The following is a 56,397-nucleotide window of genomic DNA, read 5'->3' as shown; positions in this document are numbered from 1 at the left end:
TTTCCCGGCCTCGCGGTACTTGCGGAAGCGGTCGAAGTGGACGACCTCCACGTCCAGCCCCTCGAGCGCCCCGTTGATGGGCGTGTCCGGCTTGATCAGGGCGTAGACCTTCAGCCCCGAGGCGATCATGGCCTTGATGTTGTTGACCATCTGGCGGCTGCCCCCGGACACCTTGTCCGAGTCCGTGGCATAGAGCACGCTCCCCACCTCGGCCCGCTTGCGGAACCGCTTGACGAACAGGCCGGCCGTCAGGGTGTTGGAGTACATGCGCAAACGGGACTGCATCCATTTGCCGTCCTTTCCGCCGCCCACGCCGACGCGGTTGATGCGGAACGGATCGGTTCCCGGCCTGTTGGCCTGCCGCTCCAGGGTGAACGCCCCGGCGAACCCGGCCTTTTTCAGCTCCGCCTCGGACACCGCGTCGAACTGACCCCACGGCCAGCAGAAGAGCTGCTCGTCCAGCCCGTTCAGCTCGCGGATGCGCTCCATGGAGCGGCGGAAGTCCCGGCGGCAGAATTCCCGCCGGTCCGCCTCGGAGCGCTTGACCATGCGCGGGAATTCTCCCGGCCCGTGCATGGGCCAGTACCCGTCGTAGACATAGGCGCTGCCCACTCGGTAGTGCGGCCAGTCCGGGATGCCGGGGGGATAGATGGCCCATGACGCCCAGTGGGCGTCGCGGATGGCCCGCGGACTCTTCAGGCTGATGAACGCACCCTGATGGGCCCGACCGTGGGAAAAGACCTCCATGCCCCTGGAGAGCATGGCCCGGATCTCGTCCTCGTTGAGGAACTGGGACAGGTCGCCCGTAAAGGCCGCCCGCAGGGAGTCCTGCATGCGCAGCAGGGGCGGGGCCGTGTCCGCCGTCCGCACCGCGCCGGGGACCGTATAGTCGGCCAGGGTGAAGAAAGTGCCGGTCATGCCCCGCTTCTCCAGCTCGGGCACGGCGTGCAGCCAGTTGGAGATGTGGCCGTCGTCAAAGGTCAGGACAACGGATTTTTTCGGCGGCTTCATGTCGCCGCGAACCACTTTCAACAGTTCGCCACCGGTGATGGTCCGGTATCCGGCGTCGACCATGGCGTCCAGATGCTCGCAGAACATGGCGGGCGTGTGGCCGTCAACGTCCGAGACGTTGTGATAACAAAGGACAGGAATGGATATGCTCATATTGCGGTTTCTCGATTGCTGTGAAGCTCCCTGGAATTACCAGATGGGGATAGGCAGGGCAAGAAAGGAAGGCGGCTCCCCAGCAGCGGTTTTTTCGAACCCCGCACGCAACATGAAACCGTGCCACTTGTAAACAAGTCAACTTATGGATAATAGAAGTGATCATGTCGGCCAAAACGCTTCTTTTCATTGCGGAACCCCAATCCGTAACCTCGATCTTCCCCACGCTTCAGGCGGCCGGGCTCCAGGCCGGGCTGGCAGACAACCTGAACGGGGCCCTGGGGTTCATCAAGAAGTCCAATCCCTGCCTGGTGTTCTGCCGACCCAAGCTGCAGGGATTCGACGCCAAGGCGTTCCTCAGGCAGGCCGCCGAAACCGAGGGCTTCCCGCCCGTGATCATCTTCACGGCTGCGGGCAGCGCCGAGCAGGCCACCGAATTTCTGCAGATGGGGGCACGCGACTACTGGATCGAGCCGCTGGTCTGGGACAAGATCAAGGTCATCCTGCCCGAGGACGAACCCGAGGACGAACCCGAGGACGAACCGGCTCCCGTCGCACTGAAACCCGCCGCGCCCCAACAGCCCGGCCGATTCCAGATCATCGGCCGCCACGAGGCCGTGCTGCGCGTGCTCGCCCTGGCCAAGCAGGTGGCCGGAAGCAAGGCCACGGTGCTCATCTCCGGCGAGTCCGGAACCGGCAAGGAGATGTTCGCCCGCTACCTGCACCACAACTCCGACCGCGCGGACAAGCCCTTCATTGCCATCAACTGCGCGGCCCTGCCCGAACACCTGCTGGAATCCGAACTCTTCGGCCACGAAAAGGGCGCGTTCACAGGGGCCATCAACCGCAAGCTCGGCAAGTTCGAATTGGCCGACGGCGGCACCATCCTGCTGGACGAAATCACGGAGATGGACCTCGGCCTCCAGGCCAAGCTGCTGCGCGTGCTCCAGGAGTCCGAATTCGACCGGGTGGGCGGCGTGGAGACCGTGAACATCGACGTGCGCGTGCTGGCCACCACCAACCGCAACATCGAGGCGACGGTCAGGGAAGGCAAGTTCCGCCAGGACCTGTTCTACCGCCTCAACGTCATCCCGCTGGCCCTGCCCGCCCTCAAGGACCGGGGCGACGACGTGATCACGCTGGCCGAATATTTCGTCAACAAGTTCACGGCCGCCTACGGGCTGGGCCAGCTCGCCTTCACCGACGACGCCAAGAAATGGCTCGCCGGATACGACTGGCCCGGCAACGTGCGCGAGCTGCAGAACCTCATGGAACGGGCCGTGCTCCTGGCGGGCCAGGGCCCCATCCAGACCCGGCATTTCCTCATGGGCGACGAGCAGTGGACGCCCGACGACCTCTCCGCCATCGACGCGGACCAGCAGGCAGCCGGACAGGCCGCGCCGCCGTCCACCCCGGACGAAGCCCTGTCGGTCATGCCCATCCACGAGATGGAAAAACGGCTCATCCTCAAGAGCCTGGAAGAAACCACCGGCAACCGCACCCGCGCCGCCGAACTGCTCGGCATCTCCGTCCGAACCCTGCGCAACAAACTCAACGAATACAAAAAACAGGGCCTGGACGTTTAATTTTGCCTCCGGCGGCCGGGGGAAGGGGAGAGGGGAACCCTTTGGAAAGGGTTCCCCTCTCCCCTTCCCCCGGACCCCCATCCCCTCTCCCTTCCTAAACTTTTTATATGCGCATCCGCGCGGATGCTGTTCGCGCCAGCCCGCCCTCTTTTCCTCGCATCGTCCCAACACGCCACCATCATTATTTAGGAAAGCCGAATGACGGCCCTTGTGGCGTGGGCACCGTCCCGGAAGATTCGCGCCATGTTGTCGGCGGCGCGCCGCCGACAACATGGCGCGAAGATTTCGGGACATTCCGTCACCCACCCCCACCCCTCACCAACTCTCCCGCCCCAGCGCACCCCTCGCCGAAGGCGACGATGGGGGTCCAGGGGGCCTTGCTCCCTGGCGGGTGCGGGGCGGAGCCCGCCCCCCGGAGGGCCGCCGGAGGCATCCCCGCCGCCCACCTGCCCAATTTGTCCGTCCACCGGTCGGCGTCTTGCCACGTTCATCCAATTTAGGTAGGGATAATCAAGAATTGGAAAACCCTAAAAGGTGATCGGCCTCCGCGTATGCCCAAGCTCAAAGCACTGCTCATCCACCCCGACCCCGAGATCAGGACCGCCCTGCGCGACGTCCTGGAGGAGGTCCATTTCATCCAGGTGCTGGGTGAGGCAGTGACCGCTTTCGAGGCCATGGAGTTGCTTGAGGCCATCCCTTACGGCGTGTTCTTCGTGGCCGTGGACCTGCCCGGCGACGCCAGCGGCATCGAGATGGCGCAGATGCTGGCGGGCCGCAAGAACAAGCCCGCCCTGGTCTTCATCTCCGACTCAGAGAACCAGGCCTATGCCGCCTTTGAACTGGGGGCCACGGACTACCTGCTCTGGCCGCCCGCCACCGGACGGCTGGCCCGGACCATGGACCGGCTCCAGACGTTCAAGACGCGCTTCCGCGAGGTGGCCATGCCCGTGTCCATGCCCGACGGGCACGACGAGCCGCCCGCCGAGGACACCGAGCAGACCGTGAAGCTGCCCCTGCCCGAAGAAGAGCAGGACTCCTTCCTGGCCGCCCTCAAATCCGCCTGGGACCAGTCCGCCAGCCGCAGGCCCGAAATCGACAAGCTGGCCGTCACCCAGGACGGGCGCACCATCCTCATCCCCTACGACCAGATCATCTTCGTGGAGGCCTTCGAGGACTATTCCTACGTGCACACGGCCAACCAGAAATTTCTCTCCTCGCACAGGCTCAAGAACCTGGAGGACCGGCTGGGGCCGCACCGCTTCTTCCGCGTGCACCGCAAATACCTCGTGAACCTGGACATGGTGACGGAAATCGCCTCCATGCCCGGCTCCAACTTCATGTTGCGCACCGCGGGCCGGACCCGCATAGAGCTGCCCATCAGCCGTCGGCGCATCGCGGAGCTGAAGAAGATCATCGGCTTGTAACCGTTTACCCCGTTGCATGGACCGCTGACCGAATAAGGCGGGTGCTGGCGCGGGGAGTTGTTATCAATGAGACTCGCACAACCGGTTAGACCGGCCTTGCATGCGAGGAGGAAATATGGATCAGTCAGGCGCTTTGGACAATCTGCTGCAAGAGGAACGGGTTTTCCGCCCGCTCCCGCAATTGGTTATCGAGGCCAACGTCAATCCCCAGGAACTGGAAGGGGCGCGCAAGTTTGCGGCCATGGACCCCGCCGGATACTGGGAGGAGGCCGCCGACGAGCTGGACTGGTTCAAGAAGTGGGACCAGGTCCTGGACGACAAGGACGCGCCCTTTTACCACTGGTTCCCGGGCGCGCGCTGCAACGTGGTCTACAACGCCCTGGACCGGCACATCGAGACCGCCAACAAGAACAAGCTGGCGCTCATCTGGGAAGGCGAGCCCGGCGACCAGCGCAAATACACCTATTTCGAACTCTACCGCGAGGTGAACCGGTTCGCCAACGCCCTGCGCTCTCTCGGCGTGCGCAAGGGGGACCGGGTGGTCATCTACATGCCCCAACTGCCCGAGACCGTCATCGCCATGCTCGCCTCGGCCAAGATCGGGGCCATCCATTCCGTGGTCTTCGCCGGGTTCTCGGCCAAGGCGCTCAGGCAGCGCATCAACGACGCCCAGGCCAAGCTGCTGATCACCGCCGACGGCTTCTACCGCAACGGTCAGATCATCAACCTCAAGGAGACCGCCGACGCCGCCCTGGTCGGGGCCTGCGCCGACTGCGTTGAGTCCATGGTCGTGGTCCGGCGCTGCAACATCGGCGTGGACATGATGGACGGCCGGGACTTCATGTACGAGGACCTCGTCCGCCAGGAGCGCAACGAGGCCCCCACCGAGGTCATGGAAGCCAACGACCCGCTGTTCCTCATGTACACCTCCGGCACCACGGGCAAGCCCAAGGGCATCGTCCACTCCCACGCGGGCTACATGGTGGGCGTCAACCGCACCCTGACCACGGTCTTCGACATCAAGCCCACGGACATCTTCTGGTGCACCGCAGATCCCGGCTGGGTGACGGGCCACTCGGCCGGCGTGTACGGGCCGCTCATGGCCGGCACCACCTCGGTCATGTACGAGGGACACCCCAACTACCCCCAGGCCGACCGCCTCTGGGCCATCGTGGCCAAGTACGGGGTGACGATTTTCTACACCGCGCCGACCATGATCCGCATGCTCATGCGCTTCGGCTCCCAGTACCCCAAGCAGCACGACCTCTCGTCCCTGCGCCTGCTCGGGTCCGTGGGCGAACCCATCTCCCCCGAGGCCTGGACCTGGCTGTACAAGAACATCGGCCGCTCCGAATGCCCGGTGCTCGACACCTGGTGGCAGACCGAGACCGGCATGTTCATGATCGCGCCCCTGCCCATCTCCCTGCTCAAACCCGGGTCCGTGACCAAGCCGCTGCCCGGCGTGGTGGCCGACGTGGTGGACAAGGACGGCAAGCCCGTGCCGCCCGGCAAGGGCGGGCTGCTGGTCATCACCAAGCCCTGGCCGTCAATGATGACCGGGCTGTGGAACGACGATGACCGGTACAAGGAATACTGGGACCGCTTCCCCGGCATCTACTTCGCCGGAGACGTGGCCCGCAAGGACGAGGACGGCTACATCTGGATTCAGGGCCGCGCCGACGACGTCATCAACATCGCCGGGCACCGCATCGGTTCCGCCGAGCTGGAAGCCGCCTTCGGCATGCACGAAGCGGTCAACGAGTGCGCGGTCATCGGCGTGCCCGACAAGATCAAGGGCGAGGCCGCCAAGGCCTTCGTGCTGCTCAATGACGGCTTCTCCCCCGAGGACGACCTGATCAAGGCCCTCAAAAAGACCATCCGAAACGAACTCGGCCCGGTGGCGGTCATCAAGTCCATCGAGTTCCGCAACAAGCTGCCCAAGACCCGCTCCGGCAAGATCATGCGCCGCGTGCTCAAGGCCGAGGAGTTGGGCCACGAGATCGGCGACCTGACAGGGTTGCAGGACGAGGATTAGGTCGCCTCCGGCAACGGGCCCCTGGAGGGCGCCGGCTGCGCCAACGCCGGGGAGTTGGGGTATTCGCACAGCTTGCGCGCATTCGCGTTGCACTTCATTCGTCATTCCTTCATCGTGTTCCGCCGCCCGGCGGCCCTATTTTTGGCTGGCGCCCCAAAAATAGGGGAAAAAGGGCGCTTTTCGAACTTGGCCGCCCCCAAGTTCGGCGGCAAGAATCCGATCCGCTCAGGGCGGCTCCTGTCCCTTGGGGGGACGAGATGCGCTGCCATTATCCAAAATCATACTCCCTGGTGAGCCGTGCCGGTATTCGTACAGGAGCCGCCGCCCCTCGCGGTCGGCTTCTAACCGCCGACCAAGGGCTGATGTTTTCCAGAATGAGCGGTCTGTAGTGGGCGGAAAATGCTGCTTCGAACAGGTGGAGTTTCAACTCCATCCGGTGCTCGGTTGCCAAAGCCGCTGTTGGTTCGCTTTGCTCACCAAGACGCTCCAACTTTGAAGTCGGTCGTACTTATATTTTTGGGTGACTGGAGGGCCTTTAAATCCCGACTTACCAAGTTGGGCCTGCACGTTCATACGAAGCCCGACAATCGATAGCGGGGCTTAGAGCCTGTCGAAGGCGACGCAGCGTTGCCCGATTGCGCCTGCGCATGCAGGCTTTTTATCGGGGCGGTGGAGTCGCCTACAGGCTCTTAGGCCCGCTATCGGGAGCACAGCGCAAAAAAGCGGCTTTTGCTTACTTTTGGCCGCTTTGGTCCAAAAGTAAGTCGCCGAAAAGGCGAAAGGCAGCGTGGGGAGAACGAGCTCTGCATAACGCGGAGCGCGGAAGAGCCTAAAAAGTTGCGACCGCCGAGTGGCGGAACACGATGAAGGAATGACGAATGATGCTGAACGCGAATGCGCGCACACCCTACAGCCCCAACTCCTGATCGATCAGCACGACCTTGATGCGCCCCTTGGGCCAGGACTTGTCGGTGATCGTCCAGACGTTGCAGATGCGGTCCGGGCTTTTGCAGTCCATGCACCGTCCGGTCTTGGCGCACGGGGTCTTTGCGTTGTGGCGCAGGGCGTTTTTGGGGGCCGCGACCTCGCGGATGCGGCGGACGGCGGCGTTGGCGTCGGGCACGATCTTGTTCACGCCCACGGCGATGACCACGTGCCTGGGACCGAACACGATGCCGCCCACGCGGTTGCCGACCATGTCGAGGTTGACCAGCTTGCCGTTTTGCGTGACCGCGTTGGACCCGGTCAGGAAGAGGTCGGAGAGCAGCGCCCGGCGACGGCGCTCGATGATCTCCGAACGGTCCACGTCCTGCTCGAAGGTGTCGATGAAATTGATGGCCGGGTCATTGCGGAAGGCGTCGAGCACCCCTGTCTCCATGAGGGTCATGGAGTCGCCGAAGGACACTATCTCCGGCTCGACGGTCGGGACGATCCGGTTGAGGATGATGTCTGCGGCATGGGCCGACGTGGTTGCCTGATGGACCTCGAACCCGTTGACGGTGAGGGCGGAAACGGTCTCCTGAAGGGCATCTGCGTACATGGGCTTCTCCGGTTGAGGTTCGGGGAACTGCACCGCAATCAACGGGTTATTGCAAGCATTTTCCCGCATCGTCTTGCGGAGGACGCGGCGAATGAGTAGGGTTGCGCCATGCCCCGTATCGCCATCATGTCCGACATCCACGGCAACTTCGAAGCCCTGAAGGAAGTCTTCAGGGACCTCGACAAGCGCGACGTGACCGAGACCTACTGCCTGGGCGACATGGTCGGGTACGGGCCCCAGCCCCGGGAGTGCGTGGACCTGCTGCGCGAACGCGGCGTGGAATGCACCATGGGCAACCACGAGCAGGGGCTGATCAACATCCATTACCTGCGCCGCTTCAACCAGCCCGCAGCCGACGCCTTGCGCTGGACCCGGGAGGCGATCGACCGTGAAACCTATGACTGGCTGACCTCCCGGCACAAATCCATTGTCGCGCACGGCTGCCGCATGGTGCACGGGATGCCCCCGGACTCGGTGAACGAATACCTGTGGCGGCACCGCCACCGCATGGCCGAAGTGTTTGCCGACTTTGCGGAGCCGATCTGTTTCGTGGGGCACACCCATGATCTGAAACGGTACGTGCACCGGGGGGGGGTATGTGAGGAGCGCCCCCTGGAGGTCGGCGCCACCGAACTAGAGCCGGACTGCCGCCATCTGATCAACGTCGGAGCCGTTGGCCAACCGAGAGACGGAGACAACCGTGCGAAATATCTTATCTTCGACACGGACAAAAAGGTCATCGACCTGCACGCCGTCCCCTACGACATCCGGAAAACAGCCGACCTCATCGCCCACTCCGGCCTGCACCGGGGCTTTGCAGACCGCCTCTGGTGACGCTTACCGGACCAGCACTTCCACCCGCCGGTTTCTCGGCTCGGCCTTGCCGTCCGGGGTCGGGACCAACGGATTGTTCTCGCCGTGAGAGGTGGTCTGTATGGCGTCCGGTTCCATGCCGTTGTCCACCAGCATCCGCTTTATCTTTTCCGCCCGCCTGACCGACAACCTATAGTTGTACTCCTCGTCGCCCACGGCGTCCGAGTGACCGACCACCGAGACGTCGGTGGAGTGGCGGATCGCGTAGGACCTCATGATGTCCGGAAACAGTTTGACGGATTCGCTCGTGAGCATGTCCGAATCCATCAGGAAGTACAGGATATACCGGGCCGTGGGGATCGGCTGCGCGGCCAGGGCCTCGCCAAAGGTGGCCTTCACCTCTTCGTCGGTCATGACGAACACGGCATCCTTGCCCCGAACAGCCTGATTGGCCTGATCCAGGTTGACCGTCTCGCCCGACCTGGCGGTGACCGATATCCTGCCCACCGAGCCGTCAAGGTTGGGCATGAGCACGATGGTCTGGCCGCATCCGGCCAGGAACAGGAGACACAGAATGAAGGAGAATGTCTTTTTCATGGCTGGCTCCTAATCGACCTTGACCAGAAAACGGGTACCCCGGATTCCAATGGTTGAAAGCGGCGTTTCCACGTGCATGTTCTCCGGGGACAGCTTGGCCATCTGCCCGGTGATGAACTGCGCCGTGCCCCTGCCCATCCTGACCAGAAATTTCATGGACTCCTTTGACGGATCAAAGGCGAATTCGTCGATGACCATCTCGGACCCGGACCCCAGGGAGAGAATCGTATCGTCCCGGAAAATGACTCCCATGGATGATCTTGCGGCGGTGACGAGGGTATCGCCCTGGAAGAGATGGTCGCCCACCTTCGCCGAGAACCGGTCGGTCCCCCGGCAGACATAGGCCTGCCCGGTTGCCGTCTTCACCGAGCCCACGGCATCGGCCATGTCTTCGGCCCTCGCGGCAGACGGCATCAACAGGACCAGAGCCAGAAACAGTACGAGAAAAACCGACGAGGCACGGGCATCGGAGTATGCGCAGATCATTTCATTCCCCCTATTTTGATTCACGTTTTTCACATTTCACCCTGCCCATGTACCCGTCTATTATTTTTGTCCGTTTTCTGTTGACACCTATACCCGGTATGGGTATATGGGAGGCGTAGGATGCCCATGCCGGGTACAGGTTATAATTGAAAAAAGCCCCCGCGGGCATATGTTTGAGGCATCGTCACAGGTGTTGGAAACGCAATATCAAGCTGGAGGATAGTATGAACCGCAAGCTGACCGTGGCCGTGGCAACGGCACTGATCACGATTTTCGCCGTATCCATGGCCTTCGCCATGGGCGGCGGCAACGCCCGCAAGGGTAAATTTCTCTACCGCAAGAACTGCCGGTCCTGCCACAACGGCACCGACGCTCCCGACCTGAGCCCGGCCGACCGCACCCAGGCCCAATGGACGGCCACCTTTGCCGACACCGGAAAGATCAAGTGTTCCGGCGACTGGACCGTCAACGAGAAGGACCTGAACGACATCTTCACCTATCTGCACGACTTCGCCAAGGACTCCCCGTCCCCGGCCAAGTGCTCCTAATGGCGTAACGCAAGCCGTGCCGGCACGGTGCCGGTGCGGCTTGTTTGCCTCGGGCCAAGCCCCGGGGCGTAACGCGCCGCCGACCGTGCCGTTTCCAGACCTGTGCAGTCGGATACGACGGCAGCGCACCATAGCGGAAATCCGGAGGTAATCCGTGTCGAATCCCAAACAGACCATGTCCCGCCGCGACTTTTTCAAGGCTTCCGGCCTTGTGGCGGCCGGCGCCCTGGGCGGTCCCGCCCTGCTGGGCGGCCTGAAAAAGGCGAACGCGGCCGTGCCCGCTCCTGCCTGGGACTCCAAATTTTCAGCTTGCGACATCTGCTTCAACAAGTGCGGCCTCATCGCACGGGTGGAAGACGGAGTCGTCAAGAAACTCGACCCCAACCCGAAATTCCTGAAGTCGCGCGGCATGCTCTGTGCGCGCGGCAACGCGGGCATCGCCCAGGTCTACGACCCCGACCGCCTCAAGCACCCCCTGCTCCGCAAGGGCGCGCGCGGCGAGGGCAAGTGGCAGCGCATCCCCTGGGACGAGGCCCTGGACATGGCCGCCCAAAAGATGGAGGAGGTCCGCAGCAAGTATACCCCCTGCGGCCATCTCTTCTCCGCCGGCACCGACCTGCACTCCCAGTTCGTGGGCCGGTTCGCCGAAGTCTACGGCTCCTTCAACGTCACCTCGCACGAATCCCTGTGCCTGGTCTCGGGCAACAGGGCCTTCCTGGACACCTACGGCGAGGTGCCTTTTGCCGACGTACTCAACTCCAAGTACATCATCATGGCCGGGGCCAACCGCTTCGAGGCGCTGGTCACCCCGGACTCCATGGACCTGATGACCGCCATCCGCGAGAACGGCTGCAAGCTGGTCACCCTCGACCCGCGCTACACCAAGACTGCGGCCCTGTCCCACGAATGGTATCCGGTGCGTCCCGGCACGGACATGGCCTTCATGCTCGCCCTGGCGCACGTCATCATCGCCGAGAAACTCTACGACCCGCAGTGGATCGAGGAGAAGACCTACGGCATCGAGATGCTCGCCGAGCACGTCAAGCAATACACCCCCGGCTTTGCCGCCGAACAGTGTTCCATCCCTGCCGAGGACATCGCCCGCATCGCCCGCGAACTGGCGGCTGCGGCCCCTGCGGCCATGATCTACCCCGGCCGCCGCACCTCGGACTACGAGAACTCCACCCAGATCCGACGCGCGTTCGCCATCGTCAACGGGCTGCTCGGCAACTGGGACAAGCCCGGCGGGCTGCTGGCGGCCCGCGCCGTGGGGCTCAAGGGCGTGCCCTATGACGCCCCCTGGTACGACGAGAACCAGGAGGACCGCATCGACGCCCACAAGGTGCCCATGATGTTCGAGCACGAGGGCTCCTTCCTGGTCACCCGCGACGCGGTGCTGGCCGACGACCCGTACCCCATCCGCGGCTGGTTCATCTACAAGACCAACCCCATGGGCACGGCCCCCAACCGCAAGAAGACCATCGAGATGATGAACAAGATGGACTTCGTCACCGTGGTGGACATCGCCATGTCCGACACCGCCTGGATGGCCGACCTGGTGCTGCCGTCGCAGTCCTACCTGGAACGCACGGACCCGTGCTCCGGGCTCCAGGGCTCCGTGGCCTGCGCCTGCGTGGTCAAGCGCGATCCGATCATCGAGCCCATGTACGAATCCCGCTCCCTGTTCGACGTCATGAAGGGGATCGCCGGGAGGATGGACCTGGGCGAATACTTCGACTTCACCATCGACGAATACCGCAGGAAGCAGACCCGCGATATCCCCGAGGCGCTGGAGGTCATGGACCGCGACGGCGTGTACTACAACCCGTCCAAGGTCTACGGCATCTACGAGGGCCGCATCTACAAGACCCTTTCCAAGAAGATCGAGCTGTACAACCAGCGATACGAGCAGATGGGCCTCGACCCCATGCCCGTCTACACCGAACCGACAAAGGTCCCGAAAAACCAGTTCCGCCTGGTGGTGGGCCGCGACGCCCTGACCACCCAGACCTCCACGGCCAACAACTCCCTGCTGCACCAGTTCAACCCGGCCAATACCCTGTGGCTGAACACCGAGTCCGCCAAGCGCCTCGGCATCAACGACGGGGACCTGGTCGAGGTGTCCAGCCCGGTGGGCAGGCAGGAGCTTGCGGCAGAGGTCACGGACAAAATCCGCACGGACACGGTGTACATGCTCTCGGGCTACAACACCCTGTCCACCATGCAGACCCTGTCCCACAACGTGGGCGCGTCCATCAACGAACTGCTGGACGACGACTACGACACGGTCACCGGCAACGCGTCCATGCACACGACCTTTGTCTCCGTAACAAGGAAGGTGGCGTAATGGCACAACAACTCGCAATGGTCATCGATGCCGCCAAGTGCATCGACTGCAAGGCCTGCGTGGCCGCCTGCAAGGTCGCCAACTCCGTGCCCGAGGGCCAGTTCCGCAACTGGATCAAACAGGCCGACGACGCCCCGGTTCCCGGAAAGGCGTCGGGCAAGGCCAAGTTCCAGCCCGGTGCGTGCATGCACTGCGACAACCCCACCTGCGTGGACGCCTGCCCAACCGGTGCGACCTACAAGGACCCGGCAACCGGGGAAGTGGTCATCGACCACGGGCTGTGCATCGGCTGCGGCAACTGCCTCCCGGCCTGTCCCTACGGCGCGCGCTTCCGCAACGCCGAAAAGCGCAAGGCCGACAAGTGCAACTACTGTCCCGAACGCCGTGCCGCCGGGATACCCCCGGCCTGCGTGGACACCTGTCCGACCAAGGCGCGCGTCTTCGGCGACATCAACGACCCCGAATCCGAAGCGGGCCGGCTGTACCAGAAGAACAAGGACCAACTGGCCCGCGTGACGGCCAGGACCGACACCAAGCCCAACATGTTCTACATCGGCGATCCCGGAACCCCGGACTGGGGCGGCGAGGCCGTGGTGCCCGCCTCCATGGTCGCCATGAAGCAGACCGCCCCGCTGCTGAAGGCCGTGGTCGGCCTGTCCGGGCTGGGCGTGCTGGCCATGCTCGGCCGTCAGCTGATCGCCGGAAGCGGCGACCACAAGGAGGACACCGATGCCTAAGCTCCACAAACGGCACGACAAATCCGATATCTTCATCCACTGGTTCAATGCGGCCTGCTGGATACTGCTCCTGCTGACCGGCGTGGGGCTGATCCAGCACCCGGCCATCGACCCGTTCGGCTCGGGCTATCCAGAGGGGCTGCGCTCCCTGGTGGGCGGCGGCGCGAACCTGCTGGCCATCCATGAAGGCCTCGGGCTCATCTGGATCGCGGGCTTCGTCTTCTACCTGCTGATCAATTTCCGGGGAGCCAGATTCTTCCTGGCGGAGATCTTCGCGGTCAGCCCGGCCCGGGACATGGGCTGGATGCTCAAGAAGATGGTCCTGATGACGCTGGGGCCCAAGGCCCTCAAGGCGGTCGGAATGGACCCGGAGCTGCCGGACCAGGGATACTACAACATGGGCCAGAAGGCGTTCGCCCAGGCGTCCGTGGTCGGCGGCATCGTCATCGCGGTCACCGGCGTGATCATGTACCTGTCCGACCGGAGCTTCGGGGCCGAGGCCACCGTGCTGGTCAGCTGGTCCATCGCCCTGCACTTCATCGCCGTGGGGCTGGTCTTCGCGGGCCTGCTGGTCCACGTGTACATGGCCGCCATCTCGCCCGAGGAACGGCCCGGCTTCAAGTCCATGTTCACCGGCGTGGTGCCCGACGACTACGCCAAGCACCACCACCGCCTGTGGTGGAACAAGGTCAAGACCGAGGGTGAGTAGCCCCCGGAGCAGATACGAAACGAGGAACCCCGGCCTCTGAGGGGAGGCCGGGATCAAACAACAGTCAAGGAAGGGAGTGTATCATGCACAGGAAAATGATTGCAGCAGCCATGATGCTGGTCTTCGCCCTGGTGGCGTTCGCCGGACCGGCGGTGGCCGAAGAGGCAAAGAAGCCCAAGTTCAAGCAGTACCACACCATCGTGGATTACAACTTCGTGGCCAAGTACGCCAAGATGCCCAAGCCCAAGGGCGTGATGATCATCGACTCCAGGCCCTACAAGCCCAAGTACGTCGACGGTTACATCCCGACCGCGGTGTCCATCCCGGCCAGCCAGTTCGAGAAGATGGCCGACCAGCTGCCCGCCGACAAGGACGATCTGCTGATCTTCTATTGCGGCGGCCTGGCCTGCCCCCTGTCCCACAAGTCCGCCTACATGGCCGAGGAGATGGGCTACACCAACGTCAAGGTCTATGCCGAGGGCTATCCGGACTTCAAGAAGCGGCACGCATACACCTCCATCGGCCTGGAGAACCTCCACGCCAAATTGACCGGCGGCGAAAACTACATGCTGATCGATGCCCGCCCGTACAAGAAGTACCTTGACGGGGCCATCCCGTCCGCCATCGGCATCCCGGATTCCGTGTTTCCGGAAAAGCGCGGCATGCTGCCCGTGGACAAGGTGAACACCACCCTGGTCTACTACTGCGGCGGCTACAAGTGCGCCCTGTCCCACAAGTCCGCTGTCAAGGCCCGGGCCCTGGGCTACAAGAAGGTCGTGGTCGCCGAAGCCGGTTACCCCGGCTGGAAGGAAATGTTCGGCGCGGCCGACGTCGCGGTCAAGGCGGGCGAGGCCGAAGGGGCCGTGGACGCCGAGTGGTTCATGAAGACCCTCAAGGAGAACCCGTCGTCCATCACCCTGATCGACGTGCGCGATCCCGAGGAATTCGCCATGGGCCACTTCCCCACCGCCATCAACATGCCGGTGGACATGGTCGACAAGAAGGGTGCCGACATCCCCACGGACAAGCCCATCGTCTTCTCCTGCGCCACCGGCGCCAGGGCGGGCGAGGCCTACTACCTGTTCCTGGACAAGTTCCCGGACGCCAAGAACGTCTTCTACCTTGAGGCCACCAACGACTTCAACGAAGACAACACCTACGAGGTCCATCCCAACAAGTAGTTCGGGCCGGACCAGAACACCGTTAACAGGGCGGGGAGCATTATGCGCAAGAAAATCATATTGATGGCATGTCTGCTCCTCGCCTTTGCCTTTTCCGCCGTCCCGTCCGCCGCCGACGAGAACGAGGTCTGGTGGGCGTCGGCCAAGGCCGAGGCCGAACGCGACGGATACGGGCTCATCGACGACGCGACCCTGGGCGACCGGGTCCGGAGCGGGGACGCCCCGCTGATCCTCGACGCGCGGGCGGACTACGAGTTCGCAGCCGGGCACATCCCCGGGGCCGTGAACATGGAATTCGACCTGGGCGACCGTTTGGGCCTGCCCGAGGCCAAGCAGCAGGAAATCCGGGAACTGCTGGGACCGGACACGGCGCGGCCCGTGGTCATCTACTGTCGGAGCTTCAGGTGACTGCGCAGCTCCATCGCCGCCCGGTGGGCGGCGCGGCTGGGATACACCAACGTGCTCAGATACCCGGCGGGCTTCCATGGCTGGAAGACGGCCCATCCCGAGCTGGTGGAAGGCAGGACCGAAGAGCGGCACGTGCTGGCCGTGGGCGACTCCTTCCCCACCTGCCGGGTGGCGGTCCTGAGCGGCGACGCGGACAGGGAGTATCTCAATCTTCCCGACAACGCCAAGTGGCTGGAACTGGGCGAGCTGTCCGCACGGTTCGTGCTCATCCAGCTGTACAACACACTGTGCAACGACTGCGTGGCCGAGACCAAGATGCTGTCACGGTTCTTCAAGCAGGTGGAGGCGGACCCGGTCCTCGCCGGTCGGCTCAAGATCATCGGCCTGGGCGTGTACGATTCCAACCAGGCCGTGGTCCGGTTCAGGAAGCACTACGAAGTGGCCTACCCGCTCTTCTCGGACAAGGACGGGCAGATATTCGAATGCCTGGGCCAGGCCGAGTTGCCGTTGGCCTACCTGGTCCGGGCCGAGGGAGACGGGAGTTGGACCATCGAACTGATCCGGCGGGGCTATTTCAAGCCGGACGAAAAATTCCTGAACGTGCTCAAGGCCGCAGTCATCCGGGCCGAGACCACGGACTAGGCGTGAGGCACGGACTCGAGCACGCCGACGGCCAGGTCGGCTCCGGCCATGAACACCGGGTGGGGATCGCTCCCGGCCAGGGCGTCGCGAAAACGGCGCACCCACGGGAGCATGACGGACGTTGCGAATTCGACCCCCTCATCGGCCCGGGCCGGTTCGTCGCCGGACCAGCCCAGCGCCAGCAGGTGGTAGAGGTATTCGAGCTCGATGGCCAGGTGGTCGGGCGGCTCGTTGGAATCGAGGTCCACGGCCAGCCCTGCGGCGGCCAACCTGTCCCGCATGTCCAGGGCGGGGCGTCCCATGGTCCGGGACCCGCCGCCGAGATGGCAGGACTCGTACAGCGGCGCCGGGACGCCGCCGGGACCGGCGATGAAGAGGCGGACGTATTCCGTTTCCAGGGTGTCGAAGTCGCCGTCGCACCCTGCCAGCCCTTCCCGGAGGCGGCTGAGCGGCTCGACCGGGAGGCCTGAATAGTGCTGGACACTGGTAAGGAGTTCGGGCACTCCTGAATCGGTCATAGCCGCCCAGAGCGATGCGCCGGGGCCGCGGAATACGGCCACGCACAGCTCGATGGCTTTGAGAAGAACGATTTTGGAATCGGCGATCGGCATAAATCAAAACCCCCGTGTCGGCTGCGGATGAATACCCTACGATAGTAGGGTAAAGACCCGCCCAGGGCAACGGGAACCTGTAAAGGGGTCAAGGAGAATGGATATGACCGACACTATGAGCGAAGAGGAAAAAATCAAGAAAAACGTCCTCTCCCGCATGAAACGCATCGAGGGACAGGTTCGCGGCATTCAGGGCATGATCGAGGCGGGCAAGGAGTGCCAGGACATCCTGGTCCAGGTCAGGGCCGTGCGCAGCGCCCTGCAATCCGCCAACAAGCTTATCCTGAAACGATACCTGCTTCGATGCTACGCCGAATCCGTGGAAGACGGGACCGACTCCAAGGAGGCCCTGGACAAGTTCATCAGGGTCGTGACAGGGTTCATCGAAGGATAATTTCAGCATGGAGAAGTCAATGAGGAAGATTCTGTTCGCCGTGGCGCTGGTGCTCTTGTTGTGCCGCCCGGCCATAGCCGGAACCAATTACAACGTCTGCTTCAACTCCCTGGACGCCGATCAGAACGGCGTCATGTCGAAGGGCGAGTTCCTGGTCGCCTTTTCCGGGGGCGACGTGACGGTTTTCGAAAAGGCCGACACCGACAAGGACGGCGCCGTGGACCACGAAGAGTGGGAAGCGTACAAGGAAAGCCAGGGATTCGAAGAAACACACTGACCCGCCGAGGGGCCGGTGGAAAAACCGTCGTTCCGGACCGGGACGGCGGTTTTTTCGTGGCCTACGGGTTGAAGAACTCGGCCAGCATGGTCTCCAGCTCTTCCAGGGACACGGGCTTGGCCAGGTAACCGCTCATGCCCTCGGCCAGGAAGGCCTCCCTGTCGCCGCTCATGGCGTGGGCGGTCAAGGCGATGATGGGCACGTCCCGCCTGGGCCCCAGGGTGTCGAGCTCGCGGATGGCCCGGGTCGCCTCGATGCCGTTCATGACCGGCATCTGGACGTCCATGAGCACCATGTCGATATTCTTCTCCTGCATGATGCGCACCGCTTCAAGCCCGTTGACGGCGCAGGTGTGGCGGTGGCCCAGCCGCTCCACGAACCGGGAGATGGTGAGCAGGTTCACGCGCTCGTCCTCCACGATGAGGATATGGCGCGGCGTGGAGGAGGAAGACAGCGACCGGGGCGGCTTCGGCAACAGGGGATCCGGACGGCCCACCACCATGAAAGAGAGCGTGACGTGGACCGTGGTCCCCCTGTCCTGCATGGATTCGATGGAAATGTTGCCGCCCATGAGGGACACCAGCCGCTTGACGATGTGCAGCCCCAGCCCCGTTCCCTGGAACCGCCGCGTATAGGCCCCGTCCACCTGGGTGAACGGGCCGAAGATGCGATCCACCATGTCGTCGGGCACGCCGATGCCGGTGTCCCTGACCGAAAAAAGCAACCTGCACATGCCCCTTTCGTCGCGGGCCAGGCTGAACACCTCCACGGACACCGATCCCATCTCCGTGAACTTGATGGCGTTGCCCACCAGGTTGAAAAGCACCTGCCTGAGCCGGGCCGGGTCGCCGACCACGCATTCCGGGAGGTCGTCGGCAATGGAGAACTCGAGCCCGATCCGTTTCTCGGCGGCCAGCATGACAAAGGTCTCGCGCACGGATTCCACCAACTCGGCCGGGTTGAAATCGACCATGGACAGCACGAGCTTGTTGGCCTCCACCTTGGACAGGTCGAGGATGTCGTTGATCAGGGTCGTCAGGTTCCGACAGGAAGCCAGGGCTGTCCTGACGTAGTCCCGGTGCTCCGGGTCGAGCCGCTCCATCTTCATGAGCTGGAGCATGCCCATGGCCCCGTTGAGAGGCGTACGCAACTCGTGACTCATGTTGGCCAGGAATTCGCTCTTGGCGTGGTTGGCCGCCTCCGCCTTGTCCTTGGCCTCGCGCAGCTGCTTCTCGATGGCCTTCCGATCCGTGATGTCCTGGATGGCCCCGATCCGCTTCAGGGGAGTGCCGTCCGGTGCGAACTCGTAGGAGAAAAGACAGGTGGCAAAACGGTATTCGTCACTGCCGAGCGGCTTGAAGCGAAATTCGAAAAAGTCGTTTGGATATTCCGGCGTTGCGCTTTCGATGCCATGCCGGTACCGCGTCCTGTCCTCGGGATGGATGTGCTCGATGAACGCGGCCTCCGAGGGAGACTCCCCGGCAGGCGGATAGCCGAGAATCTTGAACAGGGCATCGGACCAGTATCCCTTTCCGGTGGACAGGTCCCGCTCGAAGCTGCCCACCGTGGTCAACTCCTGGGCCTTGTTCAGCAGCCGCTCGCTCGCCTCCAGCCGGTTCTGCGCCAACAGCCGCTCCTCCATGGTCCGGTTGAGCCGCCTGTTCAGGGCCGAGACGGTCTGCCAGCGCCAGACGGCAAAGGAGACCATGGTCAGGACAAGCAGGAAGGCTGCGGCCAGGGACACCCGCCAGATGGTCCAGAAAGGAGCGGGCTTGAACCACCAGCGGGCAAAAATCTCATTGTATTCCGGAGAACCCACAAAGTCGCGCAGCGCCTCGTTGACCCTGTCGCGCAGGGGCGCTTCGTCCCTCCGGAACAGATAGCCGCGCTTGAGCTCGATGAGCGGTTCGCCCACCACCTTGATCTGATCCTCGACCCCGATTTCCCGGGCCTTGCGCTTCAGGACGTATTCGGGAAAGACAAAGGCGTCCACCTTGCCCGCGAGCAGGCTGAACAGGGCCTCGTCAATGGTGTTGTACGGCGTGAGGAGCATGCCCGCGGTCTTGCCGAGCACGGTCTGGGCAGCGCTGCGGTCCATGACCGCCGTGCGGCGGCCCGGCAGGTCGTCTATGCCGCCTATGTCATAGGTCTCGTTCCGGACGAAGCAGACCACGGGAATGGTCTCGAAGACATCGGAAAAGATGAACCGCTCCTGCCGCGCCTGGCTGATGCCGATGCCGGGGATGAAATCCCCCCGCCCGGTTTCCAGCGCGCTCATGGCCTCGCCCCAGTTTTCCACCTCCAGCAACTCATAGCGGAGGCCCGTCCGTTCGGCCACTTCCACCAGGACGTCGATGGCAAAACCGGAATGCCCGCCTTCGTCGTCGGAGATATACAGCGGGGGGAAATCCTTGAGAACCACGGCAATCAGGTGGCCGCCCTTTCCATGGGCGGCGTGTGCGGGCGCGGGCGCGAGCAGGACAAGGCACATGGCGCACAACGCCATCATCAATGCCGGAATACCGGCGATGAATACCCCATCTCTTCCCCTCATGACGCTCCCTTCCAGTCGGCAATAGGGACACAGTGCAGAAATCCTGAAAAAAAACAACCCGTTTATTATGCGCTAACCCTTAAAAAAGGCTCCGCTCCAGGTTGTGAAACATCCCGAAAACGGAACAGTGACAGGTTGTTGCGGATAAGTCCGGATGGGATATCGGTACAGGCAGCGGCCGGAACAATCAAGCTCCCGAAATACGTCAGGGCCGACATGGTCTCCCATGTCGGCCCTGTGTTGCTTTTCAGATTCCCCGGAAAACCGGTTAACCGACCAGGTCCTTGTTGCCTTCCACCAGATCGGTGACCACGGACGGATCGGCCAGGGTGGAGGTGTCGCCGAACTCGTCGGAACCCTCGACGATCTTGCGCAGCACGCGGCGCATGATCTTGCCGGACCGGGTCTTGGGCAGCCCGTCGGCGAACTGGATGAACTCGGGGGTGGCGATGGGACCGATCTCCTTGCGCACCCAGACCTTGAGCTCCTTGATCATGTCGTCGGTCGGCTCGATGCCGGACTTGAGGGTGACGTAGGCGTAGATGGTCTCGCCCTTGATCTCGTGGGGCATGCCCACAACCGCGGCCTCGGCCACGTCCTGGTGCGCCACCAGGGCGGACTCGATCTCTGCGGTGCCCATGCGGTGGCCGGACACGTTGATGACGTCGTCCAGCCGACCCATGATCCAGAAGTAGCCGTCCTCGTCGACGCGCGCGCCGTCACCGGCCTCGTAGGCTCCGGGGAACCCGGCGAAGTAGGTGGACTTGTAGCGCTCGGGGTTGCCCCAGACGTTGCGGAGCATGCCGGGCCACGGCTTGTCGATGATCAGGTGGCCGCCCTCGTTGGCGGCGGCGGGCGAACCGTCGCGGCGAACGATCTTGGCGGAGATGCCGGGCAGCGGCAGGGTGGCCGAGCCGGGCTTGAGCGGGGTGGCGTAAGGCAGGGCGGAAATCATGATCCCGCCGGTCTCGGTCTGCCACCAGGTGTCCACGATGGGCAGCCTGCCGCCGCCGATGTTGTTGTGATACCAGAGCCAGGCTTCCGGGTTGATGGGCTCGCCCACCGAACCGAGCAGGCGCAGGGAGGAAAGGTCGTATTTTTTGGTCCATTCCTCGCCTTCACGCATGAGGGCGCGGATGACGGTCGGCGCGGTGTAGAAGATGTTGACCTTGAACTTGTCCACGATCTGCCAGAAGCGGTCCGGCTTGGGATAGCTCGGCACGCCCTCGAACATGACCGAGGTGGCGCCCAGCGCCAGCGGGCCGTACACGATGTAGGAATGGCCGGTGATCCAGCCGATGTCGGCCGTGCACCAGTAGACGTCGTCGTCCTTCACGTCGAACACGTACTGGGTGGTGTGGGCCACATAGGTGTGGTAGCCGGCGGTGGAGTGCAGCACGCCCTTGGGCTTGCCGGTGGAACCGGAGGTGTAAAGAATGATCAGGGGATCTTCGGATTCCATCTCCTCGCAGGGGCAATTGGAGGTGATGTCCTCGGCGGCCATCTCGTCATGCCACCAGGAGTCGCGGCCTTCGACCATGTCGACGTCGTTGCCGCCGCGCTTGACCACGATGCACTGCTCCACGGAGGGGCAGTCCTTGAGGGCCTCGTCGGCGTTGGGCTTGAGCGGGATGGTCTTGCCTGCGCGCAGGACGGCGTCGGCGGTGACCAACACCTTGGCGTCGGCGTCCTCGATGCGCGACTGGAGGGCGATGGAGGAGAAACCGGCGAAGACGATGGAGTGAGGTGCGCCGATGCGGGCGCAGGCGAGCATGGCGATGGCCAGCTCGGGGATCATGGGCATGTAGATGGAAACCCGGTCGCCCTTCCTGACGCCCTTCTTCTTGAGAACGTTGGCGAAGCGGCAGACCTCGGTGTGCAGCATCTGATAGGTGTAGACCTTGGTGTCCTCTTCGGGCTCGCCCTGCCAGACGATGGCGGCCTTGTTGCGGCGGCCGTTCTTCAGGTGGCGGTCCAGGCAGTTGTAGGCCACGTTGGTCTTGCCGCCCTCGTACCACTTGAATTCGGGCTTGTCGTAGTCGGCTTCGAGAACCTTGTCGAAAGGCTTGAACCAATCCAACAGTTCATTGGCGCGGTCGCCCCAGTACCCTTCGGGGTCGTTGAGCGCCCTTTCGTTGGCAGCCTTGTAGGCATCCATGTCCTTGACCCAGGCCTGGGCCTGCATGGAGGTGTCCGGCTGGAAAATCTGCCCCTCTTTTTGCATGCTTTCGATTTTTTTCTCTTCGCTCATCTCGGGATTCTCCTGATCTTGCGTTGACGTCTCTGTGAAATATCCGTCCGCGAACGGACCGCAATCCTCTCTATCGTCTTGGCCTGCCGCGCCCCCACATGATTTGTGTCGCGGCTGACACGACAATCAGTATTGGAAGCGAACCGGGATGGCGTCCCTTTTTCCGTGAACGGTCAGATATCGCCCGGTGAACGGCGAATCAGTCTGCAGCCGCACGGTCTCCACCGGTAAACGGTTACGTTCGCTCCACTAATGGCAAAGGATACCTCAGGCCCCGCACACCGCCCTTGCAAAGAACCGGCAGGTGCGGTCCTGCCACCAGACGAAACCGAGTTCGGCGTCAGCGTACCAGGCCGCGGTGAACGCCTTGGCGTCGGCCGACCAGAGGCGGGACTTGCGCGGGTCAAAGGCGGGTTCCATGCAGAACTCGCCCGGCTCGGTGCGGCCCGTGAAGAGCGTGGTCAGCTCGTCGACGGTGGGCAGCCGCCAGTCCGACCGGCCCGCGTATCCGTTCCTGTTCAGCCGGGCCACATGGGCGTGGGCGCGCTCCCAGGTCAGGGGGTAGCGGGAGCCGAACTTTTCCCAGGCCAGGCCGGTGACCGTGTCGCGGACCACGCCGTCGCCCCTGTCCTCGAAGCGGGCGAACCCGTACTCGTTGGGCCGCCACAGCTCGTCCAGGTCGAAGTAGGCGCGGGCTGACTTGGAATTCACCTTGATGGGTTCGGAGCGGGGCCGCCAGTCCGGGGCGTGGCGCTCCGGCTCGAACAAAAGGTCCGCCGCCGAGCAGGTGGCGTCCTTCTTCGCCCGCCAGTCCGCCTCCAGCCGGTCAACGGCTTTGATCATGTCCATGGCATCCGAAAACCGGTCCGCCGGGGCCGGGGCCAGGGCGCGGTCAAAGAAATCGTCCCATCCGCAGTCGAGGTCGCCGTGGATGTCGCAGACGGACCGGCGCTTTGCCCCCTCGCCGGGGAGCATGCCGGTGAGCATGCGGAAGAGGGTCACGCCCACGGAGAAAATGTCCGAGCGGGCGTCTGCCGCGTCCGGGTCCGCCTCCTGCTCGGGCGCGGTGTAATAGGGCGACCCCACCACCATGCCCTTGTGCCGGACAGGCGTTTCCCCGCGCAGCTTGGACAGGCCGAAGTCGATGAGCTTGACCGTTCCGGTGCCGCCCTCGTCCTCGGCCAGCATGACGTTGAACGGCTTCACGTCGCGGTGCACGATGCCCTCGTAGTGGAGCCGGTCCAGGCCGGACAGCATCTCCCGGGCCACGTGCAGGGAGGCTTCCACCCCCAGCCGTCGGGAGGGCTTCTCCACCTCGTAGGTCTCGCCCATGAGCACGCCGAGGTTGCCGCAGTAATACTCCATGGTGAAATGCGGCGGCGAGTCCTCCCCGCCCTGGTCCACGTCCAGGATGGCGGCCACGTTGGCGTGGCTGATGGAGGCCATGGCCGCGGCCTCCTTGAAGAACATCTCCCTGAGGGCTTCCTCGCCCACCAGGTCCTCCATGATCTCCGCCGCCTTGAGCACCTTCAGGGCCACGATGCGGCCGGTCACGGGCATGGCCGCCTTGTAGACCGCGCCCATGCCGCCCCTGCCGAGCAGTCCGCGAATTTCGTACCTACCTATATGCATGGGCGGACGATAGCCCAAGGTCCGGGCCGCCGTCCACACCTCGCGGCGTTTGACTCGCGTCCCCACTTTGGTCATAGAAGGGAAGATACATGATAAAGGTGGACGACTTGCACGCTCTCACGCCCCTGCGCGACGCGGCCCTTTCCTGGAGCCGCACCCCATTCGGGAAACTGACCCTGCTCATTTTCGGCCTGCTGATCCTGGCCACGACCGGGTTCTGGTTCTTCGAGTCCGGTCCGGAGGGCAACGCCCGGGACGCCTTCGGCGCGTTCTGGTGGGCCGTGGTCACGCTGACCACCGTGGGCTACGGGGACATGGTCCCGGCCACGGCGGGCGGCAAGATCATGGGCGTGGTGGTCATGGTCTGCGGCATCGGCCTGGTCTCCACCCTGACAGGCAACCTGGCTTCCATGCTCGTGGAGCACAAGGCCAGAAAGCGCAAGGGGCTCTTGAAGGTGAACCTGACAAAACACGTCATCATCGTGGGCTGGAGCGATTTCGGCCTGGAACTGGTACAGGCCCTGCGCGACAACGGCGTGCTCGGCCCGGGCGACACCCACCTGGTCCTGGTCAACTCCCTGGGGACCGAAGAGCGGGAGAGCCTGGCCCAGCGCCTGGACATGGGCGAACGCCTGCATTTCGTCTGGGGCGAGGTCACCCAGGAGGCCACCCTGCTCAAGGCCCGGCCCGACCGCGCCTCGGTGGTCTACCTGCTGTCCCAGACCACGGACAAACCCGCCAAGGACGCGGACCAGGAATCCCTGTACGCGGCCCTGGCCCTGCGCGAGCTGGCCCCCCAGGTGCCGCTCTACGGCGAGGTGGCCCTGCCCGAGAACCGCAAGCACCTGCTGCGCGCCGGGGTCAACGAAATCCTGGTCCACGGCCAGCTGACCAGCCTGGTCCTCGGCCTCATGGGGGCCAACCCGTCCATGTGGACCATGCTCCAGGAGATGCTCGGCATGCGCGGCCACAACCACATGGAATTCAAGCCGCTGACCGGCGACGAGAAGGCCCTCGACTGGGGCGGGCTCATGGCCCGGTTCCGGGAGGACGGACGCCTGCCCCTGGCCCTGTGCCAGATGTCCAGACAGCTCTCCCTCGAGGACGTGCTCGACGACGGCTCGGCCCTGGACCGGTTCATCCTCGAGCTGTTCGAGTCCTCGGGCCAGGAGACGCGCATCGGCGACACCGGCCCGCGCGTGCTGGCCAACCCGCCGGATTCCGAGAAACTGGACCAGTTCGACGCCGTGCTGTTCCTCAAGCCGGGAGCCGCGCGATGAACATAGGCGACGTGAACTTCGAGGAAATCACCCTGTTCAAGGGCATGCCCGCCGCCTCCCTGGACAAGGTCCGGGCCATCTTCGGCGTCCGCTCCCTGGACGCGGGGGAAAACCTGATCACCGAGGGCGAGCCGGGCGACGAGATGTTCATCCTCGTCAGCGGCCGGGTGCGCATCTCGAAATCCATGCTCATGGAGGGCATGGACCTGCCCCTCATGGAGGTGGGCAACCTGCGCAAGGTCCTGGCCACGGTGGACGAATCGTCCTACCCCATCTTCGGCGAAATCGCGCTCATCGACCGGGACACGCGCTCGGCAACCATCCACGTGCTGGAGCCGTCCCACTTCCTGGTCACGGACCGCGCCCGGTTTTTCGACCTCCTCGACCGCGAACCGGCCATCGGCAACAAGCTCTTCGCCGCCCTGGCGCGGCGCATGGCCGCCACCATCCGCAATTCCAACTCCGAGCTGGTCAAGCTGTCCACCGCCCTGGCCCTGGCCCTGAGCCGGTGCGGCGCAAGGCCCTGAGCCCGGCGGCCTCCCGCCCCGACGCATCCGCCCTTGCAAAACCGATGCATCGCGTATAATTTAGACTAACTCTAGATTTGGCATCGAAGCGTACGCAAGAAAAGAGGGTTGTCCCATGAACAAAAAGATATTCCTGCTGATCGTGCTGGTCGCAGCGGTCCTGGCGCTGTCCGGCTGTTTCCGCAAATCCATCGACTCCGGGCAACCGGTAAAGCGGCCCGCGTCCCAGGACGAGCCCGGGCCCGCCAAGGAGCCCGGCATCATCTCCGAGACCTACACCGTGGGCGGGGAAGAGCCGCCGGTCATCGAGGAGACCCACGAGGTGGGTGCGGACCGGCCCGAGGTCATCGACGAATCATTCGACGTGAAGCCCGCAGAGAACGACGGCCCCATCGAGGTGGAGGCGGCGGTCGAGGAAACCGACCGGCCGGACGTCGGCGGGGATGACCTGGCCGAGGAAGCCCTGCCCGCGCCCGAAGCCGCACAGGAGCCCGCCGCACAGCCCGAGACGGCCGTGGTCGATCCCGAGGCCAAGGCCGCCTTCGAGCCCGTGGCCGACCCCGAGGACGAACAGGTCATGGCCATGGAGCCCGCCGAAACGGACCCGGAACCGCCGTCGACCGCAATGCCGGTCATCGTCGAAACCGGCCCGTACTATGTGCAGGTGGGCGCGTTCTCGGACCTGGAGAACGCCAACAAGGTCCTGGCCGGGCTGTTGGCCGACGGGTACAAGGGGTCCATGCTCGAAAAGACCGACAACGGCATGTACCGCGTGCACGCCGGGGCCTTTGAGAACACGGACGACGCGGCAGTGGCCCTCGAGGACCTCAAGACCGCCTTCCCCAACGGATTCGTGCTCAAGGTCGAGTAACCTTTCCTCTCCCCCAGGCACGGGAAAAGGGCCGATTGAGATCAATCGGCCCTTTTTTCATGCCCTGCATGCAGCCGGAGGCCACGGTCCAGGGGCGACCGTACCGTGCACCAATGGGCTCGCGTGCCGCGGCATTGCCGGGCACACCCATGCGGCCCGGATTCCGGGCGCGCGGTGCAAGCTGCTCAGACCGTCGTCGGCCTAGGGATTCAGTTCGGCGCGGAACTTCCGGGACAGACGGAAGACGACCACCTTGCGCGGGGGCAGGGTGATGGTCTGTGTCGTCTGGGGATTGCGGCCCTTGCGGGCGCGCTTGTCATACGCTTCAAACTTGCCGAAGCCGGAAATCAGAAGGGCGTGGTCCTTCTTGACGGCGCTCTTCATGATCTCAAGGATGGTTTCCACCAGGTCCTTGATTTCGGCTCGGTTTTTGTCGGTGCGTTCGTAGATGTAATCCACGATGCCGGCTTTGGTGAGGGTGCTCATTGATCGCCTCCAGAAAAGGTTACCAGAAATTTACTTGGCAAGGTCCGCGATTTTCACCGCGAGCCTCCCCATCTCGTCCGGGTCCTCGTACGGGGACTGGGGCCACAGCCGCAGGCCGTCGTCCGCAAACCGCGGAATGAGATGGTAGTGCGCGTGATGCACCAGCTGCCCGGCTGCCTCGAAGTTGTTCTGCATGAGGTTCAGCCCGTCGGCCCCTGTCGCCTCCATGACCGCCTTGCCGACCCTGGACAGGGCCTGGAGCAGCTCTCCACCCAGCTCGGCCGGGATGTCCATGAGCGTCGGGTAGTGGCCCTTGGGTAAAACCAGGGCGTGCCCCCCGCTCACGGGAGCGATGTCCAGAAAGGCCAGGCAGGACTCCGTTTCATAAACCTTTGCGCAGGGGATCTCCCCGGCGACTATCTTGCAAAAAATGCATTCGGAATCCGTTGGCGCCATCCGCGTTCTCCCCTCCGCCTCTTTGCGATGTCCATACCTTCCGGGTGCATGGAAAACGTTCGCTCGGACGAAGAATTTTCGACAGTTACCCGGTTTTATAACCGGGAAATCCAGTTAAATCAAGTCTGTTGGCGTTATTTTCTGGAAACCCAAGCGCACCAACGGTTGGCGGCGAGTCTAGAAATATTCTTGAAAATCGGGCAGTTGGCCTGAACTAAGTGTTTGAAATCAATGTTACAATTATAAAACACATTATTTCAGCATGTTATAAACACACTTTAAAAAAACGGCAACCATTGCAGGCCAGTGAGCCGTATCGGGCGGCAGACGGACGCATTTTTGTTGCCTTGCCCGCCGAATTGCACAACTTGACGCGGCCTCCGCCCGCACGATATCCCGATACCCAACCAAACGACGACTATGGGGCCCAGGCCCGCATGCATACAAGGAGCATTCAATGACCAAGACCGGCATACTCTTCCCCGGACAGGGGTCCCAGGAAAAAGGCATGGGCCGCGACGTGGCCGAACAGGACGCGTCCGCCCTGGACCTTTGGAAACTGGCGGAAAAGGAGTCCGGCCTGCCCCTGCGCGAGATTTTCTGGGACGGCGAGGCCGCCGACATGGCCGACACCCGAGCCCTCCAGCCCGCCCTGACCGTGGTCAACCTGACCCTGTGGCTGGCCGTGAAGGACAAGCTCGCCCCGGCGGCCACTGCCGGGCACTCGCTGGGCGAATTCGCCTCCCTGGCCGCGTCCGGCGTGCTCAGCCCCGGCGACACCATCAAGGCCGTGGCCCTGCGCGGCAAGCTGATGGCCGAATCCGGCGGCGCGGGCCACGGCATGGCCGCCGTGGTCAAGCTGGCTCAGGACAAGGTGGAGGATATCGTGGCCCGGGCCGTGAAGGATTCCGGCAGGGAGCTGCGCATCGCCAACTACAACACCCCGGCCCAGTTCGTCATTTCCGGCGAGCAGGGAGGGCTGGACAGTGCCGAGGCGCTGGTCAAGGAGGCCAAGGGGCGGGCCATCCGGCTGGCCGTGTCCGGGGCCTTCCACTCCCCGCTCATTCAGGAGGCCGCCGACGAATTCGCCGCCTTCCTGGAAACGCTTTCCTGGAACGCGCCCGCCTTCCCGGTGTTCCACAACGCCACGGCCCTGCCCGAGCCGGACCCCGATGCCGTCAAGAGCATCATGCAGCGGCAGATGACCTCGTCCGTGCTCTGGATCCAGACCATGCAGGCCATGTTCGCCACCGGCGTACGACGGTTCGTCGAGGTCGGCCCCAAGGGCGTGCTCTTCAAGATGCTCAAGGCCAACCTCGGCTCCGAAGAGGAGAAGTGGTCCGGCCTCAACGTGGGCACCCTGGCACAGGCCCGGGAAATCTAGGCCATGAAAAGTTTCGGCATCATCGGCTGGCCCCTGGGCCACACCATGAGCCCGACCCTGCACAACTGGGGGTTCGAGCAGCTCGGCATCGACGCCGGCTACGCGGCCTGGCCGGTGTCGCCTGACGACCTCGGCCCGTTCATGGGGCAGGTCCGCACCCGGCCCATCTCGGGCCTGTCCGTGACTATCCCGCACAAGCAGGCGGTCATGGCCTTTCTCGACCGGATGACCGACCGGGCCAGGTCCGTGGGCGCGGTGAACACGCTTTACTGGGACGGCGAAGACCTGTGCGGCGAGAACACCGACGTTCTCGGCGTCATCGCCCCGCTCAAGGGACTGGACTCGCTCCCCGCCTCGGCCATCGTGCTGGGTGCGGGCGGCGCGGCGCGTGCCGCCCTGGCCGGATTCAGGGAACTCGGCATCCCCCACCTCGGCGTGGCCAACCGGACCCGGTCCAAGGCGGAGCGGCTGGCCGCAGATTTCGGCGCGACCTGCGTCGACTGGGACCACCGCATGGACGCGGAGTGGGGGTTGATCTGCAACACCACGCCGCTGGGCATGTCCGGCGACATGGCGGACGCCACGCCCTGGGACCGCGACCGGTTCTCCCCGGGGGCCATCGCCTACGACATCGTGTACAACCCGCTTCAAACCCGATTCCTGCGCGAGGCCGCCCAGGCCGGGTGCGCGACCATCTCCGGGCTGGAGATGTTCCTGCACCAGGGGTTGGCCCAGTTCCGTCTGTGGACCGGTCGGGACATGAATGAAAACGGCGCCCGGGCACTGTTGCTCGACGCCCTGAACGCATAAGACCACGAGGTGACCCTATGAAATACGCGCACACCCTGCTCCTGGCCGCCGCCCTGCTCTGCGGCCTGTTCCTGGCGGCCCCCGCCACCGAAGCCTCCGCCGCCGGGCCCAACCCGGTGGTCATCATGGAGACCTCCATGGGCCGCATCATCGTCATGCTCTCGCCCAAGGACGCGCCCAAGACCGTGGAGAATTTCCTCAAGTACGTGGACGCCGGGTTCTACGACAAGACCGTGTTCCACAGGGTGATCAAGCAGAAGGTGCGCCCGGGCAGCATCACCAAGGCGAAATCGAAGAACGATTCCATGAACATCGTCCAGGGCGGCGGCTTCAACCTGCAGATGATGAAAAAGACGCCCCTGTACCCGCCCCTGGTCAACGAGGCCGCCATCGGACTGCTCAACACCAAGGGCACCATCGCCATGGCCCGGACCGACGCGCCCGACTCGGCCACAAGCGAGTTCTTCTTCAACATGGAAGACAATCCGGTCCTGGACAGGAAGCAGACCTTCTCCAAGGTGGGGGTCGGCAATTTCAATGCGAACACCCAGGCGGGCTACTGCGCCTTCGGCAAGGTCATCCGGGGCATGGACGTGATCGAGAAGATCCACGGCATCCGGACCATCAGCCGGGGCCGGATGGATGACGTGCCGGTGGACACCGTGATCCTCAAGAAGGCCTACAGGGCGAAATAGCGAAAAAGCCGGCCTACAGGACGCAGACGCGGTCCACGCATTCCACGAACAGGTCCCAGAGCCCGCCCAGTTCCGTGACCACCTCGGCGGACACCCTGTCCGCGATCTCCGGCGTGACCCCCAACCTCTCGATGGAGTTGGTGGAAAGGTCGTAGTTGAGCCCGTCCGCACCCAGCCCGACGCCGATGAGCTTGGCCAGCAGGTTGCCCACGTGCACCAGATCCAGGACCAGGCTCTCGCCTGCATAGTCGTCCGGCCGCAGATGGTAGCGGACCACGTCGGTGATCTCCGGGGGCAGCCCCCACCGTTTGAGCAGGAACTCGCCGATCTCCGCGTGGTTGATGCCGAGCACCGCGTCCTCGGCCTTGTCGAACGGAAGGTTCTCTTCCAGGACCTTTGACATCAGCCTGTGCATGTCCACCTTGACGTAGGTTCCGAGCACGAGCTTGCCCACCCCGGCCAGCAGCGCGGCGGTATAGGTATAGGCCGGAAAGGAAACGCCCAGGGCCTTGCCGAGCTTGCAGGCGGCAATGGCCACGGCCACGGACTGCTGCAGGTACATGCCGGGGCTCTGGTCGTAGCCGTCGATGGTCCTGACGTAGGTGGGCGCGAGGCCCGTGGAGATGACGAACTGGAGGATGTCGGGAGCCTCCAGCCAGCACAGGGCGTCGCGGGTGGTCTGGATGGGATGCCTGCGGGCGATGGCCGAGGCGTTGACCATCTTGAGCAGATTGGCGGTCAGCCCCGGATCGTGCTCGATGATGCGGGCCAGCTTGGCGAAATCCTCCACATTGTTCTCGAGCAGGGACGAAGCCTTGCCCACGCAGGACGGCAGCGCCACGACTTTCGAGACAATGTCCAGTATTTCCTCACGCCGATTCACAGTTCCGACTCCTTTCCCAGCGACTTGACCACCACACGGCCCGTGTCGAGGTACAGGTACATGGTGCGGGGGATGGTCCCGCCCACCGCCTGGGCCGCCAGGGACACCTTGTTCCTGTCGAGCAGCTTGGTCAGGGCTTCCATGTTCCGCTTGCCCGTACTGAAAAAATCGTTGGACCGCATGTTGGCCCCGCCTGCCACCTTGAACACCAGGCGGTTTTTCTGAGCCCCGTTCTCCAGGAGGATGCGGACCATCATGGCCACCCCCGTGTTGACGAACATGAAGGGCTTCTTCCGCGCCCTCTCCTTGGCCCCCACCGCCGAAGGCAGCAGGCAATGAATCAGCCCCCCGATGCGGGCTTTGGGGTCATAGGCGGTAACCCCGAGACAGGAGCCCAGGGAATACGTGACGAGAACGTCCCCGGGATCGGTGGAGAATTTCATGTCCGATATGGAAACCGTCAGCGTGCTCATTGCATTCTTCGCGCCGGGAAGATGAAAGTGGACCTATCCCTCATCCTAAAACAATAGAAGGTTATGCGCGCGGAGTAAAGGCACACCTTGTCATCCAACCGGATTTCACCCATATTCATGTCCATGACGCAGACCGAATCCTTCGCCGTGCTGGCGGACATCCACGGCAACGCCGCGGCCCTCAAGGCCGTGCTGGGCCACGCGCGACAACGCGGCGTGACCCGCTTCTTCAACCTGGGCGACACCTTCTACGGCCCCCTGGACCCGGTCGGAACCTGGGCCGTCCTCAGGCAGACCCCCATGGACTCCGTGCTCGGCAACCAGGACCGCATCCTGCTCGAGCCCACCCCCGCGCCGGACATGGCCCGGGCCATCGGGCGAACCCTGGACGGCATCGGCGCGGACGGCCTGGCCTGGCTCGAGGGGCTGCCCGCCACACTCAGGCCGGAACCGGACGTCCTGCTCTGCCACGGCACGCCGAAAAACGACACCGCCTACCTGCTGGAGGACGTGTCCACCGGCCTGCCCGGCCTGCGGCCCTGCGCCGACATCCTGGCCGACCTCGCGGACGTCGCGGACGGCTGCACCCTGGTCCTGACCGGGCACAGCCACCACGCGGGGCTGGCCAACTGCGGCCCGGTCACCGTGATCAACCCCGGCAGCGTCGGACTGCCCGCCTACACGGACGACGTCCCGCCCCATGCCATGGCCTCGGGCTCGCCCCACGCCCGGTACGCCGTGGTCAGCCGGACCGGAAGCGGCTGGCAGGCGGACCTCCTGACCGTGGAATACGACTGGTCGGCGGCAGCGAAAACGGCGCGGAAGAACGGGCGCGAAGATTGGGCCCGGTGGCTGACCACCGGCCTGGCCTGATCAGGCCTGCCTTTTCGCCGGTTCGAGCCCTTTTTCTCTGGACTTTTTTTAGATTTTTCTAAAGAATGCTGACAAGCTGTACAATTAAGACATGCGTCCCAAGGCATGCATCTGGGAAAAATTGACCTTTTATTCGGCCCGTAACGGTATGAAGCTGCTCGCTGCCGCCCCCCACCGCACCCTGCACGTCATGGCGGTTCTCGTCATTGCGGTGCTTCTTTTGTGTGTGCCCGACGCCATGGCGGCCACGGCCAAATCCTACTTCACGGTCGGCCATGCCGACTTCCATGCCCTGCGCCGGAACTCCAAGAAAGCCAAATACCGGTCCAACTGGGAAAAGGTGGAGAAATCCTTCACCCGCAGCCTCAAGGCCAGCCCCAACGGCCCCTACGCGCCCAAGTCCCTGTACTATATCGGCCGGGTCCATGAGGAACTCGGCATCCAGTCCGGCCTGAAGTCCGACTTCCGCAGGGCCGTGGACTACTTCGGCCGGGTGCTGGCCCGCTATCCGCGCCACGGCTGGGCCGACGACTGCCTGTATCGCCGCGCGGGCATCTATGCGGGGCGTCTCCGCGAGACCGACTCGGCCCGCCTGGACCTGGCCCGGATCATCACGGACTATCCCCGCTCCGACATGCACTCCAAGGCCAAGGCCGCGCTCAGGAAACTCGGAAAGTACGACTGGGCCATCGCCCGGGTTTCCAAGGACAGCGACCCCGCCGCCGACTCCCTGGATGCGGCAGCCAAGGCTGCGGTCAACAACAAGCCCAAGCCCGCTCCCAAGAACGCCGCCAACACCAAGCCCACGGACCCGTCGGGCACAGCGCACCTGGACATGGTCCGCTTCACCTCCAGCGACGAGTACACCCGCGTGGTCCTGGAGCTGGACGGACGGGTCACCTACCGCTATCAGGTGCTCGACCCCAACCCGGCAGTGAACCGCCCGCACCGGCTCTACATCGACCTCAAGAACTCGCGGCTGGGGCACGACGTGACCTCCGCCACCACGGTGTCCGACGGCATCCTGAGCTCCATCCGCACCGGCCAGTACTCCAAGGACACCACCCGCGTGGTCCTCGATTTCCAGAACTTCCAGGAATACAAGATATTCCCACTGGAAAACCCGTACCGCATCGTCATCGACGTGTACGCACCGGACGGCAAGCAAACCGCAGCCAAGCCCGCTCCCAGGGCCACCACCGCCAACTCCACCTACCGCCCGCCCAGCGGGTCCAAGAAGATGGCCGGCGACCTCCTGGAGCAACTCGGCCTGACCGTGCGCACCATCATGATCGACCCCGGCCACGGCGGGAAGGACCCCGGCGCAGTGGCCAACGGGCTGCGGGAAAAGGAAGTCAACCTGCGCTTCGCCAAGCTGCTCGGCGACAAGCTCGAGGGCAAGGGCTTCAACGTCATCTACACCCGGACCTCGGACGTCTTCATCCCCCTGGACAAGCGGACCTCCATGGCCAACGCCCAAAAGGCCGACCTGTTCCTGTCCGTGCACTGCAACGCCAACCGCAGCCGGTCGGTCAACGGCTTGGAGACCTACAGCCTGAACCTGGCCAAGTCCGACGCCGCCGTGCGCATAGCGGCCCGGGAAAACGCGGTTGACCCGCGCTCCATCTCGGACCTCCAGTTCATCCTCACGGACCTGATGGTCAACTCCAAGATCAAGGAATCCCGCGACCTGGCGAGCGACGTGCAGACCAAGACCATCTACCGGGTCAGAAAGAAGTATTCGGTCAAGAACCAGGGCACCCGCGAAGCCCCCTTCTACGTGCTCATGGGCGCGCGCATGCCCTCGGTGCTCGTGGAACTGGGCTACCTGACCAACAAGACCGAGGCCAAACGGCTCAAGTCCGACTCCTACCTGAACTACCTCGCCAACGGCATCGTCGAAGGGATACTGGCCTACAAGGGCAAGATCGAACGATACGCGATGCGGTAGACTCGGCTTGCGATAGCGGCGCATCTGCACATTTTCCGATGGCAAATGCGTCCTCACCGTAGCGCTGCTACGCCTGCGGCGATTTCCCCTCGAAAAATGCACAGCTGCACCACTCTCACAAGCCTTTACGCTGTCGTCTGCCTTTGGCAGCCGAATCGCTCGGGCTGTTTATTTGGGAAAATGAATTGCCGTGTTCGGACGAGATCCAGACACCAAGGCGCACCATGCATCGAGCATGGTGCGCCTTGGTGTCTGACGGAATTATTGAGGCTGACCGGATAGTTACCGGACGCCCTGGCCCCGGGCTTCGAGCCAGGCGTTGGCGCGGTCGGCGGCCTCGTTCATCTGGTCCTTGGTCATGGAGTTGACGATGGACATGAGCAGGGAGTTGGCGCGCTGGTGGCCCTTGGTCCCGGCGATGGCGAACCACTTGCAGGCCTCCACCAGATCGGGCTCGCCCTGGATGCCGCGCGCCAGGAACTCGCCCAGCATGGTCTGGGCCTCGGTATAGCCCTGATCCGCAGAGCTTTCGAGCAGGGCCCTTGCGCCGGGCACGTCCTGGTCCACGAGCTTGCCCGTGAGCTTGAGAACGGCCAGGTTGAACTGGCTGCGGGGGTCGTTGTTCTCTGCCGCCAGCCGCACCCAATGCAGGAACTTGGCCGTGTCGGGCTTGACCCCCGTGCCGCTTCCGTAGGCAAAGGCGAGATAGGCCTGGGCCTGCGGATAGCCCAGCTCGGCGGCTTCGGTAATCATGGCGAACCCCCTGGCCTCGTCCTTTTCCACGCCGTGGCCGCTCAGGTAGAAGAGGCCGAGGGTGGACAGGGCCTCGGGATATTTTTGGTCTGCAGCGGCATTCAACCAACGCAGGCTCTCGGTCATGTCGGGCTCGAAGGTGTCGCCGGAGTAGTACATGCGGGCGAGTTCCACCTGGGCGGCGGCATCTCCGCCCCTGGCGGCGGCCTTGATTTCATGGCCCAGTTCAGGGAGCGCGGTGCAGTAGACGCCGAGCAGAAGCAGGGCGGGAACGAGAATGGCGGCAAGGTATCGGAAAATCATAGAAGTCCTCGGCTGGGTTGGGGGTTACGGACCAAGTGGTACGCCGACTTCCCATAATTTGTCAAAAGGGCTATATCGGACGGTAACCGGGTTAATCCACTTCCGGAAACCGCAACCGGCGCAGGCCGTAGACAATGGGGGGAGATAACATGAAAATCTTCATGAAAACAGCATGCCTGGCGATCCTTTTCCTGGCCTTTGCGATCTGCGCGGCCTCGACCGCTTCGGCGGGTTCCCAGGGCAAAAAGGCCCTGCTCATCGTGGCCAAGAGCGATTTTTCGGCCACGGAGTACTCCCGGACGCGGTCGGCCCTTGAGTCCGGGGGCATGGACTGCACCGTGGCCTCCTCCGCCGCCGGGCCCTGCAAGGGCGACTCCGGCAAGCGGGCCACGGCCGAGATGGCCCTGTCCTCGGTCAACGCGGCCGACTACGACGCCATCGTGATCATCGGCGGCAACGGGATCATGAAAATGTGGAAGAACCCGGAGGCCCACCGCATCGTTCAGGAGGCGGTAGCCCAGGACAAGGTGGTGGCAGCCATCTGCGCCGGGCCCGGCATCCTGGCCCACGCGGGCGTCATGCAGGGCAAGCGGGCCACGGCCTACTCCGGCAGCCCCAGCTCGGCCCTCAAGGAGCACGGGGCCACCTACACGGGCAAGAAGGTCGAGGTGGACGGCAGGTTCATCACCGGCAACGGCCCCAAGGCGGCGTCCGGTTTCGGGAAAGCCATCGTGGCGGCCTTTGAATAACCCGGCATACGGGAACTGTGCACCCTTCTACCAGTCAACGGGCAGCTTGACTTTTTGCTTCGCCTTGTTGGTGAAAAAGATATGTCCATGCTCCCTGCCGTACAGGTAGACGTCTCGGGTCACGGCCACGTCCTGGCGGCAGTACTCGGTGATCAGGTCCAGCCGTCCCTCCTTCCACCATGCGAGCGCCTGGAGGCCGTCGGCCGACTTGCCCGCGTCCAGGGTGGCCTGGGCGATATTGTCCAGCTTGACCCGGTAGCCGAGGCGGTTGTTGACCTCGATGAGCAGGTCCAGGTTGGGCAGGGAGCGGAACTTGAAGGGGTGCAGGCCGCCGAGCACGGCGTAGTCGAATTTCACGTGATTGAAACCGATGACCAGATCGAACTGTTGCAGGTGGTCCACCAGCTCGTTCATCCGGTCCTGCTCATAATCGTGCATACCGTCGTCTTCCGAGTCGTAGACGCAGGCGATGGACACGCCCATGCGGTCGGCGCGGCTCCAGCCGCCCACCTCGTCGGCTGAGTAACGGGTCTCGATGTCCAGCACGCCATAGCGCCCCGGCGCGGGCTTTTTCATGTCGATGCCTGGCAGGGTGTTCACGTCGATCTCCTTGGGTTCGATGGATTTCGGGTCGCCGGACCGGATGGCCTCCAGCACGAACAGGGAGGCCCGTTTGTCGATGGGCCGGTTGCCGGACCCGCACTTGGGCGAATGCACGCAGGACGGGCAGCCCAGCTCGCACGGGCAGTCGGCAATGGTCTTGAGCGTGGCCTCGACCAACTCGTCCGCCCGCTCGAAGGCCTGGCGCGTCAGCCCGGCCCCGCCCGGCATGCCGTCGTAGATGAAGACCGCCGGGCCCTCCACCTGCGGATGCATAGGGGTGGAGATGCCGCCCAGGTCGTTGCGGTCGGTCATGACCAGCAGCGGCAGCATGCCGATGGCCGCGTGTTCGAAGGCGTGGATGCCGCCCATGAAATGCAGATATTCCTCTTCGCAGCGGCGGCGGATGTCGTGGCCCACCTCGAACCACACGGACTCGGTCTCGAAGACCAGGGGCGGCAGGTCCAGAGGCATGATGCCGAGCAGCTTGCCGCCGCGCACGCTGCGCTTCTCGTACCCGGTGATCTGCTCCGTGACCCGGACCCGCCCGAAATAGACGCGGGTGCCGAAGCACGCCTTCCGGCCCAGCACTTCGAGGATTTCCGTGTCCTTGGAGCCGCGCGGCCTGGTGTAGTAGCCCACCCGCTCCTTGACCGCATGGACCGCGCCCCTGCCGTGATCCAGCTCGGTGATGACGTAGGTCCGGCCCCGGTGCAGGTAGACCGCGCCCGGATGGGTCTCGCGAAAGGCCCGGTGAGCATCGATGGTCCCGATGACCGGGGCCTTTTCCTGTCCGGCGGTGTTGTCCTCGATGTGCAGCTGCTGTCCGGCCCCGCGCAGGTCCACCTCGCGGTGGGGCCGCTTGCGGTGGGTGACGATCTCCGACGGGTGGCCCGGCAGGTCCGGTTCCACCTCGTAGAGCTGGCCGAAACCCACCAGCTCCTCGACCCGGCTGCCCACCTCGGCCTCGGCCAGGAACGGCTCGCCGCGCCGCAGCGTCAGTTCGGCGGCGGCGCAGATCAGATGCCGGTCCATGATCACCGGGTTGTGCGGGTTGAGCATGGCCGACTCGGGCGGGCGGGCGAAGAAATCGTCCGGGTTGCGCATGAAATACTGGTCCAGCGCGTCCTCCTGGGCGATGAGGGCCACGGCGGAATCCTGTCGGCTGCGGCCCACGCGCCCGCCCCGCTGCAGGGTGGCCATGATGGAGCCGGGGTAGCCGACCATGATGCACACGTCCAGGCCGCCGATGTCGATGCCCAGCTCCAGGGCCGAGGTGGAGATGACCGCCAGCAGGTCTCCGGAGGCCATGCGCCCCTCGATCTCGCGCCGCTCCTCGGGCAGGAACCCCGCCCGGTAGGCTGAGATGCGCCCGGCGAATCGGCCGCTGCGTTCGGAGGCCCACATGGATATCAACTCGGTCATCTTGCGCGACTGGCAGTAGACGATGGTCCGCAGGTTGCGCGACAGGGCGGCCTTGAGCAGTTGGATGGCCGCCTGGGACGGGCTGCCGTCCGGGTTGAGAAAGATCATGTGCCGACCGCCCCGCGCGGCCCCGGATTCCAGGATGGGATGGACGTCGAGCCCCGTGAGCATGCGGCAGAGTTCGGCCGGATTCCCGATGGTGGCCGAGCAGAACACGAAGGTCGGGCTGGCCCCGTAATAGCGGCACAGCCGCATGAGCCGCCGGAAGACCATGGCCATGTGCCCGCCCATGACGCCCCGGTAGGTATGCACCTCGTCCACCACGACGTGCGTCAGGCCGGACAGGAACTCCGCCCACGAAGCATGATGCGGCAGCATGGACAGGTGGACCATCTCCGGGTTGGACATGACCACGTTGGGCGGCGAGTTGCGGATCTTCTTGCGGAAATGCGGCGTGGTGTCCCCGTCGTAGATGGCGGCGGTGGGGCGGCGGTCTTCGGGAAGCAGCGCGGCCAGTTCGGTGAATCCCTTGAGCTGGTCCTGGGCCAGGGCCTTGAGCGGGAAGAGATAGAGCGCCTTGGCCTCGGGATCGGCCAGGACCTGCTCCATGACCGGCAGGTTGTAGGTCAGGGTCTTGCCGCTGGCCGTGGGCGTGGCCACCACCACGTGGTGCCCGGCCCGGACGTGATCCGCAGCCTCGGCCTGGTGGTCGTAGAGGTTGTCGATGCCCAGCAGGGAGAGCGCGTTCACGATGGCGGCGGGCCACGGGCGGCGCGGCTCGCCGAAGCGCGCGTCCGCTCCCTCCAAGGGCCTGTAGTGGGCGATCTGGTGGGCCATGCGGTCGGAATCGAGCATGGCGGAGACGTATTCGAGGACAGGGCTTTCCACGGGTAGGATGGTAGTACGGGCCTGCCACCGAGGCAAGTTGATAAATATACTTGAACTGTCGAAAATGAAGCCGTTATACTACGCACGGTTAAAAATCGGCAACACCGCCACGGAGGAACGATATGACAGCAATCACCCTTGACGACACCGTATCAACCCTCGTCCTCATGGCCCAGGCCGCCGAAGCCCGCAATCCCCTGACCGAAAGGCATTCCGAGCGCGTGGCCCTGGCGGCAAAGGGCATAGGCCGGGAACTCGGCCTGTCCGTGACGGAATGCGACCGCCTGCTGGTCATGGGTCGGCTGCACAACATCGGCATCGTGGGCACCCGCGACTCGGTTCTGCTCAAGACCGGTGCCCTGACCCCGGATGAATACATCCATATCCAGAGCCACACCGTCCTGGGGGCAAAAATCCTCTACCCCATCAGGCAACTGGCCGACGTGGCCGAGGTCTGCCTCAACCACCACGAACGCTGGGACGGCTCCGGCTACCCGAACTCCATCCAGGGCGAATCGATCCCGTTTCACGCCCGCATCATAGCCGTGGCCGACGTGTTCAGCGCCCTGATCTCCTCCCGCCCCCACCGCGATTCCCTGCCCCGACCGGTGGCTGCGGACATGATCGCTGAAGAGAGAGGGACAAAGCACTGCCCCCGCAGCGTGGACGGTTTCCTGAAGTGGTTCGCCCGCACGGGCGGCATGATCGACCTGCCCGAAGGGGTGTGATCCGGGCCCCCCTGCCGGGCATGGAAGATGTGCTGCTGGCCGCGTCGTCCCACCACGAGCGCTGGGACGGCTCGGGCTATCCCAAGGGGCTCAAGCGTGAGGAGATACCCTTCATCGGCAGGATCATCGCCGTGGCCGACGTGTTCGACGCCATGACCAGCGACCGGGTCTACCGGAACTCCCTGTCCTCCGAAGCGGCCAGGAAGTTCATCATCGACGGCACCGGCGTACTGTTCTGCCCCACCTGCGTGGAGGCCTTCCTCAAGTGGTATGACGGATTCAAGGGCGGGGCCTGAAAGACCTGTTGAGGGTCCGTTATCCCTTCAGGGTCACGAACCGGCTGAAGTCTTCGGTCAGATCGGTCTTCAGCCTTGCCAGTCCTCCCTCGTCCATGCGGGCGAAGCAGAAGGCGAAAACCGGATAGGCAGAATAATCAATCTCTCTCAATTCCAACGGGTTATCAAACATCGATTGGAATCCCTGCAGATCGAACCCGGCAATGCGGTCGCGGTCCATGCCCGGCGGCACGTCGGCGATGACCATGGTCGTGACCTCGCCCTCCCGGGTGGACAGGACGGCCTCCCAGTCGGGCGCGAGTCCCTTGAAATAGTACTCGTAGGGGTTGAAGCCCCAGGCGTGACCGGTGATGTCGGCCACGCACCAGCCCGCGAACCGCAGGGGGTTGGCCTCGATGGGCACGATGCCGCCCTCCGGGGTGACGCGGACTTCCAGGTGGATGGGGAAATTGCGCAGCGCGCACGCCTCGCCCATGCGGATAACGTAGTCCGTGAACGGCTCGAGCCGCTCGCGCAGGATGCGGGCCGACGTGTAGTAGAGCCGGTCGGACACGTCGTCGCCGGACACGAAGTGGTGGTGCAGGATATTGGTGATCACCGGCGCGCCGTCTCCGTCATAATAGACGTCAATGGCATACTCCTCGCCGTCGATGCCCGCCTCCACCAGGAATTCGCCCGCGTCCACCACCCCTTCCGGGTACTCGGCGTTCAGGGCCTCCCGCTCTTCGAGGATGGTGCGGACCACCTCGGGCCACTGGCCATGGGACTTGACCAGGTGCACGCCCAGGCTGAAAAAACCGCGGGCGGGCTTGACGATGAACGGACAGTCGAACCCGGACACGTCGAACTCGGCCAGGTCGTCGATGGCCACCCGCGCGAACCGGTAATCCGGGTGCAGCGGGGCCACGGTCTCGCGGAACAGCGCCTTGTCCTTGCAGATGTCCACCTGCCGGACCAGGTCCTCGTTGCACCGGCAGCGCAGGATGTGTTCCAGACCGTTCTCGGAATTGGTGTACAGTCGGGTGCCCACGCCCAGCCGGGCAGAAAACTCTATCTCATCGATGAAATTCAGGCCCGCGCCGCCGGTCAGCCTGCGGGCGTTCTCCGTATCCAGCACGGGCAGCCCGAGTTCCATGACCGAGTCCGTCAGGAACCGGGACACGTAGGGGTAGTCGAGGACGATCATCTACTTGGCCTTGAGCCCGTATTTCTTGAGCTTGTACTGCAGGTTGGACTTGGAAAGCCCGAGCATTTCGGCGGCCTTGACCTGGACGAAGTCGGTCTTGACCAGGGCGCGCTTGACCAGGGCGCCCTCGATCTTGTCCATGGTGTCGGCCAGATTGAGCTTGGTGGGCAGCAGGTCGACGGCGGACTTGAACTGGGACTCCTCGTCCTTGATCTCGGGCGGCAGGTCGTCGGCGTGGATGGTGTCGGAGCGGGCCAGGACCGTGCACCGCTCCACCACGTTCTCCAACTGGCGGACGTTGCCCGGCCACTCGAAGGCGGACATGTAATCCATGGCCCCCGAGGAAAAGCCCTTGATCTCCACCTGATTTTCCTTGGTGTACTTCTCCAGGAAATGCGCGGCCAGCAGCGGGATGTCCTCGCGCCGCTCCCGAAGCGGGGGCATGAAGATGGAGACCACGTTCAGCCGGTAGAACAGGTCCTCGCGGAACTCGCCCTTGCCCACGGCCTCCTGCAGGTTCTTGTTGGTGGCGGCCACGATGCGGATGTCCACGTCAAAGGTCTCGGCCCCGCCCACGCGCTCGATCTGGTGCTCCTGGAGCACGCGCAACAGCTTGACCTGCAGTTCGGGCGTCAGCTCGCCGATTTCGTCCAGGAAGAGCGTGCCCTTGTTGGCCTGCTCGAAGCGGCCCTTGCGCATGGCCGTGGCCCCTGTGAAGGAGCCCTTTTCATGGCCGAACAACTCGGATTCCAGCACGCCGGGGTTGAGCGCCATGCAGTTGACCGTGATGAACGGCCCCTCGCGGCGGGGCGAGGAAGTGTGGATGGCGCGGGCGACAAGCTCCTTGCCGGTGCCGGACTCGCCCAGGATGAGGACCGTGGATTTGCTCGGCGCGGCCCGGTCCACCATGTCCATGACCTGCTGCATGCCCTTGCCCCGGGCAATGATGTTGTCCTTGGAGTAGCGGTCGCGAATCTCGCGCTTGAGGCGGATGTTCTCCTGCTGGGTGGCGGCGTACTGCTCGGCCTTGTTCACGGACAGGAGCAGCTCCTCGTTGGCGAAGGGCTTGGTGATGTAGTCGAACGCCCCTATGCGCATGGCCTCCACCGCTGCTTCGATGGACCCGAAGGCGGTCATGATCAGCACAGGGATGTGCGGGTAATTCTTCTTGCAATGCTCCAGCACGTCCTGGCCGGTGAGATTCGGCATTTTCATGTCGGTCAGGACAACGTCCACCTCGGAGTCTTCGAGGTAGGCCAGCCCCATTTCCGGGTCGGACAGGGCGGTCACGTTGTAGCCCTCGTCCTCCAGGATGGACTCCAGGATGAGCAGGTAGTTTTTCTCGTCGTCAAGGACCAGTATATTCGCGGGCATTGGATCTCCGGCTCGTGTTGTCGTTTCTGTCGCCGGACACGATACATCAAGACGGACGGAAACCCAAGCAGGGATAGGGATGCCTCCGGCAGCCGGGGGAAGGGGAGGGAAAACCCTTTGAAAAGGTTTTTCCCTCCCCTTCCCCCGGACCCCCAACCCCCCATTTTCCTCAACTTTTTGTAGGCGCATTCGCGCGGTTAGCAGGTTAATCAGGGGATAGGCTGCTTTCGGGGCAATTAAAAGAGATGTATCGGGGGAAGGCTGGATTGTCCTTTCCGCCCGTGGTAGGGGTTCCCCATGGTCGATACGGACAAGAGTGCATTGCGCACCAGCCTGCTCCAAACGCGGCAAGCGCTCACGCCCGAACAGGTGCGGGAGGGCAGCGAGCGTATCATCGCCCGTATCCGGGCCCTGCCGGAGTGGAAGAACGCCACCGAGGCGCTCATCTATTGGCCCATCAGGAACGAGGTGGACCTGCGCCCCCTGGTGACCGAACTGTGGCAGCGCGGCGCGTGCGTGCTCCTGCCCCGGTGCCGCCCGGAAAAGCAGGGAGAAATGGACCTGGCCTGCGCGGCCTGCGAGGCGGACCTGGCGCCCGGCCCGTTCTCCATCATGGAGCCGGACGCGGGAAAATGCCCGCCCGTGCAGGATTGCACGCCCGACATCGCCCTCATCCCCGGCGTGGGATTCGACCGCGCGGGCAACCGGCTGGGCTTCGGCGGCGGCTACTACGACCGGCTGCTGTCCACCGAGCAGATGCGCAAGACACTCAAGATCGGCATCGGCTATGGTTTTCAGATGGTCACGGCCATCCCCGCCCAACCCTGGGACAAACCCATGAACCTCATCTGCACGGACACCGAACTATGGCGGCCATAGCCTTTTTCCCCTTCCGTTTCATCGACATCCCGCAGGTGGCCTGCGCATTCACCTCCCGGCGGGGCGGCGTTTCCGAACCGCCCCACGACTCGGCCAACATCTCCTTTGACGTCAACGACGACCCGAAGGCTGTGGCCCAAAACCGGCGCGCCGTGTTCGAGCGCATGGACCTGACCGGCTGGTGCGACCTGAACCAGATCCACGGCGACGTCATCCACTTCGACCCGAAACCGGTCGGTCCCGAAGAACGGGCCACGCTGGACGGCGACGGCATGACCACCGCCACCCCCGGCGTGGGGCTGGTGGTCAAGACCGCCGACTGCCAACCCATCCTGCTGGCGCACAAATCCGGCAAATACGTGGCCGGGCTGCACGCGGGCTGGCGCGGCAACAAGATCGACTTTCCCGGCAACGGGGTCCGCCGGTTCTGCGCCCACTACGACCTCAAGTCCGAAGACGTGTACGCCGTGCGCGGCCCGTCACTGGGTCCTGACGCCGCCGAATTCGTCAACTTCGACAAGGACTTCGGACCCGGCTTCGACAAATATTTCAACCCCCGGACCAGACGGGTGGACCTGTGGCGAATGACCCGCGACCAGCTCATGAACGCGGGCGTGCCCGAAAAGCAGATATTCGGCCTGGACCTCTGCACCATGGGGCTGGACGACACCTTTTTCTCCTATCGCAAGGCCTGCGCCTCCCCGGTCAGGGACACCGGTCGACAGTGCGGAATTATCTGGATAAGGAAGCAGGCATGAGCTTCCTCCTTAAGATCATCGTCATCCTCGGGCTGATATTCCTCATCGTCGGCCAATTCACGCGCTCCAAGCAGCAGCGGGTTGCGCGGCGCGACAAGTGGACCAATGTCCTGCTGATCATCGTCATCGCCATGCTCGGCCTGTCCATCCTGTCCAATTTCATGACAAGGTAGCCCGTGCGGCCGCCCTTTCCCCACATCCCCTGGACCGGCGGGGACGGACCGCGCATCCTCGGCGTCAACCCGTGGATCACGGACTTTGCCGCCTTCAACGTCTGGTCGCGGCCCGTGGGGCTGCTCGCCTGCCTGGACATGGTCCGCCGCGCGGGCGCGTCCGTGGCGCTCGTGGACTGCCTGGACCCCACCTGGGCGGACACCAAATGGCCCCGGCCCGGCAAGTACGGCACCGGCCACTATCCCAAGGAGGAGATCGACACCCCCGAGCCGCTCGCCTTCATGGACCGTCGATACTCCCGCTACGGACTGCCGCGCGAGCAGGTGCGCCGGGCGCTGGCCTCCATCGATCCCAGGCCGGACGCCGTCATGGTGACCACCATCATGACCTATTGGTATCCGGGGTCCCTGGACATACTCGACATCTGCGCCGAGCTGTGGCCGGACGTGCCCCGGTTCCTTGGCGGGAGCTACGCCACCCTGTGCGGCGAACATGCAGCACTGCACGCCAACGCCCACCTCCAGCAAGGACCGATGGAGGCCCCGGACAACTGGGATTCATTTTGGCGGCTGATTGATTTACCGACGCCAAAACTGCCTGAATACGCAGGACTTTCATTATCTCTTGATCTCTACGACGACCCGGCCTACTCCATCATTCTCGGTTCGCGGGGGTGCCCGTTCTCCTGCGAGTACTGCGCCTCCCGCGCCCTGTATCCCCATTTCACCCAGGGTGACCACACTCGGATCACGGCCTCCATACGATCGGAATATGAACGGGGCGTGCGCGACTTCGCCTTTTACGACGACGCCCTGCTCATCAACCCGGAGTGCTGGCTCTGGCCCGCGCTCGACTCCGTCACGGATTCCGGGCTCGACCTGCGGCTGCACACGCCCAACGCCATGCACATCCGCCGCCTCACCAAAGAGGTCTGTCTGCGCCTGAAACAGGCCGGGCTGCATACCGTGCGCCTCGGCCTGGAGACCACGGATTTCGACCACCGCAACGACGTCAAGCTGACCCGCGAGGAATGGGAGACCGGGGCGCGCAACCTGCTGGACGCGGGCTTCGACCTGGACGACATCGGGGTCTACATCCTGTTCGGCCTGCCCGGCCAGAACCTCGACAACGTTAGACAGGCCGTGGACCACGTCCGCGCCTTCGGCTTCAGGCCGCACCTGGCTCACTACACGCCCATCCCGGGATCGCCCATGTTTCATAAGGCCTGCCAGGCCTCGGCCTACCCACTGGCCGACGAGCCGCTCTTCCAGAACAACTCCATCTGGCCCTGCGTCCCCGGCGGCTTCAACTGGGACCAGGCCAAACACTGGAAACTGCTCCTTCAGGGGAAGTAGGGGGGAGCCTCCGGCGGCCGGGGGAAGGGGAGAGGGCAACCCTTTGAAAAGGGTTTTCCTCTCCCCTTCCCCCGGACCCCCATCCCCTCTCCTTTCCTAAACTTTTTGTCGGCGCATTCGCGCGGGTTATGGGTGAAGCAAGCGCGTGCTTCTTTTTGGTGCGTTGTTGGTGCCACCCACCTTTCGCCGCAAGGCGACACAAAAAGTTTTGAAGAGGGGTCCAGGGGGGAAACTTTTCCAAAAGTTTCCCCCCTGGCCGCCGGAGGCATCAAAAAACCCCCGCCGGATGATTCCGGCGGGGGCTGAGCAGTCGTATGAACGGGAATTAGTCGAAGAGTCGTTCCACTTCTTCGTACACGTGGCGCATGTACATCATCTTGGGGGAACCGCCCATGGCAACGGCGAGCAGACCGGCGTCGATGATCTCGTCGCGGGATGCTCCGTGCGTGGCGGCGTTCTGGACGTGGAGGGAAATGCACATGTCGCACTGTGACAGGATGGAGCAGGCGATCAGGATGAGAGACTGGTATTTGTCCTCGATGGCGCTGCCCTTCTTGATGGTGGCGGTGAACCCCTGGTACGCCTTGAAGACGTCGCGGCGGTTCTTGTTCATCTGCCGGAAAAGCTCTGTTGCCTTTTCTGCGGGTTCCTTCATGTCGGCCTCCTTGAAAAAGTACAGCCCCGGTCCAAGAGAACGCCTCTTGGACCGGGCCTATGAGAGGGAGAGAGTCCCGATTGGGTTGAGTATTGGGTACATCCAAAAAAAAGGCATGTAAAGCGGAAAATCGACATGTTTTTTTGCATTTTGGCGAATTTTATTGTCGATTTTTTCAAAAGAGCAACAAAAAACGCACCATAGAGATAAAAACGCCGTTTCCAGGCCCTGAACCACAAACCGGGGTTTTCCATGGCGTGCCGTCGGGGGTGGATGCACCGATTCCGGGGACGGGCGCACGGGCCTCGCCCTGGCCTAAGCCCAGGGCTTGTGATAGCCTGCCCTTCAAGGATTATGTCCCGGCACGGAATGCGGGCTTGATACATGATTCCGGACTGTTGAACCACTGTCGCCCGGTCAAATCAGAGGAGAATCTTTATGAAGGTCATCCATTACACGGATGTTGCGGCCCGCGATCTGCCCGTGGCCGGTCCCGGCGTTTCGGGCCGGGTGGTCATCGGCAAGGCCGACGACGACGTCAATTTCTGCATGCGGGTCATCGAGCTCCAGCCCGGCTCGCAGATTCCGCCCCACTCCCATCCCTGGGAACACCAGCAGTTCTACCACGCAGGCACCGGGTACATCGTGAGAAACGGCGAGAAGATCGACCTCAAGCCGGGCAGCGTGGCCTACGTGGCCCCGGACGAGGAACACCACGTGGTCAACACCGGCAGCGACCCCATGGTCCTTGTCTGCCTGATCCCCAAGGGCGTCAACGAACTTTAGCCTCCGGCGACCGGGGGAAGGGGAGGAAAAACCCTTTGAAAAGGGTTGTTTCCTCCCCTTCCCCCGGACCCCCAACCCCTCCTTTTCCTAAACTTTTTTTACCGCCTCCGGCGCGTCTCCCAAAACCGCGCCCCTCCCCCCCAAAAAACTCCCACCCTGAGCGATTCGAGTGCCAAAGGCACTCGACAGCGACCTGACGCGCACCGCCCCGAGCCGAGCCACACCCCAACTCTCCCGTTCCCCGACACCCTCAGGCTTGGAAGAGTGGTGCAGATGCGCCGCCATCCCAAGCCGCCGCTCCGCCTCTTATAAAAAAAGGGCCGGTCGTCTTGCTGACGACCGGCCTTTTTTTTATGTGCGTAAGAGGCGGACTAGAAGCTGTAGCCGAGAGCCGCACGCATTTCAGCGGGGATCATGGCATCCTGGCCGGGCTCAAGAGCCTTCCACGGCGCACCGGCTTCCTTGCGGGAACCCTTCACGTCTTCGAGGTCGAAGCCGTAGCGGGGCACGTCGAACTGCTGGCCCGGGTAGATCAGGTCGGGATTGGAAATCTTGTCGCGGTTGGCCTTGTAGATCAGGGGCCACATGAAAGGATCGTTGTACACATGCTTGTACTCGGAGATCCACCACAGGCACTCGCCCTTGGTCACGGTGTGGGTGGTGGACAGGGCATCGTATTCAGCCTTGTACACGGCCATGGGGTCCATGACCGGGGCCGGCTTCTCGGCCATGACTTCCTTTTCTTCGACCACAACCACTTCGGGTTCGGTCTGGACTTTCTTGGAGCAACCCCAGGCAAAGATCATGCACGTGGCGATTGCGAGTAAAATCAGTTTCTTCATTGCGTGCCTCCTCAATTATTCTCAAACGTAAACAGCCCCGACTATTAGCCGGATCAATTCTGCAGTCTGTCTGCCCAATTATCAATTATTTTCTTTTCTTGCAACACCATTTTGCTTGCCGGGTTCTTCTTTATGGCCTGATCCACGGCCTGGGAAGCCTCGGCCATCCAACCGCCCATGCGCAGACTTTGGCTGGCAAGGATGTACATGCGTTCGGATTCCTCGCCGTAAATGGCGGTTACAAGATCGTCGTACTCGTCGCCGAACACGGTCCTGACCAGCTCGTTCTGCGAAAAAATATAGCGGGCCAGGAGCACGTTGTCGCTGTACCTGTTAAGGTAATAAGGCAGCAATTGACGGCACTTGGCGATGATGAACCGGATGCGGTCGATCTCGCGGCTCATGGACTCCTCGGTCTGGTTCAGGACCAGGAAGAGTTGTTCGGTGATGTCCTTTTCCGAGGCGTTCAGGTCCCCCTCGTAGAGCTTGTGGAACCACGGCGCGTAGTTCTGCTTCTGGTAGGCGTCCTCCTTGAGCTTGATGGCCTCGTGGAAGATGTACCCCATGGCCCAGTCCAGGAACTGGCCCACGAGCTGGGAGTGGGGATCGTTGCGGAAGACGTGGTGGGCCGTGTCCTTCATGCGCCACAGGAGCCCCTTGTTGGTCTCGATGCCGACCAGCTCCTTGAGGACGCCGAACTCGACGGTGCCGTCGTCGTCGAAACGGGTGAACTGCTCCTCGAGCAGCTCGCACGCCTGGCAGAAGAACTTGAACAGGTCCCGCACGAACTCGGGGTGCTTGGCCTGTATCCATGCTTTCGACATAACCTTGGACTCCGTGGTTAAGCGGGAAAGATGACGTCCACCCGCGCGCCGCCTTCCTCGGCGTTGGACAGGTGCATCGTGATCCCGTGGGATTCGAAAATGGTGTTGACCAGGGCCAGGCCCAGGCCGGTGCCCGAGTCCTTGGTGGTGAAGAACGGGTCGCGCACCTGGTCGAGATGCTCCGGGGAGAACCCCGGCCCGGAGTCCACGAAGGTCACGTGCAGCCCCTCCTCGCCCCGGGCCGCCCGGATGGTTAGTTCCCCCTGGCCGTTCATGGCCTGGAGCGCATTGGCCACCAGGTTGTAAAAAGCGCGATACAGGAGGTCCTTGTCGCCCTTGGCGGACATGTCGCCCGTGACCTGCTTGTCGATGGTCACGCCCAGCTTCTCGCATTCCGGCTCCATGAACACGGCCACCTGATCGAGGATGGCGCCCACGTCCACGTCGAGCATGGTCGGCTTCTTGGGCCGGGCGTAGTCCAGGAACTCGGTCACCGTGCGGGACAGCCGTTTGGCCTCCTCGTACAGGGCCTCCAGGATGCGCGTGTTGGAGCTGCCCTCCTTGCGGGCCTTCTTGAGGACCAGCTCGGAGCTGGAGCAGATGATGCCCAGCGGGTTGCGGATTTCGTGGGCCACGCCCGCCACCATGCGCCCCATTCCGGCCAGCTTCTCCTGCTGCTGCAGTTCGAAGATGAGCTTTTCCTTTTCCCGCAGCTGCTTGTTGGACAGCCGCTCCGCGCGCCGGAGCACGGTCACGACCAGGAAGAAGAGAATCAGGGAGGTGATCAGCGAAAAGGCGATGATCAGCCGCTCGAAGTTGAGCATGGACATGTAGTCCTCGGAAATGTCCTGCTGGAATTCCAGGATGCCCATGATCGGGTTGCGGGCCGCGTCGGTCAGGCTGCGTTCGGCCCGCAGGGGGGAGTAGGCCCGCAGCGTCATGTCGCCGGGCTCCAACTCCATGCGGAACAGGGCGGCGACCTTGGACATGCGGGCAAGGATTTCAGCGCTGAAATCCTCGGTCTCCCAGGTCTCCCGGACCATGAACTCGGCGTTGCCGGGCTTGCCCACCTCGTCCTTGTTGAAGGAGTAGATGACGTTGCCCTGTTCGTCGTAGATGCGCACCGAGGAGACGTTGAAGCCGTGGACCGTGGACCGGATGACCTGGTCCATGACCTGGGCCTGCTCCTCAGAGCGCAGCTGGATGGCCCGGTACTTGACCAGGGTGGGGACCACGAACCGGGTGAAGAGCTGATGGCTGACGTTCTCGGCCAGGAGCAGGGCGAACTGTTCCTGTTTTTCCAGCAGCGTCTGCTCCGCGTACTTGGAGATGAACAGCGACAACAGCAGGCTGAAACTCAGGATGAGGACAAGCAGGGTCCAGGAAATGACCTTGACGAACTGGAGGGGCCTGGTGCGATCGTCGGTATGGTTGAGCAATGAATTAAAACTCCCGTAAATCCCTGTCGGTGTTCAGAAAACTTTTCAGGTCGGCTTTTTCTTCGGCCAGCCCTTCGGCGTCCATGCGGGCCTTGGCCAACCGCTTCCCCAGCTCCACGGCGGGCTGGTCCAGGGGGTTGATGCCCATGAGCCAGCCGCACAGGATGGTGGCCGCGCCGAGCAGCCCGATGAGCTTGCCCGCCTGGCGGGGGGAATCCGCGCCGAGCCGCATCTCCACCAGGGGCACGCCGGACTTGGACAGGGCCATGCGGGTGCCCAGTCCCTCGGCCTGGATCAGCTCGCCGAACTCCTTGCCGCGCACATAGGCGAACTTGTCCGGCAGGTCGGTCGGGAACTTCGGCCCGGCGGGCAGGTTCGGGCAGGTCAGGAACAGGCACGCCTTGTTGCGCACGCCGTCCATGAACATCTGGTTGACCGAATGCTGGTCCGTGACGCCCACTGCGGGCACGGGCTGGCTGCCCCGGCCTTCCTTGCCCAGCGATTCCGCCCACAACTGGGCAAACCAGTCGCCGAAACTCGCCCACAGGGGGATATAGGTGAAAAAGATCAACTCGGCAAACCCCTTGTCCTGCAGGGCCGCGCCCCAGACCGCCAGCCGGAAGGCGGAATGGCCGGCCAGGGTATCGCCGGTCAGGCCGGGATCGGCCAGGGGGGCGACCACCTCCTGCGCCCCGGCCATGAGGGACTCCACGTCCATGCCCAGGAAGAGGGCCGGGATCAAGCCCACGGCCGAGAGCACGGAGTACCGGCCGCCGAGGTTGTCCGGCACGGGCAGCGCCCGGATGCCGTACTCGTTCACCTCACCGCGCAGGAACCCCTGTTCCTCGTCGGTGACCAGCAGCATGTTCCGATGCCAGTCGTCGCCGAGGTGGCCCTTCATCCACTCCTTGAGAATGAAATACTGGCCCACGGTCTCGATGGTGCCGCCGGACTTGGACACCGTGACCACCACGGTCTTTTTCGGGGGCAGCTTGGCCAGATAAGCCTCCAGGGCGTACGTGTCCACGTTGTCCGCGATCCACAGGCTGGGGCCGTCGTGGCCGGGCTGGTCCTGCCGGGGGTAGAACGCCTTCTGCAGGGCGCGGGCCCCCAGGGCGGACCCGCCGATGCCGAGCAGCAGCATATGGTCGAATTTCCTGAGAAAGTCCTTGAGCCCGTCCAGATCCTTCCTGAGTTGCGCCGCGTAGGGCATGGTCAGGAACGGGAGCTTGCCCGCGCCTGTCTCCTGCTGCAGACGGACGGCCATCTCATCGGCCCGTTTCTCGTAAAGGGCCGTGTCGAGCGTGTCCAGATGCGCGTTGGTCCAGTCAAGAATATCAGCCATATCACCCTCCGGAAGGCATGGTGTGCGGGCCGTTCCCGGCCCGGTTCGTATCATTTGCATAACCGCAGTCCTGAAACGGTCATACCACTTTTTTCAGAAATGGGGAAAGCGCGCGATGCATGGAAGCCCCTGGTGCGTGGGGACCTCCTGGAACCTGCGGCGCACGAATCCGCGAACGAACATGCTTTCCTCCGTCAATTGCGTCCGAACAGAATACGCTGCAGGTCCGCCAGGGTGGCCGCGGTCCCGGAATGGCAGACCGGGTCGTGGCCCAACCGGGCCGCCTGCTTGAGGCGCACGTCGTGGGCGGCCACCGGGCGCACCTGCCCGTTGAGGTCGATCTCGCCCCAGAACACCGCCGATTCCGGCAGGGGCTGGTCATAGAAGGACGACATGACGGACGCCACCACGGCCAGGTCCAGGCCGGGGTCCTTGTAGGCCAGGCCGCCCGTGATCTTGGCGTAGATGTCGTACCCGCTCAGGTTCAGCCGCAGCCGCTTTTCGAGCACGGCCAGGAGCAGGTTGAGCCGGTTGGTGTCGAACCCGAGGGCCGTGCGCCGGGGAATGGACAAAAAGGACTTGGTGACCAGGGCCTGGACCTCCACGGCAAAGGGGCGCTGCCCGTCCACGGCCAGTCCCATGGCCGTGCCCGACAGGGACGGGTCCCGCGCGCCCAGGAAAAAGGTGGCCGGGTCCTCCACCACTTCCAGCCCGCGCTCCTTCATGGTGAAGACCACCAGCTCGTCGCTGGGGCCGAACCGGTTCTTGAGCACGCGCAGGATGCGGGAAAAATGCTTGCGGTCGCCCTCCAGGTACAGGACCGTGTCCACCATGTGCTCCAGGAGCTTGGGCCCGGCGATCTGGCCGTCCTTGGTCACGTGGCCCACGAGGATCAGGGTGGTGCCGGTCTTCTTGGTCTTCTCCACCAGCTCCGAGGCCACGGCGCGCACCTGGCTGACCGAGCCCGGTATGCCCTCGGCCATGTTCGAGGCCAGGGTCTGCACCGAGTCCACGATGAGCAGCTCCGGCGGCTCGTGGGACTCCAGCACGGCCAGGGCGTCCTCCACCCTGTTGGTGGCCATGGCCAGCAAGCCCGGTCCGAGCTGTCCCAGCCGCTCCGCCCTGGTCTTGAGCTGGGGCAGGGATTCCTCGCCCGACAGGTAGACGGCCCTGCTGCCGAGCCGCGCCTGGCTGCCCGCCAGCTGCAGCAGCAGCGTGGACTTGCCGATGCCCGGTTCGCCGCCGAGCAGGATGGCCGCGCCCGGGACCAGGCCGGAGCCGAGCAGTTCATCCAGCTCGCGCATGCCCGAGGTCCGGGTGTCCAGGTGCTCGCTGTCCAGGTCCTCAAGGGGGCGGGGCGCGTCGGTGGCCGCTGCCGCGCCCACGGGCTTGGAGTCCCGCCTGGCCACGGTCACGGCCTCCAGCGTGTTCCATTCCTTGCACGACGGGCATTGCCCCTGCCAGCGCGGCGACTGCGCGCCGCACGCGGCGCAACGATATGTTTCCTTGGTTTTCACGATGCCTTTCTTGGTCCAGGTTTCGCCTGCCGGTTCGCCCCGGCCGACCCGGGAATCACGAAGCAGCCTGCACAATACGGTCAGGCCGATGTTGCGTCATGAACATCTCCTCCGAGAGCTTCGGGCCGAGTATCCCGTCTTTTCCCCGAAAAAGTCCAGCCCGGAAATGCCCTGCGCGCATCGCAGGCGTCGACCGGATCAGGGCGGGCATTCCCGGTGGCAGGACAGAATGACCCCCCGGCACCAAATAATAATATACACCCTCGCCCGACAGGCTATGACCAGGACATGATACGCAAAAAAACCATGTCCCCTGCCCGCGCCGTGCAATCGCTCTGCCTCGCCGTCGTGGCCGTCCTTTTGACGGGAGCTCCCTGCCTGGGGGAAGGAAAGCTCTTCGCCATCGTGGCCAAATCCGTGTCGGACCAGAATTTTGTCCGGATCTATGAAGCGGCCCGTGTCGAGGCTGAGGAGAACGGCGACAGGATCATCCTGGTCGGCGGCACGGGCAAGGCGCACTTCCGCATCCAGGACGCCCAAGTCCAGAAGGTGCTGGAACTCAAGCCGAACGGCCTGGCCATCTCGGTCCTGCATAGCTGCTTTCTGGCCGAGAACTCGTTCAAGGCCGTCCGGGCGGCGGGCATTCCCGTGGTCACCTTTGACTCCGATTTCAGCGGGGACTATACCCATCTTCGGGCAGGATACGTCGGCACCGACAACATGAACCTGGGGGTCCTCCTGGCCCTGGAGGCACGCCGACTGATGCCCAAGGGCGGCCGGTTCGCCATATTGACGGGCGGGCCTGACGATACGAACCTGATCGATCGCATAAAAGGGGTGTTGCTCGGCCTGGACACGGGAGGAAAACAATCCTCCTGGACGCAGTACCAGCGATCGCCCCTGCCCTGCCGGGACAACTACGACCAGGCTCTGGACCAGCTGGAAGTCCTGCTCGAAGACCCGACCATTGACGCCATCATCTCGGTCGGCTGGTGGGCCCAGATGGCCCAGGACTACGAACGCCGGATCAGTCCCTACAAACCACTCCTGGATTCCCGTAAGAAAATTCTGCTTTTCGCCGGGGCCGCACCAAGACAGCGCGAGCTTCTCGACCAGGGGCTGAATCACGTCAACATCGGCCTGAATTTCGAGGAAATGGGCCGCATGGTCTATCGGGCGCTGTCACAATTGAGCCAGGGCAACAACATCCCCTCCACAGCCTATTCGCCGATCCGCATTTACCGGTGCCCTCCGGTCACGGACAGCTACGATTAGGCGGTCGGGATCGCCCGTCCCGCCCCCTCCGTGAGCCCGCGCCCGATAATGTCCGGCGTACAATATTGACGTTGACGGAATCCGGACCGGACAGTACCCCTCGCACATGCAAGGGAAGACCATGGACAAGCGATCATCATTCCTGCAGGGCGTGCGCGACCTGTCCCCCATCCTGCTGGGCGTGCTGCCCTTCGGCCTGATCTGCGGGGCCGTGGGCGTGGCTGCGGGCATGCCCGAGTGGGCCGCGACCTCCCTGTCGGCCATCGTCTTTGCCGGGGCCTCGCAACTGGTGGCCGTCCAACTCATGGACCAGAACGCCTCGGTGGCCGTGGTGATCCTCACCGGCCTGATCATCAACGCCCGTTTCCTCATGTATTCCGCATCGATCGCCCCGCACCTCAAGGACGCCTCCCCGCTGGGCAAGCTCGGCCTGGCCTACCTGCTCACGGACCAGGCCTACGCCACCTCGGTATTCCGCTTCGGGCGCGACGACCTGCCCATGCCGGACAAGATCCGCTACTACCTCGGGGCGGGGTTGACCCTGTGGGTGGCCTTCAACCTGACCACCGCCCTCGGCGCATACCTGGGCGCGATCATCCCGCCCCAATGGGAGCTGGACTTCGCCATCCCCCTGACCTTCACGGCCCTGGTCATCCCGGCGGTCAAGGACCGTCCCGCCGCCCTGGCAGCCGCAGCCGCCGGGTGCGTTGCCCTGCTGGCCGTGGGCCTGCCCTACAACCTGGGGCTCATGGCCGCTGCGGTCTGCGGCATCGCGGCCGGTTGCCTGGCCGAAAGGGAGCAGCGCCATGGTTGACATGACCACTTACTGGCCCGTGGCGCTGGGCATCGGCGCGGGCACCCTGCTCATCCGCTATTCCTTCATCCTGATCATGGACAAGGTCACCCTGCCCGACCTGGTCCACCGGATGCTGCGGTTCATCCCGGCCTCGGTCCTGCCCGCGCTCATCTTCCCGGCAGTGTTCCTGCACCAGTCCGGCGACGCGGTTGCCTGGGCGGGCCCGGAACGAACGGTCGCCTGGCTGGCCGCCGTGCTCATCGCCTGGAAGACGCGCAACATCCTGGCCACCATCGCGGCGGGCATGGCCGTGCTCTGGCTGCTCAAGGCCCTGGCCTGATCCGCCCTCGCCATCCGGCGGCATGGCCCCGCGACATCTCAAAAACCTTTCCGCCTCTTGCCGCGCTGACGCGATTTACGTACATTCTCCCCCATGATGCAGAATCCCTTGCTTAAAATGCTGGTCAAGTTCCTGAAATCCCACCAACTGATGCAATTCATCATATACAGTGTGGCCGCAGGAGTGCTGGGCGGGGCCCTGTGGGTGACCTTCCAGTACGTGGACCCGCTGCCGCCGTCCAAGGTGACCATCGCCTCGGGCGGCCCGAACGGCGCATACTACGGCTACGCCGAACAATACGCCGCGTATTTCGCCAAGCAGGGATTTGAACTGGAAGTGCTCCGGACCAAGGGGTCCATGGACAACCTCAGCCGCATGGCCGAGCCCGAATCCACGGTGGCCGCCGCACTCATGCAGGGCGGCATCACCACGCCCGAGGCACACCCCGACCTGGAGAGCCTGGGCAGCCTCTACTACGAGCCGGT

At 63.8% G+C, this 56,397-nt stretch carries 54 protein-coding genes (2 of these 54 running past the window's edge); 32 read left to right on the top strand and 22 right to left on the bottom strand.

All coding sequences use genetic code 11. The features are described 5' to 3' along the window. On the bottom strand, nt 1-1,164 hold the 5' portion of the coding sequence (locus tag OO730_RS10710; protein ID WP_264981459.1) for a glycosyltransferase. It extends 930 nt beyond the left edge of the window; the window shows 1,164 of its 2,094 coding nt (coding positions 1-1,164); it begins with the start codon at nt 1,162-1,164; its stop codon lies off the left edge, out of view. Between the two features lie 164 nt (nt 1,165-1,328). Here OO730_RS10710 and OO730_RS10705 point away from each other — a divergent pair, with 164 nt between their 5' ends. The 3 genes from OO730_RS10705 to acs (OO730_RS10695) all read left to right on the top strand — a co-directional run bounded on the left by OO730_RS10705 (nt 1,329) and on the right by acs (OO730_RS10695) (nt 6,209). Next, nucleotides 1,329-2,750 (top strand): sigma-54-dependent transcriptional regulator, encoded by a 1,422-nt coding sequence (locus tag OO730_RS10705; RefSeq protein ID WP_264981458.1) that lies wholly within the window; start codon nt 1,329-1,331, stop codon nt 2,748-2,750. A 551-nt stretch (nt 2,751-3,301) separates the two neighbouring features. After that, entirely contained in the window at nt 3,302-4,174 is an 873-nt protein-coding gene (locus tag OO730_RS10700) for a LytR/AlgR family response regulator transcription factor (RefSeq protein WP_264981457.1), read from the top strand. Between the two features lie 115 nt (nt 4,175-4,289). Continuing rightward, entirely contained in the window at nt 4,290-6,209 is a 1,920-nt protein-coding gene (gene acs, locus OO730_RS10695) for an acetate--CoA ligase (protein WP_264981456.1), read from the top strand. A 907-nt stretch (nt 6,210-7,116) separates the two neighbouring features. On the opposite strand, the gene OO730_RS10690 is transcribed toward acs (OO730_RS10695), so the two are convergent. Continuing rightward, on the bottom strand, nt 7,117-7,749 hold the full coding sequence (locus OO730_RS10690) for a lactate utilization protein (protein WP_264981455.1): 633 nt from the start codon (nt 7,747-7,749) through the stop codon (nt 7,117-7,119). Nucleotides 7,750-7,857: 108 nt separating this feature from the next. Here OO730_RS10690 and OO730_RS10685 point away from each other — a divergent pair, with 108 nt between their 5' ends. After that, nucleotides 7,858-8,583, top strand: a complete 726-nt coding sequence (locus tag OO730_RS10685) for a metallophosphoesterase family protein (RefSeq protein ID WP_264981454.1) — start codon at nt 7,858-7,860, stop codon at nt 8,581-8,583. A gap of 3 nt (nt 8,584-8,586) precedes the next feature. Here OO730_RS10685 and OO730_RS10680 read toward each other — a convergent pair whose 3' ends face one another. Then, nucleotides 8,587-9,159: an OmpA family protein gene (locus OO730_RS10680; RefSeq protein WP_264981453.1), complete on the bottom strand. Its 573-nt coding sequence runs from the start codon at nt 9,157-9,159 to the stop codon at nt 8,587-8,589. 9 nt (nt 9,160-9,168) lie between these two features. Continuing rightward, complete coding sequence (locus OO730_RS10675) at nt 9,169-9,645, bottom strand: FecR family protein (protein ID WP_264981452.1); 477 nt, start codon at nt 9,643-9,645, stop codon at nt 9,169-9,171. Nucleotides 9,646-9,869: 224 nt separating this feature from the next. Here OO730_RS10675 and OO730_RS10670 point away from each other — a divergent pair, with 224 nt between their 5' ends. From OO730_RS10670 to OO730_RS16260, 6 genes are all read left to right on the top strand, one after another. Further along, the gene (locus OO730_RS10670; RefSeq protein ID WP_264981451.1) at nt 9,870-10,193 is read left to right on the top strand and encodes a c-type cytochrome; all 324 of its coding nucleotides are present in this window, start codon (nt 9,870-9,872) and stop codon (nt 10,191-10,193) included. Between the two features lie 175 nt (nt 10,194-10,368). Continuing rightward, nucleotides 10,369-12,540, top strand: a complete 2,172-nt coding sequence (locus OO730_RS10665) for a molybdopterin-containing oxidoreductase family protein (protein WP_264984157.1) — start codon at nt 10,369-10,371, stop codon at nt 12,538-12,540. Continuing rightward, complete coding sequence (locus tag OO730_RS10660) at nt 12,540-13,277, top strand: 4Fe-4S dicluster domain-containing protein (protein ID WP_264981450.1); 738 nt, start codon at nt 12,540-12,542, stop codon at nt 13,275-13,277. Before OO730_RS10665 ends, OO730_RS10660 begins: the two co-directional genes overlap by 1 nt. Then, nucleotides 13,270-13,986, top strand: coding sequence for a formate dehydrogenase subunit gamma (locus OO730_RS10655; RefSeq protein ID WP_264981449.1), 717 nt, complete (start codon nt 13,270-13,272; stop codon nt 13,984-13,986). The genes OO730_RS10660 and OO730_RS10655 overlap by 8 nt, the downstream gene beginning before the upstream one ends. An 83-nt stretch (nt 13,987-14,069) precedes the next feature. After that, nucleotides 14,070-15,167 (top strand): rhodanese-like domain-containing protein, encoded by a 1,098-nt coding sequence (locus OO730_RS10650; RefSeq protein ID WP_264981448.1) that lies wholly within the window; start codon nt 14,070-14,072, stop codon nt 15,165-15,167. A gap of 42 nt (nt 15,168-15,209) precedes the next feature. Further along, on the top strand, nt 15,210-16,217 hold the full coding sequence (locus OO730_RS16260) for a rhodanese-like domain-containing protein (protein ID WP_271121215.1): 1,008 nt from the start codon (nt 15,210-15,212) through the stop codon (nt 16,215-16,217). On the opposite strand, the gene OO730_RS10635 is transcribed toward OO730_RS16260, so the two are convergent. Further along, entirely contained in the window at nt 16,214-16,828 is a 615-nt protein-coding gene (locus tag OO730_RS10635) for a TorD/DmsD family molecular chaperone (RefSeq protein WP_264981445.1), read from the bottom strand. The genes OO730_RS16260 and OO730_RS10635 overlap by 4 nt on opposite strands. Nucleotides 16,829-16,931: 103 nt before the next feature. Between OO730_RS10635 and OO730_RS10630 the strand changes: the two genes are divergently transcribed. Continuing rightward, nucleotides 16,932-17,222, top strand: a complete 291-nt coding sequence (locus tag OO730_RS10630; RefSeq protein ID WP_264981444.1) for a metal-sensitive transcriptional regulator — start codon at nt 16,932-16,934, stop codon at nt 17,220-17,222. A gap of 19 nt (nt 17,223-17,241) precedes the next feature. Continuing rightward, complete coding sequence (locus tag OO730_RS10625; protein WP_264981443.1) at nt 17,242-17,499, top strand: EF-hand domain-containing protein; 258 nt, start codon at nt 17,242-17,244, stop codon at nt 17,497-17,499. A 61-nt stretch (nt 17,500-17,560) separates the two neighbouring features. Here the strand turns inward: OO730_RS10625 and OO730_RS10620 are convergent, their stop codons facing one another. From OO730_RS10620 to OO730_RS10610, 3 genes are all read right to left on the bottom strand, one after another. Then, nucleotides 17,561-20,053 (bottom strand): ATP-binding protein, encoded by a 2,493-nt coding sequence (locus OO730_RS10620; protein ID WP_264981442.1) that lies wholly within the window; start codon nt 20,051-20,053, stop codon nt 17,561-17,563. Nucleotides 20,054-20,321: 268 nt separating this feature from the next. Further along, nucleotides 20,322-22,304, bottom strand: a complete 1,983-nt coding sequence (gene acs, locus OO730_RS10615) for an acetate--CoA ligase (RefSeq protein WP_264981441.1) — start codon at nt 22,302-22,304, stop codon at nt 20,322-20,324. A gap of 267 nt (nt 22,305-22,571) precedes the next feature. Continuing rightward, complete coding sequence (locus tag OO730_RS10610) at nt 22,572-23,936, bottom strand: protein kinase domain-containing protein (protein ID WP_264981440.1); 1,365 nt, start codon at nt 23,934-23,936, stop codon at nt 22,572-22,574. Nucleotides 23,937-24,025: 89 nt separating this feature from the next. Here OO730_RS10610 and OO730_RS10605 point away from each other — a divergent pair, with 89 nt between their 5' ends. From OO730_RS10605 to OO730_RS10595, 3 genes are all read left to right on the top strand, one after another. Beyond that, nucleotides 24,026-25,216 (top strand): potassium channel family protein, encoded by a 1,191-nt coding sequence (locus OO730_RS10605; RefSeq protein ID WP_264981439.1) that lies wholly within the window; start codon nt 24,026-24,028, stop codon nt 25,214-25,216. Then, entirely contained in the window at nt 25,213-25,743 is a 531-nt protein-coding gene (locus OO730_RS10600; protein WP_264981438.1) for a Crp/Fnr family transcriptional regulator, read from the top strand. The genes OO730_RS10605 and OO730_RS10600 overlap by 4 nt, the downstream gene beginning before the upstream one ends. A gap of 115 nt (nt 25,744-25,858) precedes the next feature. Beyond that, nucleotides 25,859-26,614, top strand: a complete 756-nt coding sequence (locus OO730_RS10595; RefSeq protein WP_264981437.1) for an SPOR domain-containing protein — start codon at nt 25,859-25,861, stop codon at nt 26,612-26,614. Nucleotides 26,615-26,815: 201 nt separating this feature from the next. Here the strand turns inward: OO730_RS10595 and OO730_RS10590 are convergent, their stop codons facing one another. Further along, nucleotides 26,816-27,100, bottom strand: coding sequence for an integration host factor subunit alpha (locus tag OO730_RS10590; RefSeq protein WP_264981436.1), 285 nt, complete (start codon nt 27,098-27,100; stop codon nt 26,816-26,818). A gap of 30 nt (nt 27,101-27,130) precedes the next feature. Continuing rightward, nucleotides 27,131-27,556 carry an HIT family protein gene (locus OO730_RS10585; protein WP_264981435.1) on the bottom strand — a complete coding sequence of 142 codons (426 nt, stop codon included), beginning with the start codon at nt 27,554-27,556 and terminating at the stop codon, nt 27,131-27,133. A gap of 457 nt (nt 27,557-28,013) precedes the next feature. On the opposite strand from OO730_RS10585, the gene OO730_RS10580 reads away from it, so the two are divergent. From OO730_RS10580 to OO730_RS10570, 3 genes are read left to right on the top strand one after another with little or no spacing between them, the layout of a single operon-like run. Then, on the top strand, nt 28,014-28,940 hold the full coding sequence (locus tag OO730_RS10580; protein WP_264981434.1) for an ACP S-malonyltransferase: 927 nt from the start codon (nt 28,014-28,016) through the stop codon (nt 28,938-28,940). 3 nt (nt 28,941-28,943) lie between these two features. After that, complete coding sequence (gene aroE, locus OO730_RS10575) at nt 28,944-29,750, top strand: shikimate dehydrogenase (protein ID WP_264981433.1); 807 nt, start codon at nt 28,944-28,946, stop codon at nt 29,748-29,750. A gap of 17 nt (nt 29,751-29,767) precedes the next feature. Then, nucleotides 29,768-30,445, top strand: a complete 678-nt coding sequence (locus tag OO730_RS10570) for a peptidylprolyl isomerase (protein WP_264981432.1) — start codon at nt 29,768-29,770, stop codon at nt 30,443-30,445. Between the two features lie 13 nt (nt 30,446-30,458). Here OO730_RS10570 and OO730_RS10565 read toward each other — a convergent pair whose 3' ends face one another. Both OO730_RS10565 and OO730_RS10560 read right to left on the bottom strand, forming a co-directional pair. Further along, nucleotides 30,459-31,328, bottom strand: coding sequence for an HDOD domain-containing protein (locus tag OO730_RS10565; RefSeq protein WP_264981431.1), 870 nt, complete (start codon nt 31,326-31,328; stop codon nt 30,459-30,461). Next, a complete protein-coding gene (locus OO730_RS10560) occupies nt 31,325-31,801 on the bottom strand; it encodes a chemotaxis protein CheD (RefSeq protein WP_264981430.1) in 477 nt (158 codons plus the stop codon). Before OO730_RS10560 ends, OO730_RS10565 begins: the two co-directional genes overlap by 4 nt. 117 nt (nt 31,802-31,918) lie before the next feature. On the opposite strand from OO730_RS10560, the gene OO730_RS10555 reads away from it, so the two are divergent. Together OO730_RS10555 and OO730_RS10550 are read left to right on the top strand one after the other, a co-directional pair. Then, on the top strand, nt 31,919-32,674 hold the full coding sequence (locus OO730_RS10555) for a metallophosphoesterase family protein (protein WP_264981429.1): 756 nt from the start codon (nt 31,919-31,921) through the stop codon (nt 32,672-32,674). 148 nt (nt 32,675-32,822) lie between these two features. Beyond that, nucleotides 32,823-34,625 (top strand): N-acetylmuramoyl-L-alanine amidase, encoded by a 1,803-nt coding sequence (locus OO730_RS10550; protein WP_264981428.1) that lies wholly within the window; start codon nt 32,823-32,825, stop codon nt 34,623-34,625. Between the two features lie 282 nt (nt 34,626-34,907). Here OO730_RS10550 and OO730_RS10545 read toward each other — a convergent pair whose 3' ends face one another. Next, nucleotides 34,908-35,681, bottom strand: a complete 774-nt coding sequence (locus OO730_RS10545) for a tetratricopeptide repeat protein (protein WP_264981427.1) — start codon at nt 35,679-35,681, stop codon at nt 34,908-34,910. A 149-nt stretch (nt 35,682-35,830) separates the two neighbouring features. Between OO730_RS10545 and OO730_RS10540 the strand changes: the two genes are divergently transcribed. Next, nucleotides 35,831-36,430 carry a DJ-1/PfpI family protein gene (locus tag OO730_RS10540; protein WP_264981426.1) on the top strand — a complete coding sequence of 200 codons (600 nt, stop codon included), beginning with the start codon at nt 35,831-35,833 and terminating at the stop codon, nt 36,428-36,430. Between the two features lie 27 nt (nt 36,431-36,457). Here the strand turns inward: OO730_RS10540 and OO730_RS10535 are convergent, their stop codons facing one another. Continuing rightward, on the bottom strand, nt 36,458-39,343 hold the full coding sequence (locus OO730_RS10535; protein ID WP_264981425.1) for a DEAD/DEAH box helicase: 2,886 nt from the start codon (nt 39,341-39,343) through the stop codon (nt 36,458-36,460). A 122-nt stretch (nt 39,344-39,465) separates the two neighbouring features. On the opposite strand from OO730_RS10535, the gene OO730_RS10530 reads away from it, so the two are divergent. Both OO730_RS10530 and OO730_RS16255 read left to right on the top strand, forming a co-directional pair. Continuing rightward, on the top strand, nt 39,466-40,071 hold the full coding sequence (locus tag OO730_RS10530; protein ID WP_264981424.1) for an HD-GYP domain-containing protein: 606 nt from the start codon (nt 39,466-39,468) through the stop codon (nt 40,069-40,071). Continuing rightward, complete coding sequence (locus OO730_RS16255; protein WP_323373354.1) at nt 40,068-40,367, top strand: HD-GYP domain-containing protein; 300 nt, start codon at nt 40,068-40,070, stop codon at nt 40,365-40,367. Before OO730_RS10530 ends, OO730_RS16255 begins: the two co-directional genes overlap by 4 nt. 19 nt (nt 40,368-40,386) lie before the next feature. On the opposite strand, the gene OO730_RS10520 is transcribed toward OO730_RS16255, so the two are convergent. Both OO730_RS10520 and OO730_RS10515 read right to left on the bottom strand, forming a co-directional pair. Continuing rightward, nucleotides 40,387-41,553 carry an ATP-grasp domain-containing protein gene (locus OO730_RS10520; protein WP_264981423.1) on the bottom strand — a complete coding sequence of 389 codons (1,167 nt, stop codon included), beginning with the start codon at nt 41,551-41,553 and terminating at the stop codon, nt 40,387-40,389. Further along, nucleotides 41,554-42,927, bottom strand: a complete 1,374-nt coding sequence (locus OO730_RS10515; RefSeq protein WP_264981422.1) for a sigma-54-dependent transcriptional regulator — start codon at nt 42,925-42,927, stop codon at nt 41,554-41,556. 297 nt (nt 42,928-43,224) lie between these two features. On the opposite strand from OO730_RS10515, the gene OO730_RS10510 reads away from it, so the two are divergent. From OO730_RS10510 to OO730_RS10495, 4 genes are read left to right on the top strand one after another with little or no spacing between them, the layout of a single operon-like run. Beyond that, nucleotides 43,225-43,806: a 5-formyltetrahydrofolate cyclo-ligase gene (locus OO730_RS10510; RefSeq protein ID WP_264981421.1), complete on the top strand. Its 582-nt coding sequence runs from the start codon at nt 43,225-43,227 to the stop codon at nt 43,804-43,806. Next, entirely contained in the window at nt 43,794-44,564 is a 771-nt protein-coding gene (locus tag OO730_RS10505; protein WP_264981420.1) for a polyphenol oxidase family protein, read from the top strand. The genes OO730_RS10510 and OO730_RS10505 overlap by 13 nt, the downstream gene beginning before the upstream one ends. After that, complete coding sequence (locus tag OO730_RS10500) at nt 44,561-44,737, top strand: hypothetical protein (protein WP_264981419.1); 177 nt, start codon at nt 44,561-44,563, stop codon at nt 44,735-44,737. The genes OO730_RS10505 and OO730_RS10500 overlap by 4 nt, the downstream gene beginning before the upstream one ends. 3 nt (nt 44,738-44,740) lie before the next feature. Next, nucleotides 44,741-46,093: a B12-binding domain-containing radical SAM protein gene (locus OO730_RS10495; RefSeq protein WP_264981418.1), complete on the top strand. Its 1,353-nt coding sequence runs from the start codon at nt 44,741-44,743 to the stop codon at nt 46,091-46,093. A 325-nt stretch (nt 46,094-46,418) separates the two neighbouring features. Here the strand turns inward: OO730_RS10495 and OO730_RS10490 are convergent, their stop codons facing one another. Continuing rightward, nucleotides 46,419-46,748 carry a carboxymuconolactone decarboxylase family protein gene (locus OO730_RS10490; protein WP_264981417.1) on the bottom strand — a complete coding sequence of 110 codons (330 nt, stop codon included), beginning with the start codon at nt 46,746-46,748 and terminating at the stop codon, nt 46,419-46,421. A 438-nt stretch (nt 46,749-47,186) separates the two neighbouring features. Here OO730_RS10490 and OO730_RS10485 point away from each other — a divergent pair, with 438 nt between their 5' ends. Next, nucleotides 47,187-47,534, top strand: coding sequence for a cupin domain-containing protein (locus OO730_RS10485; protein WP_264981416.1), 348 nt, complete (start codon nt 47,187-47,189; stop codon nt 47,532-47,534). Between the two features lie 371 nt (nt 47,535-47,905). Here the strand turns inward: OO730_RS10485 and OO730_RS10480 are convergent, their stop codons facing one another. The 5 genes from OO730_RS10480 to radA all read right to left on the bottom strand — a co-directional run bounded on the left by OO730_RS10480 (nt 47,906) and on the right by radA (nt 53,501). Further along, nucleotides 47,906-48,376: a LysM peptidoglycan-binding domain-containing protein gene (locus OO730_RS10480; RefSeq protein ID WP_264981415.1), complete on the bottom strand. Its 471-nt coding sequence runs from the start codon at nt 48,374-48,376 to the stop codon at nt 47,906-47,908. A gap of 53 nt (nt 48,377-48,429) precedes the next feature. Then, the gene (locus OO730_RS10475; protein ID WP_264981414.1) at nt 48,430-49,200 is read right to left on the bottom strand and encodes a hypothetical protein; all 771 of its coding nucleotides are present in this window, start codon (nt 49,198-49,200) and stop codon (nt 48,430-48,432) included. 17 nt (nt 49,201-49,217) lie between these two features. Further along, on the bottom strand, nt 49,218-50,639 hold the full coding sequence (locus OO730_RS10470; protein ID WP_264981413.1) for a sensor histidine kinase: 1,422 nt from the start codon (nt 50,637-50,639) through the stop codon (nt 49,218-49,220). A 4-nt stretch (nt 50,640-50,643) separates the two neighbouring features. Beyond that, nucleotides 50,644-51,984, bottom strand: a complete 1,341-nt coding sequence (locus tag OO730_RS10465) for a glucose-6-phosphate isomerase (protein ID WP_264981412.1) — start codon at nt 51,982-51,984, stop codon at nt 50,644-50,646. Between the two features lie 194 nt (nt 51,985-52,178). Next, nucleotides 52,179-53,501, bottom strand: a complete 1,323-nt coding sequence (radA, locus tag OO730_RS10460; protein ID WP_264981411.1) for a DNA repair protein RadA — start codon at nt 53,499-53,501, stop codon at nt 52,179-52,181. A gap of 288 nt (nt 53,502-53,789) precedes the next feature. On the opposite strand from radA, the gene OO730_RS10455 reads away from it, so the two are divergent. From OO730_RS10455 to OO730_RS10440, 4 genes are all read left to right on the top strand, one after another. Then, entirely contained in the window at nt 53,790-54,776 is a 987-nt protein-coding gene (locus tag OO730_RS10455) for a substrate-binding domain-containing protein (protein ID WP_264981410.1), read from the top strand. 121 nt (nt 54,777-54,897) lie between these two features. Further along, on the top strand, nt 54,898-55,590 hold the full coding sequence (locus OO730_RS10450; protein WP_264981409.1) for an AzlC family ABC transporter permease: 693 nt from the start codon (nt 54,898-54,900) through the stop codon (nt 55,588-55,590). Further along, a complete protein-coding gene (locus OO730_RS10445) occupies nt 55,583-55,912 on the top strand; it encodes an AzlD domain-containing protein (RefSeq protein ID WP_264981408.1) in 330 nt (109 codons plus the stop codon). Before OO730_RS10450 ends, OO730_RS10445 begins: the two co-directional genes overlap by 8 nt. Nucleotides 55,913-56,029: 117 nt before the next feature. Next, nucleotides 56,030-56,397: the 5' portion of a TAXI family TRAP transporter solute-binding subunit gene (locus OO730_RS10440; RefSeq protein WP_264984156.1), read on the top strand. 973 nt of this gene lie beyond the right edge of the window; 368 of the gene's 1,341 nt are visible here — the first part of the coding sequence; its start codon is at nt 56,030-56,032; the stop codon falls past the right edge of the window.

This window comes from Pseudodesulfovibrio portus (genome assembly GCF_026000375.1).
GTDB lineage: Bacteria > Desulfobacterota > Desulfovibrionia > Desulfovibrionales > Desulfovibrionaceae > Pseudodesulfovibrio > Pseudodesulfovibrio portus.
This window is presented reverse-complemented; position numbering and strand designations above follow the sequence as displayed.

Coding starts and splice junctions, on each gene's coding strand:
- OO730_RS10450 (WP_264981409.1), top strand. CDS start 54,898: ATGGACAAGCGATCATCATTCCTGCAGGGCGTGCGCGACCTGTCCCCC.
- OO730_RS10620 (WP_264981442.1), bottom strand. CDS start 20,053: ATGAGGGGAAGAGATGGGGTATTCATCGCCGGTATTCCGGCATTGATG.
- OO730_RS10600 (WP_264981438.1), top strand. CDS start 25,213: ATGAACATAGGCGACGTGAACTTCGAGGAAATCACCCTGTTCAAGGGC.
- OO730_RS10585 (WP_264981435.1), bottom strand. CDS start 27,556: ATGGCGCCAACGGATTCCGAATGCATTTTTTGCAAGATAGTCGCCGGG.
- acs (WP_264981456.1), top strand. CDS start 4,290: ATGGATCAGTCAGGCGCTTTGGACAATCTGCTGCAAGAGGAACGGGTT.
- acs (WP_264981441.1), bottom strand. CDS start 22,304: ATGAGCGAAGAGAAAAAAATCGAAAGCATGCAAAAAGAGGGGCAGATT.
- OO730_RS10680 (WP_264981453.1), bottom strand. CDS start 9,159: ATGAAAAAGACATTCTCCTTCATTCTGTGTCTCCTGTTCCTGGCCGGA.
- OO730_RS10605 (WP_264981439.1), top strand. CDS start 24,026: ATGATAAAGGTGGACGACTTGCACGCTCTCACGCCCCTGCGCGACGCG.
- OO730_RS10515 (WP_264981422.1), bottom strand. CDS start 42,927: ATGCCCGCGAATATACTGGTCCTTGACGACGAGAAAAACTACCTGCTC.
- OO730_RS10670 (WP_264981451.1), top strand. CDS start 9,870: ATGAACCGCAAGCTGACCGTGGCCGTGGCAACGGCACTGATCACGATT.
- OO730_RS10665 (WP_264984157.1), top strand. CDS start 10,369: ATGTCCCGCCGCGACTTTTTCAAGGCTTCCGGCCTTGTGGCGGCCGGC.
- OO730_RS10485 (WP_264981416.1), top strand. CDS start 47,187: ATGAAGGTCATCCATTACACGGATGTTGCGGCCCGCGATCTGCCCGTG.
- OO730_RS10490 (WP_264981417.1), bottom strand. CDS start 46,748: ATGAAGGAACCCGCAGAAAAGGCAACAGAGCTTTTCCGGCAGATGAAC.
- OO730_RS10705 (WP_264981458.1), top strand. CDS start 1,329: ATGTCGGCCAAAACGCTTCTTTTCATTGCGGAACCCCAATCCGTAACC.
- OO730_RS10625 (WP_264981443.1), top strand. CDS start 17,242: ATGAGGAAGATTCTGTTCGCCGTGGCGCTGGTGCTCTTGTTGTGCCGC.
- OO730_RS10560 (WP_264981430.1), bottom strand. CDS start 31,801: ATGAGCACGCTGACGGTTTCCATATCGGACATGAAATTCTCCACCGAT.
- OO730_RS10580 (WP_264981434.1), top strand. CDS start 28,014: ATGACCAAGACCGGCATACTCTTCCCCGGACAGGGGTCCCAGGAAAAA.
- OO730_RS10630 (WP_264981444.1), top strand. CDS start 16,932: ATGACCGACACTATGAGCGAAGAGGAAAAAATCAAGAAAAACGTCCTC.
- OO730_RS10505 (WP_264981420.1), top strand. CDS start 43,794: ATGGCGGCCATAGCCTTTTTCCCCTTCCGTTTCATCGACATCCCGCAG.
- OO730_RS10510 (WP_264981421.1), top strand. CDS start 43,225: ATGGTCGATACGGACAAGAGTGCATTGCGCACCAGCCTGCTCCAAACG.
- OO730_RS10570 (WP_264981432.1), top strand. CDS start 29,768: ATGAAATACGCGCACACCCTGCTCCTGGCCGCCGCCCTGCTCTGCGGC.
- OO730_RS10530 (WP_264981424.1), top strand. CDS start 39,466: ATGACAGCAATCACCCTTGACGACACCGTATCAACCCTCGTCCTCATG.
- OO730_RS10465 (WP_264981412.1), bottom strand. CDS start 51,984: ATGGCTGATATTCTTGACTGGACCAACGCGCATCTGGACACGCTCGAC.
- OO730_RS10455 (WP_264981410.1), top strand. CDS start 53,790: ATGATACGCAAAAAAACCATGTCCCCTGCCCGCGCCGTGCAATCGCTC.
- OO730_RS10475 (WP_264981414.1), bottom strand. CDS start 49,200: ATGTCGAAAGCATGGATACAGGCCAAGCACCCCGAGTTCGTGCGGGAC.
- OO730_RS10500 (WP_264981419.1), top strand. CDS start 44,561: ATGAGCTTCCTCCTTAAGATCATCGTCATCCTCGGGCTGATATTCCTC.
- OO730_RS10685 (WP_264981454.1), top strand. CDS start 7,858: ATGCCCCGTATCGCCATCATGTCCGACATCCACGGCAACTTCGAAGCC.
- OO730_RS10550 (WP_264981428.1), top strand. CDS start 32,823: ATGAAGCTGCTCGCTGCCGCCCCCCACCGCACCCTGCACGTCATGGCG.
- OO730_RS10610 (WP_264981440.1), bottom strand. CDS start 23,936: ATGCATATAGGTAGGTACGAAATTCGCGGACTGCTCGGCAGGGGCGGC.
- OO730_RS10555 (WP_264981429.1), top strand. CDS start 31,919: ATGTCCATGACGCAGACCGAATCCTTCGCCGTGCTGGCGGACATCCAC.
- OO730_RS10540 (WP_264981426.1), top strand. CDS start 35,831: ATGAAAATCTTCATGAAAACAGCATGCCTGGCGATCCTTTTCCTGGCC.
- OO730_RS10520 (WP_264981423.1), bottom strand. CDS start 41,553: ATGATCGTCCTCGACTACCCCTACGTGTCCCGGTTCCTGACGGACTCG.
- OO730_RS10445 (WP_264981408.1), top strand. CDS start 55,583: ATGGTTGACATGACCACTTACTGGCCCGTGGCGCTGGGCATCGGCGCG.
- OO730_RS10650 (WP_264981448.1), top strand. CDS start 14,070: ATGCACAGGAAAATGATTGCAGCAGCCATGATGCTGGTCTTCGCCCTG.
- OO730_RS10590 (WP_264981436.1), bottom strand. CDS start 27,100: ATGAGCACCCTCACCAAAGCCGGCATCGTGGATTACATCTACGAACGC.
- OO730_RS10545 (WP_264981427.1), bottom strand. CDS start 35,681: ATGATTTTCCGATACCTTGCCGCCATTCTCGTTCCCGCCCTGCTTCTG.
- OO730_RS10700 (WP_264981457.1), top strand. CDS start 3,302: ATGCCCAAGCTCAAAGCACTGCTCATCCACCCCGACCCCGAGATCAGG.
- OO730_RS10690 (WP_264981455.1), bottom strand. CDS start 7,749: ATGTACGCAGATGCCCTTCAGGAGACCGTTTCCGCCCTCACCGTCAAC.
- aroE (WP_264981433.1), top strand. CDS start 28,944: ATGAAAAGTTTCGGCATCATCGGCTGGCCCCTGGGCCACACCATGAGC.
- OO730_RS10660 (WP_264981450.1), top strand. CDS start 12,540: ATGGCACAACAACTCGCAATGGTCATCGATGCCGCCAAGTGCATCGAC.
- OO730_RS10595 (WP_264981437.1), top strand. CDS start 25,859: ATGAACAAAAAGATATTCCTGCTGATCGTGCTGGTCGCAGCGGTCCTG.
- OO730_RS10655 (WP_264981449.1), top strand. CDS start 13,270: ATGCCTAAGCTCCACAAACGGCACGACAAATCCGATATCTTCATCCAC.
- OO730_RS10675 (WP_264981452.1), bottom strand. CDS start 9,645: ATGATCTGCGCATACTCCGATGCCCGTGCCTCGTCGGTTTTTCTCGTA.
- OO730_RS10480 (WP_264981415.1), bottom strand. CDS start 48,376: ATGAAGAAACTGATTTTACTCGCAATCGCCACGTGCATGATCTTTGCC.
- OO730_RS10635 (WP_264981445.1), bottom strand. CDS start 16,828: ATGCCGATCGCCGATTCCAAAATCGTTCTTCTCAAAGCCATCGAGCTG.